Origin of the sequence: Synechococcus sp. O70.1, from assembly GCF_047462215.1 — a bacterium.
Lineage (GTDB): Bacteria > Cyanobacteriota > Cyanobacteriia > Thermostichales > Thermostichaceae > Thermostichus.
Genome location: NZ_JANSIT010000016.1, coordinates 1 through 49,759, shown reverse-complemented (window position 1 = coordinate 49,759; position 49,759 = coordinate 1). Strand labels below are relative to the sequence as shown.

45 protein-coding genes are annotated in these 49,759 nt (G+C 60.2%); 13 read left to right on the top strand and 32 right to left on the bottom strand.

The window, feature by feature from the left end; all coding sequences use genetic code 11:
* From NW833_RS09480 to NW833_RS09420, 13 genes are all read right to left on the bottom strand, one after another.
* Window positions 1–331 (bottom strand): TIGR04376 family protein (locus tag NW833_RS09480; RefSeq protein ID WP_414412312.1); only part of this gene is annotated, 331 nt, incomplete at its 3' end.
* Window positions 332–443: 112 nt separating this feature from the next.
* A complete protein-coding gene (locus NW833_RS09475; protein WP_414393944.1) occupies window positions 444–1,199 on the bottom strand; it encodes an ABC transporter ATP-binding protein in 756 nt (251 codons plus the stop codon).
* 59 nt (window positions 1,200–1,258) lie between these two features.
* Window positions 1,259–3,019 carry an MBL fold metallo-hydrolase gene (locus NW833_RS09470; protein WP_414412311.1) on the bottom strand — a complete coding sequence of 587 codons (1,761 nt, stop codon included), beginning with the start codon at window positions 3,017–3,019 and terminating at the stop codon, window positions 1,259–1,261.
* A 203-nt stretch (window positions 3,020–3,222) separates the two neighbouring features.
* The gene (locus tag NW833_RS09465; RefSeq protein WP_414412310.1) at window positions 3,223–3,708 is read right to left on the bottom strand and encodes a hypothetical protein; all 486 of its coding nucleotides are present in this window, start codon (window positions 3,706–3,708) and stop codon (window positions 3,223–3,225) included.
* 11 nt (window positions 3,709–3,719) lie between these two features.
* Window positions 3,720–4,718 (bottom strand): hypothetical protein, encoded by a 999-nt coding sequence (locus NW833_RS09460; protein WP_414412309.1) that lies wholly within the window; start codon window positions 4,716–4,718, stop codon window positions 3,720–3,722.
* A 93-nt stretch (window positions 4,719–4,811) separates the two neighbouring features.
* On the bottom strand, window positions 4,812–5,075 hold the full coding sequence (gene rpmA / locus NW833_RS09455) for a 50S ribosomal protein L27 (RefSeq protein WP_414393939.1): 264 nt from the start codon (window positions 5,073–5,075) through the stop codon (window positions 4,812–4,814).
* Between the two features lie 38 nt (window positions 5,076–5,113).
* Window positions 5,114–5,506, bottom strand: a complete 393-nt coding sequence (rplU, locus tag NW833_RS09450) for a 50S ribosomal protein L21 (protein ID WP_414406273.1) — start codon at window positions 5,504–5,506, stop codon at window positions 5,114–5,116.
* A 102-nt stretch (window positions 5,507–5,608) separates the two neighbouring features.
* Window positions 5,609–6,358 carry a photosystem reaction center subunit H gene (locus tag NW833_RS09445; protein WP_414393935.1) on the bottom strand — a complete coding sequence of 250 codons (750 nt, stop codon included), beginning with the start codon at window positions 6,356–6,358 and terminating at the stop codon, window positions 5,609–5,611.
* A 61-nt stretch (window positions 6,359–6,419) separates the two neighbouring features.
* Window positions 6,420–6,701: a chaperone modulator CbpM gene (locus NW833_RS09440; RefSeq protein WP_414393933.1), complete on the bottom strand. Its 282-nt coding sequence runs from the start codon at window positions 6,699–6,701 to the stop codon at window positions 6,420–6,422.
* Entirely contained in the window at window positions 6,698–7,630 is a 933-nt protein-coding gene (locus tag NW833_RS09435; protein ID WP_414412308.1) for a DnaJ C-terminal domain-containing protein, read from the bottom strand. The genes NW833_RS09440 and NW833_RS09435 overlap by 4 nt, the downstream gene beginning before the upstream one ends.
* A gap of 154 nt (window positions 7,631–7,784) precedes the next feature.
* Window positions 7,785–8,546 carry a ChaB family protein gene (locus NW833_RS09430; RefSeq protein ID WP_414412307.1) on the bottom strand — a complete coding sequence of 254 codons (762 nt, stop codon included), beginning with the start codon at window positions 8,544–8,546 and terminating at the stop codon, window positions 7,785–7,787.
* Between the two features lie 252 nt (window positions 8,547–8,798).
* Window positions 8,799–9,653, bottom strand: coding sequence for a M28 family peptidase (locus NW833_RS09425; RefSeq protein ID WP_414412306.1), 855 nt, complete (start codon window positions 9,651–9,653; stop codon window positions 8,799–8,801).
* A complete protein-coding gene (locus tag NW833_RS09420; protein WP_414412314.1) occupies window positions 9,653–10,432 on the bottom strand; it encodes an HAD family hydrolase in 780 nt (259 codons plus the stop codon). The genes NW833_RS09425 and NW833_RS09420 overlap by 1 nt, the downstream gene beginning before the upstream one ends.
* 131 nt (window positions 10,433–10,563) lie before the next feature.
* On the opposite strand from NW833_RS09420, the gene lpdA reads away from it, so the two are divergent.
* Together lpdA and NW833_RS09410 are read left to right on the top strand one after the other, a co-directional pair.
* Window positions 10,564–11,946 carry a dihydrolipoyl dehydrogenase gene (gene lpdA, locus NW833_RS09415; protein ID WP_414412305.1) on the top strand — a complete coding sequence of 461 codons (1,383 nt, stop codon included), beginning with the start codon at window positions 10,564–10,566 and terminating at the stop codon, window positions 11,944–11,946.
* A 71-nt stretch (window positions 11,947–12,017) separates the two neighbouring features.
* A complete protein-coding gene (locus NW833_RS09410) occupies window positions 12,018–13,319 on the top strand; it encodes a class I SAM-dependent methyltransferase (RefSeq protein WP_414412304.1) in 1,302 nt (433 codons plus the stop codon).
* Between the two features lie 23 nt (window positions 13,320–13,342).
* Here the strand turns inward: NW833_RS09410 and NW833_RS09405 are convergent, their stop codons facing one another.
* Window positions 13,343–14,737 carry a TldD/PmbA family protein gene (locus NW833_RS09405; RefSeq protein WP_414412303.1) on the bottom strand — a complete coding sequence of 465 codons (1,395 nt, stop codon included), beginning with the start codon at window positions 14,735–14,737 and terminating at the stop codon, window positions 13,343–13,345.
* A 24-nt stretch (window positions 14,738–14,761) separates the two neighbouring features.
* A complete protein-coding gene (glgB, locus tag NW833_RS09400) occupies window positions 14,762–17,062 on the bottom strand; it encodes a 1,4-alpha-glucan branching protein GlgB (RefSeq protein ID WP_414412302.1) in 2,301 nt (766 codons plus the stop codon).
* A gap of 239 nt (window positions 17,063–17,301) precedes the next feature.
* Between glgB and tatA the strand changes: the two genes are divergently transcribed.
* The 5 genes from tatA to NW833_RS09375 all read left to right on the top strand — a co-directional run bounded on the left by tatA (window position 17,302) and on the right by NW833_RS09375 (window position 21,935).
* Window positions 17,302–17,556 (top strand): twin-arginine translocase TatA/TatE family subunit, encoded by a 255-nt coding sequence (gene tatA / locus NW833_RS09395; RefSeq protein ID WP_414393919.1) that lies wholly within the window; start codon window positions 17,302–17,304, stop codon window positions 17,554–17,556.
* A gap of 197 nt (window positions 17,557–17,753) precedes the next feature.
* Window positions 17,754–18,119, top strand: a complete 366-nt coding sequence (locus NW833_RS09390; protein WP_414405972.1) for an NAD(P)H-quinone oxidoreductase subunit M — start codon at window positions 17,754–17,756, stop codon at window positions 18,117–18,119.
* Window positions 18,120–18,161: 42 nt separating this feature from the next.
* Complete coding sequence (locus NW833_RS09385; protein ID WP_414412301.1) at window positions 18,162–18,593, top strand: DUF2996 domain-containing protein; 432 nt, start codon at window positions 18,162–18,164, stop codon at window positions 18,591–18,593.
* A gap of 129 nt (window positions 18,594–18,722) precedes the next feature.
* On the top strand, window positions 18,723–20,198 hold the full coding sequence (gene glgA, locus NW833_RS09380) for a glycogen synthase GlgA (protein ID WP_414412300.1): 1,476 nt from the start codon (window positions 18,723–18,725) through the stop codon (window positions 20,196–20,198).
* A 123-nt stretch (window positions 20,199–20,321) separates the two neighbouring features.
* Complete coding sequence (locus NW833_RS09375) at window positions 20,322–21,935, top strand: glycoside hydrolase family 57 protein (protein WP_414405974.1); 1,614 nt, start codon at window positions 20,322–20,324, stop codon at window positions 21,933–21,935.
* A 70-nt stretch (window positions 21,936–22,005) separates the two neighbouring features.
* On the opposite strand, the gene ilvB is transcribed toward NW833_RS09375, so the two are convergent.
* Window positions 22,006–23,802, bottom strand: a complete 1,797-nt coding sequence (ilvB, locus tag NW833_RS09370) for a biosynthetic-type acetolactate synthase large subunit (protein WP_414393910.1) — start codon at window positions 23,800–23,802, stop codon at window positions 22,006–22,008.
* Between the two features lie 243 nt (window positions 23,803–24,045).
* Window positions 24,046–24,462 (bottom strand): thioesterase family protein, encoded by a 417-nt coding sequence (locus tag NW833_RS09365; RefSeq protein WP_414412299.1) that lies wholly within the window; start codon window positions 24,460–24,462, stop codon window positions 24,046–24,048.
* Between the two features lie 120 nt (window positions 24,463–24,582).
* Here NW833_RS09365 and NW833_RS09360 point away from each other — a divergent pair, with 120 nt between their 5' ends.
* Window positions 24,583–26,766, top strand: a complete 2,184-nt coding sequence (locus tag NW833_RS09360) for a tetratricopeptide repeat protein (protein ID WP_414412298.1) — start codon at window positions 24,583–24,585, stop codon at window positions 26,764–26,766.
* On the opposite strand, the gene NW833_RS09355 is transcribed toward NW833_RS09360, so the two are convergent.
* The 7 genes from NW833_RS09355 to NW833_RS09325 all read right to left on the bottom strand — a co-directional run bounded on the left by NW833_RS09355 (window position 26,719) and on the right by NW833_RS09325 (window position 32,578).
* Window positions 26,719–27,591 (bottom strand): M56 family metallopeptidase, encoded by an 873-nt coding sequence (locus NW833_RS09355; protein ID WP_414412297.1) that lies wholly within the window; start codon window positions 27,589–27,591, stop codon window positions 26,719–26,721. The two genes, NW833_RS09360 and NW833_RS09355, sit on opposite strands and share 48 nt — an antisense overlap.
* Complete coding sequence (locus NW833_RS09350) at window positions 27,588–28,022, bottom strand: BlaI/MecI/CopY family transcriptional regulator (protein WP_414393902.1); 435 nt, start codon at window positions 28,020–28,022, stop codon at window positions 27,588–27,590. The genes NW833_RS09355 and NW833_RS09350 overlap by 4 nt, the downstream gene beginning before the upstream one ends.
* A 90-nt stretch (window positions 28,023–28,112) precedes the next feature.
* Entirely contained in the window at window positions 28,113–29,420 is a 1,308-nt protein-coding gene (gene serS, locus NW833_RS09345) for a serine--tRNA ligase (RefSeq protein ID WP_414393900.1), read from the bottom strand.
* Window positions 29,421–29,443: 23 nt separating this feature from the next.
* Window positions 29,444–30,436: a ketol-acid reductoisomerase gene (gene ilvC / locus NW833_RS09340; RefSeq protein ID WP_414412296.1), complete on the bottom strand. Its 993-nt coding sequence runs from the start codon at window positions 30,434–30,436 to the stop codon at window positions 29,444–29,446.
* A 70-nt stretch (window positions 30,437–30,506) separates the two neighbouring features.
* Window positions 30,507–31,934 carry a glycosyltransferase family 2 protein gene (locus tag NW833_RS09335; protein ID WP_414412295.1) on the bottom strand — a complete coding sequence of 476 codons (1,428 nt, stop codon included), beginning with the start codon at window positions 31,932–31,934 and terminating at the stop codon, window positions 30,507–30,509.
* Window positions 31,935–31,985: 51 nt separating this feature from the next.
* A complete protein-coding gene (locus tag NW833_RS09330; protein WP_414412294.1) occupies window positions 31,986–32,120 on the bottom strand; it encodes a hypothetical protein in 135 nt (44 codons plus the stop codon).
* Complete coding sequence (locus NW833_RS09325; protein WP_414405981.1) at window positions 32,117–32,578, bottom strand: YlqD family protein; 462 nt, start codon at window positions 32,576–32,578, stop codon at window positions 32,117–32,119. Before NW833_RS09325 ends, NW833_RS09330 begins: the two co-directional genes overlap by 4 nt.
* Window positions 32,579–32,853: 275 nt before the next feature.
* Here NW833_RS09325 and hemC point away from each other — a divergent pair, with 275 nt between their 5' ends.
* On the top strand, window positions 32,854–33,840 hold the full coding sequence (gene hemC, locus NW833_RS09320; protein ID WP_414412293.1) for a hydroxymethylbilane synthase: 987 nt from the start codon (window positions 32,854–32,856) through the stop codon (window positions 33,838–33,840).
* Between the two features lie 990 nt (window positions 33,841–34,830).
* Here hemC and NW833_RS09315 read toward each other — a convergent pair.
* The 4 genes from NW833_RS09315 to NW833_RS09300 all read right to left on the bottom strand — a co-directional run bounded on the left by NW833_RS09315 (window position 34,831) and on the right by NW833_RS09300 (window position 40,352).
* Window positions 34,831–36,240 (bottom strand): DUF2157 domain-containing protein, encoded by a 1,410-nt coding sequence (locus NW833_RS09315; RefSeq protein WP_414412292.1) that lies wholly within the window; start codon window positions 36,238–36,240, stop codon window positions 34,831–34,833.
* Window positions 36,241–36,289: 49 nt separating this feature from the next.
* Window positions 36,290–37,060, bottom strand: a complete 771-nt coding sequence (gene purC, locus NW833_RS09310; protein WP_414412313.1) for a phosphoribosylaminoimidazolesuccinocarboxamide synthase — start codon at window positions 37,058–37,060, stop codon at window positions 36,290–36,292.
* Between the two features lie 18 nt (window positions 37,061–37,078).
* Window positions 37,079–38,485 carry a sugar transferase gene (locus NW833_RS09305; protein WP_414412291.1) on the bottom strand — a complete coding sequence of 469 codons (1,407 nt, stop codon included), beginning with the start codon at window positions 38,483–38,485 and terminating at the stop codon, window positions 37,079–37,081.
* 142 nt (window positions 38,486–38,627) lie between these two features.
* The gene (locus tag NW833_RS09300) at window positions 38,628–40,352 is read right to left on the bottom strand and encodes an electron transfer flavoprotein (RefSeq protein ID WP_414412290.1); all 1,725 of its coding nucleotides are present in this window, start codon (window positions 40,350–40,352) and stop codon (window positions 38,628–38,630) included.
* 358 nt (window positions 40,353–40,710) lie between these two features.
* On the opposite strand from NW833_RS09300, the gene NW833_RS09295 reads away from it, so the two are divergent.
* Together NW833_RS09295 and NW833_RS09290 are read left to right on the top strand one after the other, a co-directional pair.
* Entirely contained in the window at window positions 40,711–42,132 is a 1,422-nt protein-coding gene (locus tag NW833_RS09295; protein WP_414412289.1) for a DUF2079 domain-containing protein, read from the top strand.
* Window positions 42,133–42,280: 148 nt separating this feature from the next.
* Window positions 42,281–42,757 (top strand): bis(5'-nucleosyl)-tetraphosphatase, encoded by a 477-nt coding sequence (locus tag NW833_RS09290; protein ID WP_414405988.1) that lies wholly within the window; start codon window positions 42,281–42,283, stop codon window positions 42,755–42,757.
* 20 nt (window positions 42,758–42,777) lie between these two features.
* On the opposite strand, the gene NW833_RS09285 is transcribed toward NW833_RS09290, so the two are convergent.
* From NW833_RS09285 to mrdA, 4 genes are all read right to left on the bottom strand, one after another.
* Window positions 42,778–43,689, bottom strand: coding sequence for a hypothetical protein (locus tag NW833_RS09285; RefSeq protein WP_414412288.1), 912 nt, complete (start codon window positions 43,687–43,689; stop codon window positions 42,778–42,780).
* Between the two features lie 168 nt (window positions 43,690–43,857).
* Window positions 43,858–45,039 (bottom strand): pyridoxal phosphate-dependent aminotransferase, encoded by a 1,182-nt coding sequence (locus NW833_RS09280; protein ID WP_414412287.1) that lies wholly within the window; start codon window positions 45,037–45,039, stop codon window positions 43,858–43,860.
* A gap of 60 nt (window positions 45,040–45,099) precedes the next feature.
* Entirely contained in the window at window positions 45,100–45,408 is a 309-nt protein-coding gene (locus NW833_RS09275; RefSeq protein WP_414393879.1) for an HU family DNA-binding protein, read from the bottom strand.
* 280 nt (window positions 45,409–45,688) lie between these two features.
* The gene (gene mrdA / locus NW833_RS09270) at window positions 45,689–47,581 is read right to left on the bottom strand and encodes a penicillin-binding protein 2 (protein ID WP_414412286.1); all 1,893 of its coding nucleotides are present in this window, start codon (window positions 47,579–47,581) and stop codon (window positions 45,689–45,691) included.
* A gap of 148 nt (window positions 47,582–47,729) precedes the next feature.
* On the opposite strand from mrdA, the gene NW833_RS09265 reads away from it, so the two are divergent.
* Both NW833_RS09265 and NW833_RS09260 read left to right on the top strand, forming a co-directional pair.
* Window positions 47,730–48,944 carry a lipopolysaccharide biosynthesis protein gene (locus tag NW833_RS09265; protein WP_414393875.1) on the top strand — a complete coding sequence of 405 codons (1,215 nt, stop codon included), beginning with the start codon at window positions 47,730–47,732 and terminating at the stop codon, window positions 48,942–48,944.
* 120 nt (window positions 48,945–49,064) lie between these two features.
* Window positions 49,065–49,759: serpin family protein (locus tag NW833_RS09260; protein ID WP_414412285.1), on the top strand; the 695-nt coding region annotated here is incomplete at its 3' end.

Sequence of the window (49,759 nt, the reverse complement as noted above, 5' to 3'; positions counted from 1 at the left end):
CCTCCAGAGCCTTCCCTTGGTTGAATAACCGGCTCCCTTGCTCCAAAAGCTCGGCTTCCCGTCGGCGCGCTCCCTCAGCCAGATCCGGGCGGTTGGCCCGTTCGGCCTTTTCGATGCGAAAGTGCCAGGTCTTGATTTCCTCTGCCAACTGGAGAATGCTGCGCTGGAGAGCTTGCCGCTGGGCAAGGCTTTCCTGGAGCAGCTGCCGAGTTTCTTCTTCTTGCTGGCGCAATTCCTCGGCAAGGAGCTGCAGCTCAATCTCCGGATGGGCTCTGAGGAATTCCTCTAGGCGGGTTTCCAAAAACCGGCTGATATCTTCAATGAGTCCCATAAGTTTGCTAGAGGCTCAGGGGATTGTGTTCAGACTAGCGCAAGCTAGCTAGTCCTAGAGAGGAGGAAGCCGGCCAGTCCTCAAGAGCCCAATTGTTCAGGCAGGTCCAGGTCTAGGGCAGCAAATGTCCATCGGCAACGTGGATGAGGCGCTGGGCGGCCCGCGCCACCTCTAGGTCATGGGTAACTACGACGAGAGTAATGCCCTGGCTGTGGAGCTCGGCAAAAAGGCTGAGCACTTCCTGGGCGGTGCGCCTGTCCAGGGCGCCAGTCGGCTCATCGGCCAAAAGCAGTTGTGGCCGGTTAACAATGGCGCGGGCAATCGCCACCCTCTGCTGCTGGCCGCCAGAGAGCTGGGCTGGGCGCTGGTGGAGTTTACTTCCCAAGCCCACTTGTTCTAGAGCCTGTTTAGCTCGCCGGCGCTGTTCTGACTCGGGGATCCCGGCATAGGCCAGGGGCAGCATCACGTTCTCCAGGGCGGTTAAGACGGGCAGGAGGTGAAACTGCTGGAAGACAAAGCCAATTTTTTGGTTGCGAATCCGGGCCAGCTCCCCATCCGGCAGGGCAGAGACTTCCACGCCGTCTAGCCAGTAGCGCCCCGAGCTAGGCCGATCCAAGCAGCCCATGAGGTTCATCAGGGTGGACTTGCCCGAGCCCGAGGGTCCCATGATGGCGCAATACTCTCCCGGCCAGATTGTCAGGTTGATGTCGTAGAGAGCCTGGAAACTGCCCTCTAGCAGCGGGTAGACTTTGTTAACCCCCACCATTTGCACCAAGGGCAGGCGGGTTGGGGCCAGGGTCTCGGCGGGACGCTCCAGGGATCCAACCGCCCCCTGGCGACGATCTGCCCAGGGTTGTTGCTCGAGCATGGTTGACACCGCAACTGGCCCCATTCTAGCCGGCTTTTGGGCGGCGACTGCCCTGGGCACTAGCCGGAAGAGCGGATCTCCCGCGGTTGGTGATAGGGGCAGCTCCCCTGGGGATCCACCCGGAGACGGTAGAGGGGGGAGCGCTCTTGATCGCAGCGAAGAACTTGGGTGTGGGCGGACAAGCTCTGGCGGGCAAAGCGGCAGCTCTGGCACCTCATGCCCCCGGCCGCGAAGACAGGGGCGGGTTTGGGGCGCGGCACAAGGCCAGAGGAGGGGGCAACCTCCGCCGGCCGGATCAGCTCTCGCGGCGAAAGGCCCCGCAGCACCAGTTCGGATCCCTGCCAGCGGGCCTCTACCAAGCCGGTCTCAGCCCAGGCGGCCCAGCGGGGATCCTCGGTAATCTGGGGGGGTAGGCGCACCTGAACCCCAGCCAAGGAGCGAGGCGAGCCCTGTTCCTGCCAGATCTCCTCCACCTCCCCCTCGTAGCGCACGCCGGGATCCCTGAGGAACTCGGACGGTTTGACCAAGGTTTGCAGACGGCTGTCGACCAGCTCCAGCCAATGGCCAGGCTGGGGGCAGTGGACATGGTAACGGTTGCACAGCTCGGGCAGATCCGCCAGCTCCTGCGCTTGCTGGGGGCTGGCGTGCACCAAAACCACATGTTGGGGGCGAAAGGTGTGGACGATCTGGGCAAGATGCCCAACATCGTTGTGGCTGTGCCAGGCCAACCACTCCACCCCAACGCGGGAGCGCAGCGGCGCTGGCCACTGCTCAAACGGCGTAGCCAGCTCCACTTCCGGCAGCCGCAGCAGCAGGCAGGAGCGCTGCGGTTGGGCCAACAGGCGTAACCAGATGGGCTCCCAGGCCTCCGGATCGGCATCGGCGTCGCACAGCAACAGGCCCTGGGGCAAGGGATCCACTGCCGTAAGGGGCTGCACCCGCGGCTGCAGGCGGTCTTCCCAGAACAAGGGCTGGTAGGTGGCAAAATTGCGCACGGGCTCCGGCAGGTAGGGGAGCAAGCGTTCGTAGAGATCGCAGCCTGCAGCTAGGCCTGGCGCCACCCACACCGTCAGCTCCTGGGAAGCTTGGGTAAAGCGGTGGTGAGCTTTGAGGAGGAAAATCAACTCCTGGCCCAACCCTAGCACTGGCAGCGGGAACAGCACCGTCTGCCCTGCCGCCAAGGCGCCAAGCAGGCGCTCCACCAGGCGGTTTTCCAGATGGCGACGGGGTGGATGGCGAGTAGAGCCCAGGGAGGCCTCGATGAGCAGCACATCCGGCTGCCAGTGGCGCAAGGCGCTCAGATCCAAGCCAGGGGCAAAGCGAGTTGAGGCCAGGGAACAGTCGCCAGTGTACAGGCAGGTTTGAGCTGGAGTAGTCTGGGTATTTTGCAACAGGGTTGCCGCTGCCCCCGGCAGGTGCCCGGCGGTAAAGAAGGTGAGCATCAAGTGAGGCAAGATCTCCCGCGCCTGGCCAAAAGGCAGCGCCCGAAAAGGAGGAAAGCGAATCTCCCGGTCGTAGTCTGGCCAGATGCCGCGCTCCCAGAGGCCGCTGGCCAAATGAGCCGTCACCGGGGTGGCGTAAATGGGCACCTGTGGGTAGCGGCGATAAAAGCCAGGTAGCCCCTGCACATGGTCAAAGTGGGCATGGCTGCAGATAACAGCATCGGGGATCCCTGGCAAAGCTTTGAGGAGAGCGGGAGCAGGCAAGCCACAATCGAGAAGCAAACGGTAGGATCCCATCTCCAGCCAGTAGGCACAGCCCTGCCGGCAGGGATCTGTGCCTAGGGGGAATAGTCGAAGGGGAGGTCTCTTTGACTCCACAGGTGCGTTGTCTTCGGTTGTCTTTTAGAAGAGCACGCTCAAGCTTTGCCAAACCCACGGAGGGCTTAGGTGGGGATCCCTGCTCTCCATCCGTCCATGGGGGCAGTCTCTGGCACTTCGCCCTATCGATAGCGCTATTGCTTCTCTAGTTCCAGCATAGCTTTTGGCCTCTGCCTGCCTCCAGCCAGCTAAGAGCTTCCACTTTAGGAGTTGGGGAGTGCATCTGAGATCTCTGCTGGCGCCGGGTTGCGGCTACCCAAGGCAAAGCCAGCAAAATCGTGGTCGTCCGGGCGCACCGTCAGGATCATCAGGTTGTAGAAGGCCCAGACCAGGCCAAACAGCAGCTCTAGCCAGGTTGGATCCCAGTTGCCAGCAAAGCGCAGGGATCCCACCCCCATTGCTGCTAGGGTCAACGCAATGGCCAAGGCCTGCGGGCCAAGAGAGAGTTGGGATGGCTGCTCGGGATAGGGAGGCACCCCCCGCATTGCCTGCACCAACGCCTGGATGGACTGGAAAAACTGGCTACCTGTCTGGCGTTCTGACTGCCACGCAGCCCCCCACCAAGAGGGAGGAAAGGCCAACAGCCAGCTGAGCCGCCCCAGCAGGGCATAGGGCAGAAACCAGGCAAAAAAAACCCTGTCAAAGGCCGGCACTGGCATCCAGCCCGTCCAGAGGAAGAGGATCGGCACCGCCAAATAAGCTAGCTCCGCCGCCCCTCCAGCGGCCCAGAGGGCCAGCCACAGGTACTGAAAGCGCTGCTGCTGGGTGGTCGGCTTGCCCCAGAAGGGATTTTCCCGCAAGGCCGAAAAAATGGCCAGCAGAGCCACGCGGCGGTTGCGCAAGGGCAACAAGGCACCAGTGACCTGGGCTTGGCGAGCCAGGTAGGACTGCCAGCCGCGACAGTGCATCTGACACCCCAACTGCACAGGACGGCGAATGTCGATGTGTGCGGGATCCCCTCCAGGGCCGCCCGCCGAATGAGACAGCCGGATCCCAATAGCGGCGCTGCCTGGTAGCCGTGGGATCCCACCGCCAGCAGTTGCTGCAGGGGGTGAACGGCCTGGGGCCGACCTAGGGTGCGCAGCATGGCCTGGACAAAGCCGGTTGAGTTGGCAATGGGGGCCCGCTCTGGAAAGTCGTAAAACAGAGGCAGAGTCTGCCACAAAAAGTCCGGCTCGACAAAATGGCCTGGCTGCAGCAGCAGCAGGTACTCTCCTTGCAGATGGCCGGATCCCAGCAGGTAGGCTAGCGGATCGGTCGTGGGGCTGGGGCAAGGCCAGTACTCGCAGGGGATGGCCTGCGCCACCTTGGCCATCTCCCTGTCTTCAACCCGATCCACAATGTGGACAAATAGCCGCTCCCAGGGGTAATCCAAGCGTAGGGCTGAGAGCACCGTCTGCCGAGTGGCCTCCAGAGAGTCCCGCTGACGTATGACCAGCACGTCCACCCGCGGCAGCTGAGAAAACGCCGGCTGCAGAACCTCGGGAGAGGGAAGGGTCTCGCTCGGCACCTGGGCGTAGCGGCTAAGGGTAAACCCCACTGCCGCCAGCCAGACATAGGCCTCCGCACCCCAAAACAAAAGGGATCCCAGATCGGTCAGCCCCTCGGTAATCCGCCAGTAAAGATAGGCCACCCCGGCAATGAGGTGCAGCAACCCCACCCAACGAAACAAATGCGCCCGCACCCCCCTCGATCTCACAGGCACTCTCCACATTGGGCACTGGGCCAAACTGGGATCCCTTCCCTTGCACAAGAGCAGGCTGGGGGACAGGTTGCTTGGAAAAATCGCTGCCTATTGCGCAGCCACGGGGTAAACGCTCACCTTCTGCCGCCGTTTGCCGTAGCGCTCAAAGGTAACAATGCCTGTAGCCACAGCAAACAAGGTGTCATCTCTACCAATGCGCACGTTCACCCCTGGGTGGAACTTGGTGCCCCGTTGCCTGACCAGGATATAGCCGGGATGAACCAGCTCGCCGCCAAAGCACTTCACACCCAACCGCTTGGAATTGGAGTCACGGCCGTTGCGGGTGCTGCCCGTTCCTTTTTTATGAGCCATAGCGCCTCCTATGCACCTGTGTTGCCGCTGAAAACTGTCTAGTTCTCCGCCGCAGGGATCCCTGGCTCTGGAGCAGGCTGCGAAGTTGCTGGGGCTGTGGCTAGTGGCGTCCCGTTCAGTTCGATGGACTCAATGAGCACACGGGTCAAGAGCTGACGATGGCCTCTTTTCCTGCGGGTTCCCTTCTTCGGCCTCATCTTGTAGACGATGATTTTGTTGCCCCGGCGGTGTTGCAAAACCCGTGCCCTCACCACCGCCTCGGGAATATAGGGACGCCCTAGGGTTACTTGTCCCTCGTGGTTGATCAACAAGACCTGGGAGAGGGCCAAAGAGCTGTTTTCCTCTGTGTCAGGCAGGTGATCGATGTCGTAAAAGCGCCCCGTCTCTACCCAAAGCTGCTTGCCACTGGTTTCCACAATCGCGTAGGTCATGCCTTTTCCTTGCCGTACAGGTGCCCCTGCGGGTCTTAAAACCTGATCCGAGCATTGACAGCAACTTACAATCCTAGCGGAAAAACTTGCTTCCTGTCAGCTTCATTCGGTCAGCTTTTCCCAAGCGGCCTGGAGGGCAGCTTGCATGCGCTGGGCAGCCCGTTTAAGGCGCTGCTGCCAGCTTTCCCATTTTTGCTGTAGGAACTCTGCCGCTTCATCCAGCAGGGAAAGGTCGAACTTGCCCCCTTTGGCCAGCTCGTCCCGCACTTGCTTGACCTTGACGCGCACTACCTCGGGCGGATCCTGCGGGCTGACTAGGGCTTTGAGGCGATCCCCCATGCGCTGGATGAGCTGCTTGACTTGGCGAGACTTTTCGCTCCAAAAGTTCTTTAGGCCCTCGGCCTCCGATTGGAGTCGCTGGGGAGCATCTTCCTTGACTACCACCGCGTCCACGTCGATGGCCTCTACGTCCTCAGGCAGGAGAACGGCGCGCCCCCCCCAAGGCTCGGCAATGCTGCCACCCAGAATATAAGCGGCAATCGCTCCAGTCTCCCAGTCAAAGAGAAAATCCTCAATCCAGCCGACCTCTCGATTCCCAATGCGCACTGTGCGACGGTAAAGAGAGCTGATGGGGGTTAGGGGGGTATCAAAAACGGTAGAGTAGGTCAGCAGCGCGTCTGGCCCGATGAGAGAGATTTGCTCCAAGGGGGTGTATCCCTGCTGGCTGGTGAAGTAGCAGACCCGTCCCTGCCCATCAACCCAGACTTCCTCGACAGTGCCCAGAGCTGTGGCAGTGCTGCCATCTATGGCCAGCAGGCCCACCACTTGGCTGCGTCGGACGATTTGTTCCATACAGAAGTTCTCCTGAAGTTGACAAGCAGCGGGGTTCAAGGGGGCTAAAGCCTTGGGCTGCTTAGCCTCCACGGTAGTAGTGTAGCTGCGCCCTGAGGCGGGCAATTTCCTGGGCCATGTCCAAAACCATGGCCGCCCCGACCCAGTTCAGGCCCAAGTCGCGATGCAGGCGGGTCATCTGGATTAAGCGCCGCAGTTGCTGGGGGTTGAGGTAGCAGCTTTCGGCTTCCACCAGGCCTTGCCCGAGCAACCACTCCAGCAGGTGAGGAGGGATCCCGGCTACTTCACTTGCCTGCTCGAAGGTATAGAGCCGTTCTTCTACCCGCACAATGGCCAGGCTCATAGACTCACCTCCTGCAGCCGGGCGCGGGGATCCCAGCTTCGATTTTGCCGCAGTTTTTCGTAGAGATCCCGCTCAGTTGGGGAAAGGGATTTGGGCGTGACGACCTTCAGCCGCACCAGCAGGTCGCTCCGATGGCCTTGGGGATCCCGCCAACCTTGGCCGCGCAGCCGCAGGGTTTGGCCGCTATCCACGCCGGCAGGGATCTTCAGTTGCACCCGACCGGTGGGGGTGGGCACTTCCGCCGTGCCGCCTAAAACCGCCTCGTCAGGGGTGATGGGCAGCTCGCAAACCAGGTTGTCGCCCTCGAAGCGGAAGAAGGGGTGGGGAGGCAGCTCCAGGGTGAGGTAGAGATCTCCTCTTGGGCCGCCAAAGGGGCTATATTGACCCTTGCCCTTGACGCGGAGGCGGCTGCCCGGTTTGGCGCCGGGGGGGATGCGGATGGTGAGGGTTTCGCCGTCCACGCTTAGCCGCTTTTGGGTGCCGTGGAAAGCTTCTGCCCAGCTGAGACCCAGCGTGCCCTCCACATCCTGCCCCGGCAGATCCACCGAGACGAACGGCCCAAACCCGGTGGTGAAGCCCTGAAAGCCGCCGCGGCGGGATCCCATGCGGCCCAGCAGCTCGTTGATGAAGTCCTCAAAGGTGGCGTACTGGGCAAATCCCTCCATGCCCGGCCCCGCTGCCGCACCAGTGCCTACTCGCTGCCAGTACTGGCCAAACTGGTCGTAGCGCCGCCGCTTGTCTGGATCGGAGAGCACCTCGTAGGCTTCGTTGATTTCCTTGAAGCGCTCCTCGGCTGCTTTGTTGCCGGGGTTCACGTCGGGGTGATACTGGCGAGCCAGCTTGCGATAGGCGCGCTTGATTTCCTCGGCAGAGGCATCTCTGCTGACGCCCAGGATCTTGTAGTAATCCTTGAAGTCACTCGCAGCCATAGGCTCACCCCTGCAAGGTTAGGTTAGAGTTTTTCGGGCTATTCTCAGGATATAAGGTTGCAGCTAAAAAAATTGGAGCAGACCCAGAACACGTACAGGCAGAGCGGCGAGATGGCGCTTTACTGTGCTCTTGCTACTTCGGAAACTTTTTGGGCTAGGTCTTGCGTTTGGAGAAGATCCCTTTCTCATCTCGTGTGAAAATTTGCTTGACCTTTTCCCAAGCTTTGAGGAGTGCATGGGTGGAGTTATTGCCCTCTTGTTTGGCTTGGTTGTAGGCTTCCACAAAGGTTTGCTGCGCTTCTTCCGAGAGGTCAGCGCGGATTTCCGGCGAGATGCTCTCTGGGGTTAAGTCTCCCTCTGGCTCACCGGGCAAGTTCAAGTCGGCAATGGAAACTTCCTCTCCGCCAGCACTCTGCAGCAGCAAGTAAATTTCGCCCGACTTCTCTTCCGGTACTTGCACCACCAACAAGAACTCGCCCGCCTGTACCCGGGTTTGGTAGATGGCGGCTTTCTCCTGCGGCATACCCAAGGCAATCAGGGCGGATCCCAGGCCCGCTCCCAGTGCTCCGTACAAAGCGCCGCCCGTTGCCCCCAACAAAGCGGCTCCCAGAGGCCCAGCAGCCACCACTGCCCCCAAAAAGGGAATGAACAGCACCCCCACGCCAGTGAGCAGCCCCAGCAGGGATCCGAACAGGGATCCATAGATGGCCCCATTGGTCAGACCGTCCAGAACCACCTCTTTGCGGGTGATAAACCCGGTAATTTTGGCTTCGGTTTGAAAGTTGCGGCCAATAATGGAGATGCGATCGTTGGGAATGCCACGGTTCAAAAGCCGCTGGATACACTCTTGCACCTTGCGCTCTTCTTTGAAAGCGGCGGAAACACACTTTTTGGGAGCTTGGGCAAAAGCGCTCATACGCAATCTCCTACTGAGTTTTACAGTGCCAAGGCAGGTTTTTTAACCTTTTCCCTGCTACTACTCTCGTCATACTACTATCGTCTCCCCTCTTCAGCAAAGGACTCGGTCGCAGAATCGCGAACCCCCTGGAGAAATCTCCGTACCGAGGATGCCAACTCTACCCTTACCCCCAGCCTCCTTCCAGAGAGAGGGGAGTTGGGATTCAACGCACGCTACTTGCTGCCGGAATGACTGGGGGGTTTGGAAGAGCTACAGCAAGCGGATCCCGGCCATCAAGCCCTGGCAGACCCCCGTCAGGAAATCTGGATCTAGGGTTTCCAAGGTATCGCTCAGCTTGTGGTAGTGAGGGTTGCGCAAGAAAGCGGTGTCGGTAACCATAACGGCGGCGTAGCCCGCATCCCAAAAGGGGGAGTGATCGCTCAGGCGAGTGGCAGGTAGGATTAGGCCCCGCTGCCCGGCCAACAACCAACAGCAAGGGATCCCCGCTTTTTGAAAATCACGCTGCAGCTTGAGCAGATCCCCCCAGGTGGGCCAGTTGCCAATAAGGCCAATGTAATCTCCCCGGTTGGGGTAGAGCTTCTCAAGGCCAGCGGGGTAGCGTTGGGATCCGGGGGTGGGATCCCGGTAGCCCAGCATCTCCAGAGAGAGCATTAGCCGCAGGGGCTGGCGCTGCTGTTTAAGAAAGCGGGCGTAGGCTCTGCTGCCTATCATCCCCCGCTCTTCCAGGTCGAAGGCCACCAGCCACAGGGGGGAAGGGGCAGGGTTGGCGGCAAAATGGCGGGCCAATTCCAGCAACACCGCTATGCCGCTGGCGTTGTCGTCGGCTCCAGGGGTTGCCGGGGCAGCGTCAAAGTGGGCTCCCACCAGGATAGGCGGCCGACCCGGGCGGGATCCGGGCAACTTCAAGATCCAGTTGCAGTGCTGGCGGCCGTTGGCCTCAAAGGGGAAAGGCTCCACCGGGCCGCACTCGGAAAGCTGTTTTTGGATATACTGCTCCACCTGCCGGTGGCCCAAAGGCGACCAGTCGGGATCGCGGGGCTGGGCTACCTGGCGGAGATGGGCTTCTAGGCGCCGCTGCAGGTCTTCGCTCCCCACCTCCGGCATCAGTTTTCTACCTCAGAGTGGATGGCTTGGGCGTGAACCTGGCGGGCCAGCTCCAGGCTGAAGTAACTGTGGGATCCTGCCGTTCCCGCCAACACTTGAAAAGGCAGATCAGGCTCTCCCAAATGATCCAGCACCAAAGCTGCCCCAGAAAAATCCTGATCTCGAGTGTAATCGTTAACCGTCACCACGGTGGGGACACCTGCCTGCTGTGCCGAGCGCAGCCCGTTCTCGGAGTCCTCAAAGGCCAGACACTCCTGGGGATCTAGGCCCATCCGCTCCAAGGTGTAGAAGTAGATGTCCGGAGCTGGCTTCTTGGCGGGAACCACATCGCCGGCAGCGATGACTTCAAACCAGCTTAGGCTCTCCGGCAGGGTCTGCTCCAAGAGGGCCGTCACGTTTTCGGGCGTGGTGGTGGTGGCGATGGCCAGACGGATCCCAGCGGCCCTGGCCTCCTGCAAGAGGCGCTTGACGCCGGGGCGCAAAGGGATCCCTCCTTGGGCCAACAAAGCTGTGTAGTGGCGGGTTTTAGCCTGGTGCAGCCGAGCTATCAGGGCCGTCAGGTCTTCCTCGGCAGGCAGTGGCGGCTGGCAGGTCTCGATGAAGTGGCGAATGCGCTCTTTGCCGCCTGTGATAGCCAGGAGCTGGCCGTAGAGCTCCACCGACCAGTGCCAGTCCAACCCTGCCTCAGCAAAGGCCGCGTTAAAGGCCACGCGGTGCCCATCCCGCTCTGTATCTGCCAGCGTGCCATCCACGTCGAAAATCAAAGCTTGCAGTTCCATGCGCATCCCCCGTTCCCATCCGGCCAGCCTCTGGCCAACGGGACAAGCCACCCTATGCTAGATCCTCTCAGCCGGTTCCTAGGAAGGCCGACAAGATGAGAGAATGAAGCACCGGTTATCTAAGTCTCGCCATGAGCTTTGACTTTGACTTGATCATCATCGGTGCTGGCGTTGGCGGCCACGGCGCGGCGTTGCATGCCGTCGAGTCCGGCCTGAAAACCGCCATCGTCGAGTGCGCCGAAATGGGCGGCACCTGCATCAACCGCGGCTGCATCCCCTCCAAGGCGCTGCTGGCCGCCTCAGGACGCCTGCGGGAACTGCAAAACAGCTCCCAGCTAGGGCTGCAGGTGGGATCCGTCCAGGCTGACCGGGGAGCGATTGCCGCCCACGCCACCCAAGTAGTGGAGAAGATCCGCGCCGACATGACCCGCTCGCTGGAAAAGCTAGGGGTAACGATCCTGCGGGGACGGGGCAGGCTGGCAGGGCCGCAAACGGTCGAAGTGCAGGGGGAAGGAGGATCCCAGACCTACACAGCGCGGGACATTATCTTGGCTACGGGTTCTCGACCCCTCGTGCCGCCGGGGATCAAGGTGGATGGCCGCACGGTGTTTACCAGCGACGAGGCGGTACGGCTGGAGTGGATCCCGGAGCGGCTGGCCATCATCGGCAGCGGCTACATTGGACAGGAGTTTGCCGACGTCTACACGGCGCTGGGATCCCAGGTCATCCTCATCGAAGCCCTGGAGACCCTGATGCCAGCCTTTGACCCCGACATTGCCCGCCTGGCCCAGCGGGTGCTGATCAAACCCAGGCAAATCCAGACCTACGTGGGGATCACGGCCAAGCAGGTGATCCCTGGCCAGCCAGTAACGATTCACCTCTCCAACGGTGAGACGCTGCAGGTGGATGGTTGTCTAGTGGCCGCCGGGCGGATCCCGGTCTCAGAGGAACTGGGCCTGGCAGAGCTAGGGGTGGAGTTAGACAAGCGCGGCTTTGTGCCGGTGGATAGCCGCATGGCCACGGAGTTGCCCCACCTGTGGGCCATTGGCGACGTGACGGGCAAGATGATGTTGGCCCACGCGGCAGCAGCCCAGGGGAGGGTGGCGGTGGAAAACATCTGTGGCCGCCCTGCTTACATGGATTACCTGAGCATCCCGGCAGCAGTGTTCACCCACCCCGAGATGGGCCTTGTGGGGCTAACCGAGCCCCAAGCCAAAGCCGAGGGCTATAGCGTAGGCACGGTGCGCACCTACTTTGGCGGCAACTCCAAGGCCATTGCCTCTGGCGAGACTGAGGGCATGGTGAAGCTGGTCTTCGACAAGGAGACGGGGCTTTTGCTGGGATCCCACATCTTTGGTCCCCACGCAGCGGATCTCATCCACGAGGCGGCCCAGGCCATTGCCCGCCGCGCCACGGTGCAAGAACTGGCTCGCCTGGTGCATGTTCACCCCACCCTGGCAGAGACGCTGGAAGAAGCTTACCGGCGAGCTGCCCACAGCTTGGCAGTGGCCTAGCCAGCAGGTTTCCCCTCCAGCCCTTGAGAAAGCCATAGGATTGGGAGGGAAGTACGCAGGAGGAAGTCCTCTTGGTTACGGAAGCCGAGATTACACGGGCAGTGCAAGCCCAGTACGAAACCTTCCCCTATCCCCCTATTCCTTACGACCAGCCCTTTGAGGGCTTTTCCAGCCTGGGCAGCTATACCTTGGCCCAATACGCCCGCACCCGCACCTTGCAAGAGCCCACTGGGGCCAGGTTTTTGGTGGCCGGCTGCGGCACTGGTTGGGAGATGCACGTCATCGCCGCCAGCAACCCCGGATATGGCGCCGTGGTAGGGATCGACCTCAGCCGCCCAGCTCTGGAAATTGCCCAGAAGCGGATCAAGTACCACGGCCTGCGCAACTGCTCGGTGCATTATGGGGATCTCATGGATCCCTCCACCTGGCCGGAGGGAAGCTTTGACATGATCAGCTCCTACGGGGTAATCCACCACACCGCCGATCCCGTCAAGGCCCTAAAGAACTTGGCCTCGCGCCTGGCTCCCGACGGGGTGATGGCCCTGATGCTCTACAACCGCTCAGGCCGTTGGCATGTCTACCGCATTCGCCGTGCTTTGGAGCTGCTGGGGATTACTCCACCGGCCACCCGGGAAAAGATCGAATTTGTGCGGCAACTGCTGAAGGCAGCTCATCCCAACTCCCTTTTGGCCAAGCACGCCAAGGCCCATGAGGAATACTACCTAGCAGACGAGAACATCGTCGACAACTTCTTCCACGCCAACGACATTCCTTTTGACATCGGCGAAATCCCCGACCTTCTGGCCCAGGCGGGCTTGGAGTTTATCGATGTAGCCCCCTACTTGGACTACTGGAACGCCAAGCCTTTAATTGCTGCTACTCACACCGAGTTCCATCGCCGCTACGAGGCCCTTTCTCGCCTCGACCAGCTACGAGTTATCGAGTATCTGGAGCCTCTTTACCACACGCAAAATCTCTTTTGGTGCTGCCATCAGGGCAAAAAGGTGGCCAGTTGGGATCCTTTTACCCCTGAGTTTTTCCAAAGCTCCCGTTGGCAGCTCAACCCCCTCTTTGTCCAGCACGGCAAAGTGCGCTACTGGGATCAAACCATCCCCTTTTCGGATCTGCTGGGCAAGGTGGATCCGGCCCAGATCGCGGCTCAAAAAATGGACATCTTCTGGTCCATTGCTCGCATTCCCGGCAAGATGATCGCCTCCAGCCGCTACCAGGTGGTGGAGCTGTTGTTGCCCCTAGCCAAGCAAGCTCGTTCTGGCGCCGAGATCTTGGCCGACCACGCCGAGAGAGCCGAGCACGTCCTTCGCCTCTTTCGGGAGTGGGAGGCGGATCGGCTAGTGCTGCGAGTTGCTCCCTAACTAACTCCCCCCTACCCAAGGAGCTACGAGGCGGGCTGGCGGCCACCCACAATGGCGCGGCAGCGAATGTAGGGCCCGCCGGCATCCACCTTGGCTGGCTGGCCCTTGCCGCAGTGGCCGGATCCGAGATCCCAAAGGAAATCTCGCGACACAGCATCCACCGACTGCAACACCTCAAAGGCATTGCCGGTGATGGTGACTCCCCGCAATAGCTCCGCCAGCTTGCCATTGCGAATGCGGTAGGCCCGCTCCACGCCAAACATGAACTCGCCCGTGGAGTCCGCTTGCCCGTTTCTGGCTCCATCCAGGAAGTAGCCGTCGGGGGTGCTAGCAAGGATCTCTTCTAGCGTCTGGGATCCCGGCTCAAGGTAGGTGTTGCGCATGCGGATGAGCGGCTCGTCGGCGTACTCCCAGGCGCGGGCATTGCCGGTGGGCTCGACGCCGAAGTGGGCGGCAGTCTCCCGGTTGTGCAGGTAGCTCACCAAAATGCCATTCTGGATGATGGTAGTGGTTTGGGTGGGAACACCTTCATCGTCCACGGGCAGCGTTCCCCCTGCCCCCGGCATAAATTCAGAACGGCCAGAGTCCTTGAGAGTAACCAGTTCGCTGGCCACCCGCTGCCCTAGCTTGCCAGCCGCCACCGAGCCCGCGAGGACGAAATCGGCCTCGACCGTGTGGCCAATGGCTTCATGCACCAGCAGTCCCACGATGGAAGGAGAGAGGATGACGGTGGCCCATCCCCCCTCGGCATAGCCTGCAGAGAGGAGATCCACTGCCGTGGCAGCCGCCTTCTCCGCCATCTGTAAGGGATCCGTCCGAAAAAGGCAGTCCCACCCCCCCGTCACGCCAATGGACTCCGTGCCGCTGCTGAGTTGGCCATTGGCCTCAGCCACCGCCTGCACCCGCAATTCGGGGCGCACCAGCCGGAAGGCTACATCCGCCCCATCGGTGGTGACGATGGCTTTCTCCTCGTAGATCTCGTTGTAGGTGCAACTGGCGGAGGTGATGCGAGTGGAGGACTTGCGCGCCTGGGCTTCTGTTTCCAAAGCCAATTGAATCTTCGCCTCGAGCGGCTTGTTGACCACTTCCTCCACCCCGGGCTCGCAGAACTCCCCCTGGGCTAGTTGGACGCGGGGCAAAGTCTTCAGCTTCTGCTTGCGGCAGTTGGCGCTGGCGCGGGCCGCTTGCTGGGCCTCGGCAATGGCCTTGCGAATGGCTGCGGGTGAGAGATCCCCGGTGGCGGCAAAGCCCCAGGTGCCGTCTTCTAGCACCCGTACCCCCACCCCCGAGCGCCGCCGAACTGCCGTGCGCTCAATGCGGCCCTTTTCCGCCGTGACACTGCGAAAGACTTTGCTGTGGTAGCGCAGCTCCACAAAGCCGGAGTAATCCCGGAGGATGTCGCGCAGGAGATCTCGCATGGCAATGAGCAGGGAAGGCCGTACTCAATCCAGCATAGCTTTGTTTTCGGCGGAGTCCTCCGGCTGCCACTTCAGCACCAAGGTAGAAAGGGGGGGCAGGCAGAGATCAAGAGAGTAGGGCAGGTTGTGGTAGGGCCAGTCCTCTGTCCACTTGCCTCCTAGGTTGCCAACGCCGCTGCCCCAGAACTCCACCGCGTCGCTGTTGAGGAGCTCCCGGTAAAACCCCCGCTCCGGCACCCCAATGCGGTAGTTTGGCCAGACCACGGGGGTGAAGTTGCAGACCACCACCAGCCACTCCTTGGGATCCTCCCCATAGCGGATGAAAGAGATAATGCCCCGATGGTCGCTGCAGTCGATCCAGCGGAAGCCTTCTGGCTTGGTGTCTTGGGTGTAGAGAGCCGGTTGCGAGCGCAGCAGCTGGTTGAGAGTGGCTACGTAGTGGCGCAGCTTGGCGTGGGGCTCATACTGCAGCAGCTCCCAGTCTAGATCTGCCCAAACATTCCACTCGTTCCACTGGCCAAACTCCATGCTCATGAACAGGGTTTTCTTGCCAGGGTGAGTGAACATGTAGCCGTAGAGAGCCCGCAAGCTGGCGAACTTGTGCCACAGATCCCCCGGCATTTTGCCCAGCATGTGGCTTTTGCCGTGTACCACCTCATCGTGGGAAAAAGCCAGCATGTAATTTTCGCTAAAGGCATACATGAGGCTAAAGGTTACCAGGTTGTGGTGGAACTGGCGAAACCAGGGATCCATGCGGAAATAATCCAGCATGTCGTGCATCCAGCCCATGTTCCACTTCAGGTTAAAGCCCAGACCGCCCACGTGAGTTGGCCAGGTCACCATTGGCCAGGCAGTCGATTCCTCAGCAATGGAAAGAACACCAGGGTAGTACTTGAAAATAAGGGTATTGAGCTGACGGAAAAAGTCGATGGCCTCTAGGTGTTCCCGACCGCCGTAGCAATTGGGGATCCATTCCTTGCGGTCGTAATCCAGATAGAGCATCGAGGCCACTGCATCCACCCGAATGCCGTCAACGTGGTATTTGTCAAACCAAAAGAGGGCGTTGGCCACCAGATAGTTGCGCACCTCGTTGCGGCCGTAATTGAAAACTAAGGTGCCCCAGCCTTTGTGTTCGCCCTTGCGGGGGTCGGCATATTCGTAGAGGTGGGTACCGTCAAAAAAGGCCAGCCCATGCCCATCTTTGGGGAAATGCCCCGGCACCCAATCGACAATGACGCCGATCCCTTCCTGGTGGGCGCGATCGACAAAGTACATAAAGTCCTGCGGGGAGCCGTAGCGGGAGGTTACCGCGTAGTAGCCAATAACCTGGTAGCCCCAGGAGCCGTCGAAGGGGTGCTCGGCCACGGGTAAGAGCTCGATGTGGGTAAAGCCCATCTCCTTGACGTAGGGGATGAGTTTGTCCGCCAGCTCCCGGTAGGTGAGAAAGCGGGTGTTGGGCTTGCGCTCCACTGGCACCAGGTGGCCATCGGCGGGCGGGTCTTCGGTGGAGGCGTGCATCCAGGATCCCAGGTGGACCTCGTACACCGAAATGGGGGAGCGCAGCGGGTCGGTGGCAGCCCGTTTTTCCATCCACTCCTGGTCATGCCAGGTGTAGGTGTTGAGGTCAACCACAATGGAGCCGGTTTTGGGGCGCACCTCCTGTTGGAAGCCGTAGGGATCCGACTTTTCGTAGATGTCCCCCCAGGGGGCCTTCACCTCGTACTTGTAGATGGTTCCTGGCCCAAGGCCGGGGATAAACAGGACCCAGATGCCGCTTTCGTCTAGGCGCTTCATCTGGTGCTGGCGCCCATCCCAGTGGTTGAAGTCGCCAATAACGCTGACGTTGCGGGCATTGGGAGCCCAGACGGCAAAGTGCACTCCCTGAACCCCGTCCACGCTTATGGGGTGAGCGCCCAACTTCTCGTAGATGCGGTGGTGGTTGCCCTCGTTGAAGAGGTGGCGATCCAGCTCGCCGATGTGGTTGACCTTCTCCGGCGGAAAGCGATACGGATCCTCCCATTCTTCCAGGTGTTGGCCCTCCGGATTCCAAACCCGCTGCGCTCGCAAAAAGTAGTCCGGCAGGGGGGTTCCTGGCTCGAAGCGCAGCTCAAACAGGGTTTCTGGATGCAGCGGCTGCATGGGGTGGGCCTGCCCAGTGGCACGTTCCACCAGCCAAACCTGCCGCGCGTTAGGCACCAAGGCACGCACCAGCCAGAAGGACACCTCCCCCTGCTCTATCTGCTGTGGCCCCAAAACAGCATAGGGATCCTGCCATTGGTTGGTAACAAACTGAACCACTTGCTCGGCAGACAGGAGAAAGCCCATGGCAACCCCCAGCAGACCCTTGATCTCAGTCTAACGACGGCTGGCTACCGCTCTAGCTCGAGCGTCCCCGCTAGGAGTTCTCCAGCTTGCCTTGACATTATCCTCCTCGAGGACCAGCTCCCAAGAAAGCAGGAGCCAAGCGCTTTCTCCTGGAAGGGAGAACTTGCTAGAGTGAGACGGGCAATCCCTTTCCAAGCTGGGTTGGTCAGCCTGTTCTGTTTTTCAGGTTCTGAGGATTTATGGCTATCCTGCTGTTGAGCAAACCTATCCTGGCTGTTAGCATCTTTGGCATGGGCCTGCCAGAGCTGGCGGTGATTGGGCTGATCGCAGTGGTGGTGTTTGGCCCCAAGAAGCTGCCAGAGTTGGGCAGCGCCCTTGGCAAAGCCTTGCGCAGCTTTAAGGAAGAGATGAATAACCCCAGCCGTGAGGAGGAGTCTCCTGCCAGCGCCGAGAAGCCAAAGGCAGAGAAGGTGCCTGAAAAGGATGCCGCCTAGGTATGACCTATCCGCATCGATGGCTGTCTTTGTAGCTGGCTGATCCCCCCTTGGACGTCGAAGTCCCTGCCTGCCCTACCTGCACTCTAGGGATCCCCCTTCTTCCCCTCCATTGGCGGCGGGGATCCAGGTGTCCCACACGCCTCTAGGAGTGATACCCTGAGGAAAAGTGTAGGATTACAACCGGAGCGACCGCCATGCTCAAGTGCACCACCCGCCACGTTCACATCTTTGCTGGCGAGGTAACGGCGGACAACCGCTTGGTGCCCCGCGACGATGTGCTGACCCTCGATGTGGATCCCGATAACGAGCTAGTCTGGAACGACGCTGCTCTGCAGAAGGTCTATGCCCGCTTCGAGGAATTGGTGGAGGAGTACCGAGGCCGGGATCTGACGGAGTACAACCTACGGCGCATCGGATCTGAGCTGGAGCACTTCATCCGCTCCCTGCTTCGGCAAGGGGAGATTGCCTACAACCTGCAAGGGCGCACCCTCAACTACAGCCTAGGCTTTCCCCAGATCCCTGCGGAAAAAGTTGTGGATCAGTACATTCCCAAAAGCTAGCTTCTTTCCCCTTCCCCATTAGCTGTTATCGGAGTCCAGCCCATGTCTGGAGAACCTACCCCCGCCCAGGAGACTACCGCCGAAGTCGCCAAGCCTGCTGAGGAAGCAACCCGCCCTCCCAAGGCTGCTGCAAAAAAACCCGCCAAAGAAGTCAAAGAAGAAAAACCCTTCGAGCAACTGATTACAGAAGAGGTGATCCCGGCGGCCATTGCCGCTTTTCAAAAACGCGGCGTCCATGATTTGCAGTTGCGCCTGGAAGGCAAGACGCTGATTGGCTCCTTTGCCGGCGGCCAGAAGCAGTTTAGCGTCCTCTTTGCCGAGGGATCCCTAAACGGCCGTAAGTTCTTCCGCTGCACTACTGCAGGATCTCCGGCCAGCACCCTCGAGTCTTTTATGATCGACGAGCGCCGCGTCGATGTGCCCTTGTTTGTGTTCTACTTGGTGCAGCGCCTCTACGCCCAGCAGTGGTATTGAGGGAGCCCCTGGCCAACCCTGTGGATCCCGCCAGCGGGATCCTTTTTTAGCCTTGCGGGAGATGTGCTCACAAGGGGGGAGGGATTATTTTGTGAAGAAAGGTAAGGCGATGCTGCGGGGGATTGCAGAATGTACATCGTGCAGATTGCGTCGGAATGTGCCCCAGTCATCAAGGCAGGTGGGCTGGGGGATGTGGTGTACGGCCTCAGCCGGGAGCTAGAAGTGCGGGGGCACTGCGTCGAGCTGATTCTGCCCAAATACGACGTCATGCGCTACGACCAAATCTGGGGCCTGCACGACGCCTACCGCGACCTCTGGGTGCCCTGGTATGGCGGGGCTATTCACTGCTCGGTGTACTGCGGCTGGGTGCATGGCCGCCTTTGCTTTTTCATTGAGCCCCACTCCAGCGATAACTTTTTTAACCGCGGCTGCTACTACGGCTGCCCAGATGACAACATGCGCTTTGCCTTTTTCAGCAAGGCTGCCCTGGAGTTTCTCCTCAAAAGCAACAAGCGCCCCGACATCATCCATTGTCACGACTGGCAGACAGGCCTGGTGCCGGTGCTGCTGTTTGAGATTTACAAGTACCACGGCATGGAAAACCAGCGGGTGTGCTACACCATTCACAACTTTAAGCATCAGGGCTTTGGGGGGCCGGAAATTCTGTGGTCCACGGGACTCAATCGCGAGCCCTATTACTTCCACTACGACCGCCTGCGCGATAACTTCAACCCTTTTGTCCTCAACTTTATGAAAGGGGGGATTGTCTTTTCCAACTTTGTAACAACAGTCTCACCCACCCACGCCCTGGAAGCACGATTTGGCGACTACGGCTATGGGCTGGGACACACGCTCTACTTGCACCAGCACAAGTTTCGCGGCATTTTAAACGGAGTTGACTACGACATTTGGAACCCCGAGATTGACCGTTTTATCCCTTTTCAATACACTGCACAGACTTTAGAAAACAAGGCCAAAAACAAGAAAGCCCTGCGGGAGCGGCTATGGCTACGCGATGTTGACAAGCCTATTGTGGCCTATATCGGGCGGCTAGATGAGCAAAAGGGCGTACATCTGGTGCATCATGCCATCTATCGCTCCTTGTTTAAAAATGCTCAGTTTGTCCTGCTGGGATCCGCCACCGAGCCAGGAATTGGCGCCTGGTTTGCCCATGAGAAACGCTATCTCAACGACAACCCCGATGTTCACATCGAGTTAGCTTTCAACGAAGAGCTCTCCCACCTCATCTATGCGGGGGCAGATATCCTCGTGGTGCCCAGCCACTACGAACCCTGCGGACTGACGCAGATGATTGGCTTAAAGTACGGCACAGTGCCCGTGGTGAGAGGGGTGGGCGGCCTGGCGGATACGGTTTTCGACCGCGACTACGACACTCGCAAATTGCCGGAGCAACGCAATGGCTACGTGTTCTACCACACAGATCACGCGGCTCTGGAGTCGGCGCTGGATCGGGCCATTGACCTGTGGTACACCGCTCCCGACCAGTTTCGCCAGCTGCAAATCCAGGGCATGAGCTACGACTACTCCTGGAACTACCCCGGCAAAGAATACCTAGAGATCTACGAGTTCATTCGTCACCGCTGATCCAGCCAGCGATCCCCAGCGATCCCCGCCCTTGACCGCAAGGGGGAAATGCTGGACGATAGGTAGCGATCCCGCTCTTTTTTATTGCCCAGGAAGGCGAGCTTACTCCGCTATCTTCTACCTATGAGTTTGGGTTATCTTGCCCTGGTACTCCACGCGCACCTGCCCTTTGTGCGCCACCCCGAGCAGGACTTTGTGCTGGAAGAGGAATGGCTCTACGAAGCCATTACCGAGACCTATGTCCCGCTGCTGCACATGTTTGAGGGGCTCCGGAGAGATGGCATTGACTTTCGCCTCACCATGTCCCTGACGCCACCTCTGGTGTCGATGCTGCGGGATCCCTTGCTGCAGGAGCGCTACGACCACTACCTCAGCAAGTTGGAAGAGCTAGCCCAACTGGAGTACGACAAGAATGCCCACAACGGCCACATTCGCTACCTGGCGGAGCACTACATCAAGCAATTTGCCATGGTGCGGGATCTCTGGGAGCGGTACGACCGGGATCTGGTGCAGGCCTTCAAGCAGTTTCAAGACAGCGGCAACCTGGAGATCATCACCTGTGCCGCTACCCATGCCTACCTGCCCCTGATGCAGATGTATCCCCAGGCGGTCTGGGCGCAGTTGATAGTAGCCTGCGAGCACTACAACGAGCACTTTGGCCAATGGCCGCGGGGGGTCTGGCTACCCGAATGCGCCTACTACCAGGGGTTGGAGCGGATGGTGGCCGATGCTGGGCTGCGCTACATGATTACCGACGCCCACGGCCTGCTATATGCCAAGCCACGGCCCCGCTACGGCATGTACGCCCCCATCTTTACCGAGACCGGCGTTGCCGTCTTCGGTCGCGACCACGAGTCTTCCCAGCAGGTGTGGTCGGCGGAGGTGGGCTACCCTGGGGATCCCGTCTATCGCGAGTTCTACAAAGACCTGGGGTACGAGGCTGACTACGAGTACATCAAGCCCTACATCATGCCCAATGGCCAGCGGAAGAACACCGGCATCAAGTACCACCGCATCACCGGGCGCAACCTGGATCTGGGGCAGAAGGAACTCTACGATCCCTACTGGGCGCGAGAGAAAGCAGCCGAACATGCAGGCAACTTCATGTTCAACCGCCAGCGGCAAATCGAGTACTTGTCCAGCGTCATGGGACGCCCGCCGTTGGTGGTGGCTCCCTACGATGCCGAGCTCTTCGGTCACTGGTGGTATGAGGGACCTTGGTTTTTGGATTTCCTCATCCGCAAGAGCTACTTCGACCAAAATACCTATCGCATGACCCACCTGGCGGAGTACCTGCGGGAGAACCCTACCCACCAGGTGTGCAAACCGGCTCAGTCTAGCTGGGGGGCGCGCGGCTTCCACGAGTACTGGCTCAACCCCACCAATGCCTGGATCTATCCCCACCTCCACAAGGCTACCGAGCGCATGATTGAGCTGAGCCGCCGTGAGCCTGCCGATGACCTGGAGTGGCGAGCCCTAAACCAGGCGGCGCGGGAGCTGATGCTAGCTCAATCCTCGGACTGGGCTTTTATCATGCGCACGGGGACGATGGTTCCCTACGCGGTACGGCGCACCAAGTCTCACCTACTGCGCTTCAACCACCTCTACGAGAAGATTCAAGCGGGTCAGTTTCGGCGGGAAAAAGTTACGCCCGAAGACGAGCAGTGGCTGGCCAAGGTGGAATATATGGACAACATCTTCCCCAATATCAACTACCGGGTTTACCGGCCCCTCTAGAGTGCCCAGAAGGGCTGGAGTTCCAACCACCCCCAGCTAAAGCCGGGGATCTCTGCAGGGATCCCTGGCTCTAGAGCTTGGCGCCGCACTCGGGGCAGAACTTATGCGAGCTGGGGTTCTTGGCGCCGCAGTTGGGGCAATAGATCAACTCGGCAGCCTGCTCCAGTTGTCGCTTTTCCGGCAGACCAATCATCTGGTAGTTGGCCTTGCCGGCAGGCACCATTGGGTAGCAGTTCTCATCCCGCTTGACCACAAAATCAGCCACTACTGGCCCCTCATGGCGCAGCATTTCCTGGATAGCGTCGTCCACTTGATCGGGGTGATCGACGCGCATGCCCTTGATACCAAAGGCTTCGGCCAGCTTGACAAAATCTGGCATGCCCGCCGCCATATCGGAGTGAGAATAGCGCTCGCCGTGGAAAGCCTGTTGCCACTGCCGCACCATGCCTTGCCAGCCGTTGTTGATAATGGCCACCTTAGTGGCAATGCCGTACTGGGCCACCGTGCCCAGCTCCTGCATATTCATCTGGAAGCTGGCATCGCCACTGATGCAGATGACTTCCTCGTGAGGCAGGGCCACCTTGACTCCTATGGCTGCTGGAAAGCCGTAGCCCATGGTGCCCAAGCCGGCGCTGGAGATCCAGCGGCGGGGTCCAGTGCGCAGAAACTGGGCCGCCCACATCTGGTGCTGACCCACATCAGTGGTGTAGTAGGCGTGGGGAGCATGGCGCCGAAACGCCTCAATGACCTGCTGCGGGGCGATCACGCCCTCATAAGAGGGCACCTGCAAGGGGTACTCCCGTTTCCAGCGCTCGATCCGCGCCAGCCAAGCTTGCGTTTGGCCAGGGGTGTAGGGCATTTTGCTTAGCTGCGCCAACAGCTCCACCAAAACGGTGCGCACATCTCCCACAATCGGCACGTCAGGGACGCGGTTTTTGCCCACCTCCGCTGGGTCGATATCGACGTGGATAACTTTGGCATGCTTGGCGAATTCGTCCAGCTTGCCGGTTACACGGTCGTCGAAGCGAGCTCCAAGGGCAATGAGCAGGTCGCACTCGGTAACAGCAAAGTTGGCGTAGGCCGTGCCATGCATGCCCAGCATCCCCACTGAGAGGGGATCATTCTCATCAAAGGCCCCCTTGCCCATGAGGGTGGTGGTTACCGGGATCTGGTAAGTGTGGGCCAGCTCCGCAATCTCAGCATGGGCTCCGGAGATGATGGCCCCGCCGCCCACGTAGAGCAAGGGTCGCTTGGCCTGCAGGATAAGTTTGGCTGCCGCGTGGATCTGGCGAGGGTTGCCCCGCACAGTGGGCCGGTAGCCGGGGATATTGACCTCACTGACCGGCTGGTAGTCGAACTCTTCCAGGCCCACATCTTTGGGGATGTCGATCAACACTGGACCGGGTCGCCCCGTGCTGGCGATGTGGAAGGCCTCGGCCACAATCCGGGCCATCTGCCGGGGGTCGCGCACCACGTAGGAGTGTTTGACAATGGGCAGGGTGATGCCAAAAATGTCAGTCTCCTGAAAGCCATCAGTACCAATCAAATGGCGGGGCACCTGGCCGGTAATGGCCACCAGAGGCACAGAGTCCATCATGGCGTTGGCGATGCCTGTCACCAAATTGGTTGCCCCCGGCCCCGAGGTGGCAAAGCACACCCCCACCTTGCCGGTAGCGCGGGCGTAGCCATCGGCAGCATGGGCAGCGGCCTGTTCGTGGCGGACTAGGAAATGCTTGAGTAGCCCTTGGGATTCGGCCTTGTACAGCTCGTCGTAAATGGGCAGGATCGCTCCTCCCGGATAGCCGAAAATGTGCTGCACCCCATGGCGATGTAAGCTATCCACCAGTGCGTAGGCCCCCGTTGCCACGATGTCCTCTCCCCCCTACCGAGCGTTCAACCTGGAGCGCCTGCATCAGAAGACTGGCCAGCTTTTTAATTCAATTCAACAGTCTAGCAGGGGTTTGCTCTGGGGCTCTGCTTGGGGGTGGATCTCTGTAAAGACAGCGTCTGCCGCGCTCTGGATAGAAGAAGGTAGCCGCTAGCCCCCTAGCTTGTTGGCGAGGTTGCCCCATGAAGCAAACTCCCGCAAAGCTGGCCAGCAGCTATCCCCCTAGGAGCTTGAGCACCGACTGGGATCCCCTGCCGTCAATCCATAGTGGGCTAGAAAACGGGGCAAATCAATCACCTGACAGGTATAGGATCCCTGCATCACCAGTCGCCCCTGCTGGGTGATCTCTGCCTGAAACTGAACGCGCCTTCCCTCCACAGCCACGACTTCAACCTCAACCTGCAAGGGATCCCCCACTACCGCCGCCGAGCGGTGTTCCAGGGCAAAGCGGATCCCGACGGCAGCTTCTTCTGCCTCGTAGAAGGGCTGCAAGGTGGTGTGGCCACATCGCTCGATCAGCGCCAACAGAGCCGGAGAGGCGATGACCTGCACACCGGGATTGCCCAGGGCCTCTGCCGTGTGCTCAGGGCCAGGGATCCCTTGCCAAGTGCCACGGGTGCCAAGGGGAACGGGTTTCACGGAAAAAGACGCAGCACAGAAGCGCTGGGAGGGGGAGCGCTGTCCTCGCGATATTTTACAGCCCCAAGCCACTGAGGCAGTAGCAAAGATAAGCTGGAAGGAGGCAGCAAGGGGGCGTTCATGTCCTCAGGACCCTACAAATTCGATCTCTTCCTGCGCTACCACCGCGCCCAGACCCGCTGGGTACGGCAACTGGCCGAGCGGCTGGACCAAGAGGGTTTCAAGGTCTGGTTCGATCGCTGGATGCTGCAACCCGGGGATAACCGCAAGCTGGAACTGCAACTGGCCATCGAGCAGTGCCGCTGGATTGGGGTGGTGGCCTCGCCGGAGTTTGTTGCCAATCCCTGGCCCCGAGATGAGCTCTACAGTGGCTTCTCCCACGCCCCGCCCCGGCAAAACCAGCGTCTCTTGACCCTGCTCCACACGCCCACTGAGCTGCCTCAGCCCCTGGCAGAAGCGCCGCTGGTGGATTTTAGCGGCTCTGAGGAAGACCCGGTGCTGTTTGAGTACCGGGCCCGCGAGCTGATGCACTTTTTGGACCCCAGCTTTCCCGCCCCTGGGGATCTCCAGCGATTTCGGCTGCACTACCGCCGCCGTGAGGAACCTCCTGAGGATGAGGAAGTGCGGGGGTTCCAAGCTTTTCTACGAGCCATTCAGCTAGCCATCCTGCGCATTGCCACCGGCGAACTGCCTTCCGCCACGCCAGAGGAAGGGGCACGCAAGATTGCCATTTTGCAATTTCTTCAGCGCCTGTTTCAGTGGAATAGCGCCGATATCCAGTTTGAGCGAGCGGAGGAATGGCGCAAGCGGGGCAACCTAACCGAGGCTCTAGCTGCCTACGACCGCGCCTTGAACATGGATCCCAACTTTGCCCTGGCCTGGAGTCGGCGCGGCGACGTGTTGGTGCAGTTAGGCCGCTACCGCGAGGCAATCGACAGCTACCACGGATCCCTGAGCATTAACCCCTATGACGAGGAGACGCGGCTGCGCTTGGCCCTAATTCTGGGGCGCCTGGGCCAGTACAAAGCGGCGGTGGTCAACTACGACAGGGTGCTGGAGAGCAACCCCGAAGATGCCTTGGCCTGGCACAATCGCGGCATTCGTCTGCTGCAACTCAAACGGCCAAAGCTGGCCCTCAACAGCTTGAACAAGGCGTTGCGACATAACCCCAAGCAACCCCGCAGCTGGTTGGCGCGTGGGATTGCCCTGCGACGGCTGCGGCGACCCAGTGCAGCGGCGGCCAGTTTTGCCCGGGTCTTGAAGCTCAATCCCAGGAGCGCGCGGGTCTGGCGCTACCAAGGGAATGCTCTGCTCCACTGCCAGCGGCTGCGCTCAGCCATTGAGTGTTACAAGCGCTCGCTGCGACTGCGCCGTCGGGATCCCGTGACGCTATACAACTTGGGCGTGGCCCTGTTGCGCCTGGGGCAGTACCGGTTAGCCAGCAAAGCCCTGGAACGCGCCCTGCGCTATGACCCTGACAACCCCAAAGGCTGGTATGCCCGCGGCGTGGCTTTCCAGAAATTGGGCTACCTCAAAGAGGCCTGCATCCACTTCGAGGAGGCCCTGAAGATCCAGCCAGAGAACTTTCCGGCCCGCTATGCCCTGGCGGCGGTTCTGCAAGCGTTGGGGCAGTACGAGGCTAGTTTGGAGCAGTTCCAACGCCTACTGCAGCAGCGTCCTGGCAGCGTAGCCTGCTGGTTTGGCCAGATCACAAGCCTGCGGCGCTTGGGTCGGCTGGAGGAGGCCCTTGCTGCCAGTCAGCAGAGAACCAGCCTCAATGAGCAGGATCCCTGGGGCTGGTTTGCCTTAGGGCTGGTCTATGGCGACCTGAAAGAGGCAGAAAAAGCGGTGGAGGCCTACTCGCGGGTTTTGCAGCTGACCCCCGAGGACGCAGTGGCCCTCAACAACCGCGCCTGGGAAGCCCTGAAGCTGGGGAAATTGGAGCTGGCTTTAGCCGACGCCCAACGGGCCACAGAACTGGAGCCCCAGCGGCCTGCCTTTTGGCATACCTTGGGGCTAGCCCAACTGCGGACTGGCCAGCAGGAAGCGGCCCAGGCTAGTTGGCAGCGCTGCCTAGAGCTAGACCCCCAGTTTCAGCCCGCCCAAGCGGCGCTGCAGGAGTTGGCTCTTGTCAATCCCGCCGCGAGCCCTGCCCCTGCGGCAATGCCAGGTTCAGCCTTGCCAGCGCTGGAGACCCTCAGCCCTCAAGAAGAACTGCCCACCCCTGTGCAGCAGCCACTAGGCAGACCTGGACTTTTAGGTGTGAAAGGGAATAGCGAGCAGGGGCAACAGCGCCAACCCTAGCCAACCCCAACTCTCCCGAGACGGCGAGAGCCCGGAGGCCTCAGGCCCTTTGGGCTGCAGCAAAGCCTCAATGCGCTCTTGCAGGCGCCCTCCTGGAGGGGGGTCCATTTCCAGGGCAAAGCCAACCCAGGCATTTGACGGCTGCTGTCCCCTCCCATAGCTCACCACCTGCAGCAGCGCCTCTCCCAGCACCAAGGGATCCACCCGCTGGGCTGCCCAGCAATCGGCTCGCAGTTCCCGCAGGGTCAGCAACTCCTGCCAGAGAAGCTCCGTATTCGGCAGCCAAGCGCTAAGGCGGCGCAGCCAGCCCACCGCCAACATCCACAGGGTATCGCGGTAGTGGCGATGGGCCTCTTCGTGGATCAGCACTGCCCGCAGGTGTTCTTCATCCAACTGCTGCAGCAGGCCGCGGCTAACTACCAGTTGCGAGTTCCACACGCCTACCTGAGCGGCAAAAGGGATCTCCAAGTCCAAAACGTAAGCCGAAAAGCCACACAAATTTACCTGCGCCAGGGCCTGCCGGTGGGCGCGTTGACAGGAGCACCAGTACTCCCCAATCCAGCGCAAGGCCAGGCCTGTGGCTGCCGCCAGTACCAACAGCGCACAGCCGTAGGAAAACCACCCTCCCGCTCCAGCCATTTGTCCCCGTGGCCCCATCCAGGCCAAAGCCAGGGCGGTTGTTAGCAAAAACAGGGGCGGCAGCAAGAAGTGGATCCAGGCCCACTGCCAGCGCTGCGCCCAGGAGCCCGCCCTATCTAGCCGCACTTGGGCTCGCCACAGCCAACTGAAGGCCAAGCCCAACAGCAACATGCCCAGGTGGCTCACTGGGGATCCCTCCTAGCCTGGCGGGCTGCTCGCAGCCGTTCGGCAATTGCCTGCAACTGGGAAACACTGGCCTGATCCAGGCTGTCGGCAAAGGCGGCCACGGTGTCTGGGTCGCTCACCGCCAAAAACTGCTGCAAGTGGGCAAAGGCTCTTAGGCTAGCAGCTTCCTGGCGAGAGAGACGGGGCCGCCACAGCATTGGCAAAGACCGCCCCTCGGCATCGGTGCGCCGCTCACAGCTTACCCAGCCCTTTTGGCTCAGGCGCCGCAAAACGGTAGTTACCGAGGCATAAGCCAGCTCCCGATCCGGGTCGGCCAGAATGCGCTCGTGGATTTGACGAGTGCTGGCACTGCCGAGATCCCAAAGGATTTCAAGGATCTCCGACTCCAGAGGGCCCAGTGACAGTTGCTTGGGACGATGCTTTGGCAACATGATCCCCTGCCTGAGAAGGGGCACTTAGTCCAGGCTAGCTTAAGCCTCGGCAGCGCCCTTCCTTCCTGAACAAGAAGTCTATAGAAAGGCTCAGGGAGCACTCTGGAGAGTGCCGTCTTCTGTTAGGAAGCGAGGGCTTAGAAAAGGACGCAGCGCCTGGGGAATGCGGATCGAGCCGTCTGGCTGCTGGTGATTTTCCAACAGAGCGGCTAGAGTCCGTCCCACCGCCAAACCGGAGCCATTGAGGGTGTGGACGAAGTGGGTACCCTTTTGCCCAGCCTCTTTGTAGCGCAGGTTGGCGCGGCGGGCTTGGAAATCCCAGCAGTTGGAGCAACTGGAGATCTCACGGTAGCGGTTTTGGGAGGGGAACCACACTTCCAGATCGAAGCAGCGGGCCGCCGAAAAACCGAGATCGCCGGTACACAGCTCCACCACCCGGTAGGGCAGCTCCAGCATCTGTAAGATGGCCTCAGCATCCTGCACGAGTTTTTCGTGCTCGGCCTCCGATTGCTGGGGATGGGTAATCTTGACCAGCTCCACCTTTTGAAACTGGTGTAGCCGGATTAGGCCCTTGGTGTCCCGGCCATAGCTGCCGGCTTCGCGGCGAAAGCAAGGCGTGTAGGCACAAAAATAAAGCGGCAGACGTTCGGCCGGGATCACCTCATCCCGGTACAGGTTCGTGAGGGGCACTTCTGCCGTCGGAATTAGCCAGAGGTCGTCCTCGGCACAGCGAAAGCTCTCTGAGGCAAACTTGGGCAGTTGCCCTGTCCCCTCTAAGGCGGCGCTGTTGACCAAAAAAGGAGGGATCACCTCGGTGTAGCCAGCGGCAATGTGGCGCTCCAGCATCATGGCAATCAAAGCCCGCTCCAGAGCTGCTCCTGCCCCTACCATGGCCACAAAGCGGCTCTGGGCTACCTTGACGGCACGGCCAACCTCCAAGAGGCCCAGCTTCTCGGCAATCTCGTCATGGGGAAGAACGGGGTGGTTAGGTTTTAGCGCATCCCCCCAGCGGCGCACCTCCACGTTTCCCGTCTCATCCTGGCCCACTGGCACGTTGGGTAAGGGCAGATTGGGCAGGGTGAGGAGAAGAGTCCGTATCTCCTCCTCCAGCTCCCGCTCCCGCTGCTCCAGCTGGGCAATCTCAGCCTTGAGATCTGCTCCTTGCTGCCGCAGGGCCGTCACTTCCGCTCCCTGGGGATCCGCCCCCTGCCGGATGAGCTCGCCCACTTTCTTGCCCAGGCTGTTGCTTTCGGCCTGCAGAGCAACGCGCCGGGTCTCCAACTGGCGCCGCTTGCCATCCAGCTCTAGGATCCTATCCAAATCGGCGACGGCCCCGCGCTTGTTCAGGGCTTGGCGTACTTCCTCTGGGCGATCCCGCAGCAGCTTTAGATCCAGCACAAGACCTGTCTAGCAAGAACTTCTTACTTTTTCAGCCAGCTAAACATGGCCCGCAGCTCCTTGCCCACTTTCTCAATGGGGTGCTCGGCCTCGCGGCGGCGCATCGCAGTCAACACCGGTTTACCTGCCTGGTTTTCTAGGACAAACTCGCGGGCAAACTGGCCACTTTGGATCTCAGCAAGGATGCGCTTCATCTCGGCACGGACTTGCTCCGTGATGAGGCGGGGGCCACGGGTGTAGTCGCCGTATTCTGCCGTGTTGGAGATGCTCTGGCGCATTTTCTCCAGCCCCCCCTCGACGATGAGATCCACAATTAACTTAACTTCGTGCAGGCACTCGAAGTAGGCCAGCTCCGGCTGATAGCCTGCTTCCACCAACGTCTCAAACCCCGCTTTGATCAGGGCCGTAAGGCCGCCGCAGAGCACCACTTGCTCGCCGAAGAGATCGGTCTCGGCCTCTTCCCGAAAGGTGGTCTCGAGGATGCCAGCTCGAGTGCCGCCAATTGCCTTGGCATAGGCCATGGCCCGCTCCCGCGCCATCCCAGAGGCATCCTGATAGACAGCAAAGAGACAGGGCACCCCCTGCCCCTCTAGGTAAGTGCGCCGCACCAGGTGACCAGGGCCTTTGGGAGCCACCATGATGACATCGATATCCGGGGGGGGTTGAATCTGGCCAAAGTGGATGTTGAAGCCGTGGGCAAATAGAAGCACCTTGCCCGGCCGCAGATGGGGGCGGATCTCGCTCTGGAAGACAGCCTTTTGGACTTCATCCGGCAAGAGGATCATCACCCAGTCAGCGGCAGCAGCGGCATCGGCCACGGTCTTGACGGTCAACCCCTCCTGCTCGGCTTTGGGCCAAGAGGGGCTGCCGGGGTAGAGGCCGACGAGGACGTTGACACCGCTGTCGCGCAGGTTGAGAGCGTGGGCGTGCCCCTGGCTGCCGTAGCCAATGATGGCCACCGTCTGGCCGTTTAGGAACTCTAGGTTGGCGTCGGTATCGTAGTAGAGGCGAGCCATACTTAGGCTGGGTAGGGAGTAGCTGCGTTTGAACTAGGATACCAGGATGGCAGGGAAAAACAGAGCAGGTTCAGTGGCCATAGTGAACGGTCTTCACCCACCTCAGCCGTTTGGGTTGCACACACATCCGAGCCGTGGTGACAATCATAACCGGCAGCCAGTGGAGCATGTAGAGCAACCCCAGGACCGTACGCCACCACAGTTGCCGCCCGCGTAGCCCCTCCACCTGGCGTAGGCCGCGATAGAAGGCCAGGGTCAAGGATCCCATAACTAGAGCGTTCAGGGGAAGCAGCACCGAGGAGTGGCCCGTCAACAGCACCCAGAGGGTATCGGGAACCCAAGCCATGGGCAGCAGATACTGGGAGATAAAGAAAGCCCAGAGATCAACGGTCTTGGCCATGCCTAGGCGACCGCTGAGGATCCCTGGCCAATAGTCAAGGTAACGCTGGTAACCCCCTTCTGCCCAACGACAGCGCTGGTACCAAAGGCTTTTCCAAGAGGTAACCCCCTCTTCGACAATAGCGGGCTCGGTGAGGAAGGCAATATCCACCCCTGCTAGGTGGAGCTTCAAGGTGAGGTCCAGGTCGTCGGTGAGGGTGCTTTCGTTCCAGCCGCCGCACTTTTCCAGAACATCCCGCCGTACCAATTGGCCGTTGCCCCGCAGTTCGCCAATACCCCCGATGAGTACCCGCTGCTGTTGCAAGTAGGCATCGGAGGCCATCTCTGCCACCTGGCCCAGCGTCCAGAAGTTGACGTCGGGGTTGCTCAGGGCTTTGCGCACCTGTACAGCACCTACTGCCCGCCGACCGGGACGAGGAGGCTGAGCAAATAAAGGCAGGGTGCGAACCAGTAGATCCGAGGGCACAATGGCGTCGGCATCACAGACAAGGATGATCTCTCCCTGGGTTAGGGGAAGGACCTCGTTGAGGGCGCCAGACTTGCCGCCCCCTCGCCCTGGGGGCCGCCGGTAAACTCGGAGGTGCGGCAGCCATTTTTGGGCCTCCTGCAGGATGTCTGGGGTGGCATCGCTGCTGGCGTCATCAATGGCCCAGAGCTCTAGATGGCTGCGAGGGTAGTCCAGCTGGCTAAGGCTGTGCAGCAGCCGCGGTAGCACAGCGCTCTCGTTTTTGGCCGGGATCAGCACCGTTACCCGCGGCAGAGGTGGCTCCTGCAAGGCCAAAGCCTCTGAGGGAAGGTTGGGAGATCCCTTGTCAACCTCGTCTCTAGCTGGGGTTTCCAGGGGGTGAAGCCGTAAGGGAGGCGGCGGGTCTGCCGGCTGCAGGCGAAACAGGCGGTTGACGTGGATAACCATGAAGGTAGCTAGGCCAACAGTAAGCCAACGGGCCACGGCTACCTGATGCATCAGGCTCACTACCCCCCACACCATCGCTAAAACTAGCAGAGCTTTAAGCCGGCGGCGCTGGGCTGAGGTGAGCAACCACTCGGGGAGATCCAGATCCTCTAGGGGAACCGCCTCTGACCAGACAAACTCAGACATGGGGAGTATCTTGTCGAACAGCTTTGCCCAAATCAACCGGCTTGCCTAGGCCTAGGCCTGGCGGCTGTTCAGAGGTCGTTGATCATTAGTCACCACCGGGTTGCCACCGAGTTGGGTTGAAAACCTAAGCTCCTGGGCTGCCACCCCTGCAGCAAGGGATCCCTCCTGCCCCAATGGGGAGCTCATGGGTTGCCGCGAATTTCCTTGATGACCCCATCTTCAAGCAGGATCTCCACCTGCATTTTCTGAATCAGATTGTCTCCCTTTTGCACGTAGAAGAAGCTCTCCACGCTGCCCTGCAGCACCTCCTGGTTCAGTTCCAGGTCGCTCAGTTGGTTGAGCTGCTGGAGCAACTGGTTTTTCTGATCCAGGAGCCTAATCTTTTGCTCGTTCACGCGGCTTTTCACTGCTTCCACCTGCTGGAGCACCTGAGGGCTATTGGGGTTAGGGCTTTGCTTTTCGATTTCGGCAATGGCCCGCTTACCCTGAAACTCCAGTTGCTGTATCTGAGCATCGGTGGCTTCAATCTGCCGCTCCAATTGCTCCCGCATTTCTTTCTTCCAGAGGGGGGTGACCACCACCTTAACAGGGATGGTGCGCTTGAGCAGTAACTGAGTGCCGTTGCCGACGTTGTTTTCTTCCATAAGACCGATACCGGGCAGACAATCGAGCAAACTGGGGCTGTAGAAATCTCCCCTCAAAACCCTGGACTTGGGGAAGGAAAGCTCAGCAGACTCAATCCTCTCCTGCTGAGCCGAAGGAAAACTCACCTACTCTATCCTACTGGCTGGGATCCCTGCGGTAAAGTCTGGGCTGGGGCGAAATGGCAGCTTTAGTTAAGGATCTTGAAGGTCGCTGCCCTGCGGCGGCGCGAAGTCAGTTAGCGTGAAAGACGGTGTTCTCGGATTTTGCAGCAGCCATGAGCGAACTGGCCTCAACTCCCTGGCAACCCTCGGCAGGGGCTGCCCAGCCAGTGCGGATCGCCTCCCGCAAAAGCGAGCTGGCTTTGGCCCAGACCTACTGGGTAATGGGACAGTTGCAGGCCCACCATCCAGGATTGCCGCTGGAGCTGCACACGCTTTCCACCCAGGGAGACATCATCCTAGATGTGGCGCTAGCCAAAATTGGAGACAAGGGCTTGTTTACCAAGGAGTTGGAGGTCAGTCTGCTCAACGGCAGCAGCGATCTGGCAGTGCACAGCCTCAAGGATTTGCCCACCCGTTTGCCGGAAGGCCTGGTACTAGGAGCGATTACGCAGAGGGAGGATCCTTTGGACGCGCTGGTGCTGCGGGAGGAGCTGCGTGGCTACCAACTGGCCACCCTGCCCGAAGGGACGGTGATTGGCACTTCGTCGCTACGGCGACTGGCCCAACTGCGCCACGCCTTTCCCCACTTGCAGTTTAAGGACGTGCGGGGCAACCTTAACACGCGCCTGGCCAAGCTGGATCGGGGGGAGTACGACGGCCTGATTTTGGCGGTGGCCGGCCTAAAGCGGCTGGGCAAAACCGACCGGATCCACGAGGTGCTGGATCCCAGCGTGTTCTTGTACGCGGTTGGCCAGGGATCCCTGGGGCTCGAGTGCCGGCAGGGGGACGAGCGGATTCTGGAGCTCATCCGACCCTTGGCTGATGCGGAGGCGACAGCCCGCTGTTTGGCCGAGCGAGCTTTCCTGCGGGCTTTGGAAGGAGGGTGTCAAGTGCCCATCGGCGTCCACAGCCAAGTTCGAGGGGAAGAGCTGCACCTGACCGGCATGGTGGCCGACCTAGAGGGGCGACGGCTCATCCGCGATACCCAGACGGGATCCACCGCCGATCCGGAAGCGGTTGGGGTGGCCCTGGCGGAGAAGCTGAAGCAGCAGGGAGCCGACGAGATCTTGCAGGAGATCTTTGCCCGGGCTCGCTGCTAAATTCTCTTGGCTAGCTCTCGGGAAACTGGCCAAGGGAAAGAAAAACGGCAGGGAGAGTTTTAGATCCCCCCCTCTGCCGTTACTGCTGCCAAGGACTTGCCTCAGATAGGGAACTCACATTCACAGCAGCAGTAGTTGAGCTCCACCTTAGCTTCCAAGACAGCCGTGTCGTCTTGAACCACCAACGTAACCGTGTTGTTGGCAACTTCAGCGGGCGAGAGCGTTAGGGTTTTGGTAAAAGTCTGACCTGTCGAACTAACAGGTGAAGCGTATAGGAACCCCGATTGAGTTAGAGTGCCGCCGTTATACACGTAGTACTTGTCGTTGCCCGCATCCGGAGAACTGTTGCTGCTAGCCGGCAAATTGTTGCGGTAGGCAAACGTCAGAGTACCTCCCAGCCGGCAGCCTGCTTTACAAGGAGGATTCCACTGAAAAGTGTGAGCAAAGACTTTATTTGGGTTTGGTTCTGACCAGTTGGTAGTTCCATAAGGACCCTGGAGCTTGTTCCAAATGGTGGCTGGAATCTCTGGCTGCAAAGGAACAGCGGGGCTGGGTGGCGGAGCCTGCAGCCTCACCGACTGCAACCTCATGGGCCGAGGGCAGGGGAGCGTGGGCAACGGTCTTGGAGAGGGGAGAATGGGGATCTGGCGGAACAGCTCATCGATGGCCTCAGTTTCGGGAACAGGGGAGGGCGCGGGTTCTGGAGTCCTGGGCCTTGCTGGCACAGCCGGCCTTGGAGCTTGCGCTACCGGAAAGTGCCCCCAAAACAGATCTCTACCAGAGGCAATCGAGGAAGGGCCATAGCTCCAGAAACCAAAAGAGACTAGAGCCAGTATACCTAGGCCCAGGCCTGTTTTTTTTCATTGACGTTCTCCAAGAAACTTTCTACCAATAAAGACTTTTCAGAGAAGAGTAAGTTCCCTAAGTGTCGCGATTTTTTGTAAACTTCTATTGACTCTTGAGCTCCTGAGAAAGCCAAAGGAAAGATTCCTAGGCATTGAAGATACGTCTCTCAAACTTCAGCCCCAGCCAGATCACGCCGATCCCACAGACCACCAGCACCGCCGATTTGGTCATCAGGTTGGTCTGGTACTCGAAAAAGCGGGTCAGCACCACCAAGGTCAGGCCCAATAGCCCCTGCCAGAAGCGGCTCCGCCGCCCCTGCTGTAGCCCTTCCCAGCAGAGCACCACCGACAATCCCACGAGCAAAAGGGTCACGATCCAGGGAGCAAAGAAGGCCAAGGCTACCTTTGCGGTTAGGTTCAAAGGCAGGGCGCTGCGGATCCCCAGCAAAAGCGCCAAGGCGACCAGCGAGAACAGAACGGCAGCATCCTTCAGCCAAGCAGAAACGGGCTGGGATCGCTTTGCCTGCCAGCCCTGCCACCAGCTCCAACCGGCTAGCAATAGCAATCCTGCTGCCGACAGGCCCGCCCAGGGATCCACAGTTTGGACTAAGGGTACAGGTTTGAGATCCCAGTCCCAAAGCTCACGAAAGCTCCAGAGGTAGAGGAGAAAGCCCAACCCTAGGGAGGCCAGCTCCTCCGTCGCCAGAGCCAGATCCCAGCCTTGCTCCTGCTCGCCCTCCTGGCCATCTTCTCCGGTCAAGATCTGGCCTAGCCACTGCCCACGGCGTTGGTGCCAAAAGCCCAGCCCCCAGACGACAGCAAGACCAAGCAGCAGCCAGAGGGTCAAGCTTTCTGCAGACCTGTCCCAGCGCCCTGCCAACCTTTCTAGCGCCAGGCCGAAATTTACCAATGCCAAAGCCAAGATCCAACGGGAGCGGCACCCATAGGCAAGGGGCAGCAATAGGCCAAGGGCCAGCCAGGGGTAGAGAGGATCCAGAGCCAAGCCGATCCCCTCCTCCCACAGGGTAGTTATCCCAGCCAGGGCGAATAAGAGACAGGCCAAGATGCCGCTGGGGGTGTGGACCAAGCTGTAGGCCATGGCCAGGCTGCCCAGCCCCCAGGCCAAGAACAAGCCCGCCGGGGATCCCCCGATTTGAACCCACTGGGCCGTCAGGCCAACGGCAGCCCCCAAAGACAGCTCGCCGGCAATCAACAAGGCGCTGCCCAAGCGCGGGGAGCCCTGCTGCCTAAGCCGAAAGCCGACCCCCTGCAGCCCCAGCGTGAGAGCCAGGGATCCCAAGGCTCTGGCCCAGCGGGGAATGGCGTCCCAGTTGGCGGCCACGAAGGAGATCGCCCCCAAGCCCACTAGCACGGCGCCAAACAGCAGCAGCACCAGGGTAAAGCGGCTGCCGGCTGTTCGCGGCAAGCTCTCTAGCTGGTAGTACTCCCGCAGGCGATCCCGTTGCTCCGGCTGGATTAGCCCCTGCTCCACCCAGGTGTCCAGTAGATTAGCCAGTTGACGGCGGAAGCGGTCGTCGGGGCGGGGAGAAGTCACAGGGGATCCCGTCAAGGTGCCGGGTGTAGCAGGGTATGTCGCCAGTATTCTAGCCCCCACCCCCAACCCCTTTCCCAAAGGGAGAGGGGAGATTGGGATCCGTAGCCTGGAGCACCCGCTGCAGCACCTCTTGGTAGCCGGCTGCCGGATCGCCGAGATCAAAGCGAAAGAGGTCTTTATCCAGCACTCGTGGCTCAGCTCCCTCCAGATCCCAAAGACGGCAGGTGTCGGGGCTAATTTCGTCCGCTAGCCAGATCTGCCCTTCCTCGTCCAAGCCAAACTCCAACTTAAAGTCCACCAGCTCCAGCCGGCAGCGCCTCCAGAAGTCGCGAAGGTGAGTGTTGACTGCCAAAGCCAGGGATCCCAACACCTCCACTTGCTCTGGCGTGGCCAGGCGCAACAGGCGGATGTGGTCGGGAGTCACCAGGGGATCCCCCAGGGCATCGTTTTTGTAATAGAACTCCACCAGCGGCGGCTCGATGGGAAGGCCTCGCTCCAGGCCCAGGCGCTTGCAGAGGCTGCCGGCAGCACGGTTGCGCACCACCACTTCCAAAGGCAGGATCCGCAGGGCGCGCACCTGCATCTCACGGGGGCCGGTCTGGGCCAGAAAGTGGTTGCGGATGCCCTGCCGCGCCAGGTAGGCAAACACCCGGCTAGAGACGGTGCAGTTGACCTCCCCCTTGCCGGCGATAGATCCCCGCTTTTGGGCATTAAAAGCCGTGGCGTCGTCTTTGTACTGACAGAGGTAAACCTGGGGATCGGCGGTGCGGTAGACCCGTTTGGCTTTGCCCTCGTAGAGGAGCTCTTGGGGCGTGGGCAAGGAGGACATGAGCAACCCCTAATATCCGTTCAACCGTCCGCAGATCCCTTGCCAGAGGGTGATGGCCAGGATGCGCAGATCCAGCCATAGAGACCAGTTTTGCACATAGTAGAGATCATACTGGGTGCGGCGGGCAATGCTGGTGTCTCCCCGCAGGCCGTGGATCTGGGCCCAGCCGGTGAGGCCGCTTTTCACCAAGTGCCGATCTGGATACTTGGGGATCTCCTGGCTAAACTGCTCCACGAAGTAGGGCCGCTCGGGGCGAGGGCCCACCAGGCTCATTTCCCCCTTCAAAACGTTCCAAAGCTGGGGAAGCTCGTCCAGATTGGTGCGGCGCAAAAAGGCTCCTATCTTGGTTCGGCGCGGATCCCCAGGGCGCGTCCAGCCCGGCTGGCCAGAGGCTTCGGCGTCCACCCGCATGGTGCGGAACTTGGCAATCCAAAAGCGCCGCCCGTCCAAGCTCACTCGCTCCTGCCAATACAGGATGGGGCCAGGGCTGCTGCAGGCCACCAGCAGAGCGATGACCAGGAAGAGCGGGCTAAGCAACACCAGACCCAGGGAGGCCCCTAGGATATCTACAGCTCGCTTGAGGAAACGGTTGTGGGCATAGCGCAGAGGTGGCTGCCGCAGCGTCAGCAGCGGGATCCCATCCAGAGAGTGGAACTGGAGGTTAACGGTTAAGAAGCTGAGAAGCTCTGGCACCAGGCGCACTTGAACGGAGAGGGCTTGCAAGCTCAGCAAGAGGGGCGCAGAGGCCAACTGGGGCTGCCCAAACCACACCTCCTGGATCTCAGGGTGAGCCTGTACATAGGCCACCAGATGAGCGGGCTCAAGCCGCTCCAGCTTCTGCAGAAGCCCCGGCTCTGGCGCCGAGGGATCCCCAGCCACGGCCCAAGCCTTGATCTCGAACCCCAAGGCCGGACAGCGCTCTAGCCGCTCCAGCACCTCGGCCAAGAGCAAGCCGGATCCCACCCAGATGACCCGTCGCCGCCCCTGGCCGCGGGCGTATAGCCAGCCCATGCCCAGCCGCAGCGCTGCCCGCATTACCGTCAAGCCGAGCAGAGCTAGTAGGCCAGCATAGCCCACCACCAAGCGTGAGAGCGAGACGGAGCGCACGAAGAAGGCCCCTGCCAGCACCAGGCCGAAGGTCACCCCCAGCCCCAGCAGCAAGCTGGCCCATTCCTCGAAGCGAGATAGGCGCTTTGATTCGCCGTATCCTCCCAAACCGGCCTGAACGCCCCAGTAGCTGAGAACGGTCAGCAACCCCAAGCCAGCGTAAACATCCCACGGCAAAAGTTGGTGAGGGCCTAGGCTGCGCAGCCAGTAAGCTGCCCCGAAGGCCAGCCAAATACAGAGCCCATCCCCAAAACAGGCCAAGGGCACCCACAGGTGGTGCGGATCTAGGCTCAGGGTGTAGCTACCCAAAAAGGGCCCCGTCCTCCTCCAAGAGGACTGCCTCTGGCTAAAGGGATTGGCCAAGAACTGTCTCCTCTAGAGTCCAGACTGGGATTCTAGTGGTTGGCCGTCCCAACTGGCCAGAGAGCTGCCCTAGCCAACCTAGAGGACACTACAGCCCGTAGAAATCGGGGCCGGATCCCTCGTAGCTGGGGTTAACCCGCAAGTTGAGATAGGGGCAGACAATCTCGCAGGTGCGGCACTGGATGCAGTTTTCCAAAGCCATGGCGTGGGAGCGGAGGCCGTTGCGTTCCCGGATGTGGTGGACTTCCGCCGGGCAATCGGCCACGCAGGGGGTAGGGCGGTTGAGTTTGTCGTAGGTGGCAATGCACTGGCGGCAGGTGTCGGCGCTAAACTCGAGAATATGGCGGTTGCCTTCGGGGTAGCGGGGATCCGCAAAAAAGACGGCCTCGGATCGCGAGAAATAGCCCGCTCGAGTGGTCAATGTTTCGGGATCCACAACGCTGGGGGCCACAAAGTCCGCCTGGATGGCGGCATGGGGGGCCACATATCCCCGTGGGGGTGGCTCGCTGGCGCTGACCCGTCCCGTCAGCAGGGTATAGGCACGCAGGAGTTCCCTGCCGCGACGCACGGGATCCTGCAGGCCCCAGCGCAGGGATCCCAGCCAAGGGTGGCCGGCATCCACGCTGCGGCAGATCTGGGGCAGGTACGCTTCCAGCAGACGGGAGTTTTCCAAAAAGGCCTCCCGGAAGTAGCGGCTACGGTAGAGATCTTGGCCAACGGAGCTCTCCATCACCGCCTTTTGGTAGGCCTCTTGGATCCGCAGATCTCCTTTCAAGAAGCCGTCGTGAATGAGGCCCGCTGCTAGGTAGCCGGTCTCCATGGCGTTGTTGATCCCGGCCAGGCTGCCCACATCCAGCACCCCCAGGGCATCGCCCAAGAGCAAGGCCCCTTCGACGCCAAAGCGGGTGGGCAAGCTGTAGTAGCCCCCTTCGGGAATGACAGCCGCCCCGTACTTGAGCAACTTGCCGCCAGCAATCAGGGACTGGATCCAGGGGTGGGCTTTGAACTCCTGCAGGCGCTGCTGCGGGTTGAGGTTGGGATTTTTGCTGTCGAGGCCAATGATGAGGCCCAGAGCCAGGCGGTTATCTTTGAGACCATAGACAAAGCCGCCACCAAAGCTGCCATCCAAAACGGGGTAGCCCAGGGTATGCCACACCTGCCCCTGCAGCGAGCCAGGGATCTGCCACAGCTCCTTGACCCCCACTGACCACAGTTGCGGCCGGGGGCGCAGGTGAAACTTTTCGATCAGATCCTTAGAGATAAACCCCTTGTCGCCAAAACAAGTGAGCTCGGCAAAGACACAGTCTTCATAAACCTGGCCGGAGTCGCTCACCCGCACCCCAATGACTCGCTCCCCCTCATAGAGGATCTCATGGGCGGCAAAGCCAGGGAATACGTCCAGGGTGACGTTGGGGATCCCTTTAGCCTTTTCTTGTAGGGTTTCGGCTAGCCAGCGAATGACATGGCTGAGGGTGAGGATGAGCTGCCCCTGTTTGCGCAACCCCTTTGGGATCACTGCCTCTGGCAAGTCCCACCGTTCCTGGGATCCCAATATGCTCAGGTGGCTCACCTCCACCCGCCCCTCGTGGGGAAATCCTTGGCTCTCAAAATCCGGGAAAAGCTTGGCAATCACCTGGGGGTTGCAGATAGCGCCACTGACAATGTGCCCACCAAATTGCCGGGCTTTTTCCAAAATGGCAATGGAGATTTTAAGCCCAGAGAGCTTGGCCAGATCCAGAAGGCGATGGGCCAGGATTAGGTTCGAGCAGCTCCCCCCCACCAAAAGCAGGTCGTAGCGAATGGCTTCACCCATGCAGAATTCCCACCCAGCGGCTTTGGATACCCTGCCTGTATCCTAAAAAGAGGCGGTGGAAAGAAAGCAAAACTTTAGACCTTCTCAAGCTTCTGCGCTGCCTCCACAGCCGAGACAATGGCCAACTCTCCTCCTCATCGGTGGACGGTCGCGGTGCCTCTTCTAGCAAGACTGTCGGGGTTTTTCCTCAGACTTCGGGCCAAGCTGTCTGCACTGCTGTCTAGGTCAAGCAATCCCTAGCTTTTGCGATGGCAACACGGCTTCGGCTGGGCAGAACCGACAGTTCGTTGGCAGCAACTGGATCTGCTCCGGTGGGATCCCCCAGTCTTGGCGAGTGTTGAAGGATCGTCCTCTGCCTATGTCTTTGTTGGCAATGCTGCTCTGCGCTTTCTTGGCTCTTTTGAGCTGCAGCGTTGTGCGACATCACTTATTTCAGTCAGGCGGCTACGACCTCGGAATTTTTGACCAATCAATTTATCTAATTAGCCGTGGAGAAGTTCCTTTTTCCACCATCCGCGGGATCCACATCCTCGGAGATCATGCGGCCTTCATCCTATATCCCATCAGTTTCTTGTACCGCATTGTCCCCTCGGTTTATTGGCTGTTCGGCATCCAATCTCTGGCGCTAACTTTGGGAGCGCTGGCCGTTTACCATCTTGCGCTCCAGGCCGAGGTTGATCCTGGAAAGGCAAAGACCATTGCCGCCGCCTATCTTCTCTACCCGGCTATCTTTAACGCCAACCTTTTTGATTTTCACCCAGAAGTGTTGGCCGTTCCCCTTTTTTTGGCAACTATACTCTGCATTCGCTCTGCCAACCTGTGGGGGTTCTTGCTGTGCCTGAGCGGTATCCTCGGCTGCAAAGCGGTGCTGTCTCTCAATGTTGTTGCCCTGGGAGTTTGGCTACTGCTTTTCGAAAGCAGGCGAATCCAGAAGCGCTGGCAACAGCGCTACCAGGTGGCCGGCTGGGTGGCCGTAGCCTTAGGTTCAGCCTGGTTTGGCATAGCCACTTTTTGGATTATCCCTCACTTTAGCGGCAGCGAGCCGGCGGCCATCTCCCACTATAGCTATCTGGGCAGCTCTGTTTCTGAGATCATCCAAAACTTGGTGCTCAAGCCAACATTAGTCTTGGGCAAATTCTTCTCTCTCGATACCCTATTCTATGGATTTTTGTTGATTATCCCCGTGGCCTGGGGGCTTTCTTGGCGCCACTGGGATCCCTGGATCCCTGCTCTGCCAACTTTAGGGCTGAACATTCTCTCCAGCAATCCTGCCTATCGGGATCTGGTGCACCAGTATGCGCTGCCTGTTGTCCCCTTCTTATTTCTGGCTATTATTGAAAGGATGAAAACGCCTTGCTTTCAAGCTCGCTTTGCCAAGAAAGCGGCCCTGACCTGGTCGCTGCTGGCTTTTCTGGCTCTGGGCAAATACACTTTTTTCGGATCTATCTATCTCCAGTCTCTCGACACTTGGCAGGCCACTCGAGAGGCCCTTGCCCAGATCACCACTCAAGGGGGCGTTCTCACCACCCACGAGATCTGCCCCCACCTCACCCACCGGCGGGTTATTTACTTTACCGACGAAAGCCGCTTTAAGGGATCCCCCCCTGACCAATGGGATCCCTTTGATTATGTGCTACTGAACAGCCGCCATCCAGGATGGCGCAGCAGCCTAGAGTTCTCCCATGCTCTGATCCGAGCTTTACAAAAAGAAGCCTCGTTTCGACTGCTCTACCATCGCGATGGGGTGTACCTGTTCTCCAGGCTACGGGAAAAACCTTAGGCTTAGCCTGCTGCTCTCAGGGGCCAAGAAGCTCAGCTCAGAATCCCGAACCCCACCGACCAAGAAGAGGGTGGGGAGACGAGCAGCTGGCATCCTCCCTCTCTGCTGAGGCCTAGGATTTGGGGGGCAGGAAAGCTAGAATCTTTTCATGCTGACGGATGCTGCCTACGGCGTGATCCCGGTGCTTCCCCTCCCACCTGCCCAGGGATCCCATCTCTATCTGCTCATTCAGCACCAAAAGGGGCACTGGGCCTTCCCCAAAGGACACAAAGATGAGGGTGAGAGCGAGCTGGCGGCAGCCCAGCGGGAGCTGCGCGAGGAAACCGGCCTGACCGAGTATCACTTTCTAGTGTTGCCGGGCCAGTCCGAGCCTCTATCGCTGCAGGAGGTTTACACCTTCACCGATTCCGCCGGGAATGCCGTAGCCAAGACCGTTACCTACTACGTCGCTCTCCTGCCAACCCAGTTCCCTCCCCCTGAGCTACAGGTTCAACCAGAGGAGGTGGCTGCCTACCGCTGGTGCTCCTACGCCGAAGCTTTGGAACAAATGACCTTTGAAGAAAGCCGCCAGCTTCTACGCCGCTGCCAAGCTTATCTAGAAGAGCTGTGGGGAGGCCAAAGGTGATTGCAACTCAACGGCCCAAGCTACTGCTCGACAATCGTGACGTTAAAGCCCTGATTTTTCAAGGTCTCGGCATGGTAGCGGGCATATTCTAGTTGTGCAAAGGCTGCTACCTGTACAAACTTTTGGCCGTTCACCTCTTTAACAAAGGCGTCACGGGCAATGCGGCGAGCCTGCGCCAAGCTCTCCTCCCCAGAGTAGGTGGTCAGCACCAAGAAAGTGCCCTCGCCGCGGTTTGGCCCCAGCGAGTCGGGATCGCTGCCGGTCAAAGGTACCGGCCGGGGCAGCTTGTCTTGGGAGGGACGCTCCAGGCTAGCTGCCAATTTCTCCACCCATGTCTCCTGGCTGGGAGGAGTTTGCAGGCTATCCAGCGGGTTGGGGACATTTTCAAGGGGCTCAACTTGCAGTTCCTCCACCGAAGGAGTGGTCAACCCCAGCGCTAACTCAGGGGGAGTCACCCCACCTGAATACGACTCTTCCCCCACCTCGGGAATCAGGGGTAGCTGGGCCAAGTCCACCAAAGCAAGTTTCTTTTCAGCTTTGGGCAGCGACAGATCCTCTGGCCAGAGTAGCCAGCGCACCCCAAAGCCAATCCCCACCCAAGAGAGCACCCAAACCAGCAAAGCCGCCAGGGGCGAAACTCCTCTAGAAGGGCGGGGCACTTCTTCTTCCTCTAAATCTTCCACCACCTCTTGGATCAGCACAGGCAAAGGACGGTGGGTGGGAAGGCTGCTAGCGGACTGGCTCCCCCGCAGCCGTGAGATGGACTCCCGGCGCTGTAAACGCGGCCAGAGACGGAAATGTTTCCCTTCTTTGGGCGGATCCAGATGCAGACGGCTAGGGACTTCCGAAAGCGTTCGTTGGGGCGTCAGCTGCGTTTTCTGAGGCGGCGGCAGGGGCTGAGTAGGATCTGAGTGAAGTGGAGAAAAGTCCATAGATAACCTACCCTCCCTCGCTTAGGAACCAGTATGCAAAGCCAACCTCACACTCTAGCCGTTGACAGCTTGACAGCAGGACTGGGGCAAGGGACAGAGACAACGCCATTAATACCATGCCACAGAGCTGAGGCCGGCCTCTAGAGCTTGGCCCCAAAGAAGCCCCTATCAGTCAATGGGTGCTATAGGAGAGAGATTTTCCAGGATCTCCCAACAGGCCGAGAGCAGGCGCTCTTGCTCCGGCAGAGTTCTTAGGCCAATACGCAGATAGCGATCCCCCAGCTCTGGGAAGCTTAGGCAATCCCGCACCAGGATGCGGTACTGCCGCAGCAGCTGTTCTTGAAGCTGCGTGGCGGAGAGGGGGCAGCGCACCAGCACAAAATTGGCTTGGCTGGGCCAGGGATCCCAACCGGGCAGCGCCTGCAGACCTCTGAGCAGATGCTCGCGGGCCCTGGGCAACCACATCAAGGTGCGCTGGCGAAAGTCCGCGTCAGCCAAAGCCGCTGCCGCCGCCACTGCCGCCAAGCCATTGACGCTCCAGGGATCCCGCCACTGCCGCCAGCGTCGCCAGCGCTCCGGATGGCCCACTGCAAACCCAATGCGCAACCCGGGTAAAGTAAAAAACTTGGTCAGCGAGCGAATGACAAGGGTGTTAGGGTGGGCCTCAAGGTAGGGGATCAAGGTTTGGCTGCGGGGCAAAGGGGCCACTGACCCGCTGGGGCAAGCAGCTGCAGCGCAGAGATCAATTGGATCTTGCGGCGCGTCTCCCGGGAGAAAGTCCATAAAAGCCTCATCCACCACCACCTGCTCAAAGTGGGGTAGAAGAGGCAGAATGGCCTCCCGCGGGATCAGCTGGCCCGTCGGGTTGTGGGGATTGTTTAGCCAGAGCACCCGGCCTCTCTTGTTGCCAGGGATCCCTTCTGGCAGCAAAGCAGCAGTGGGCGATCCCGAACAAGACAGCCAATCCAGCGGCTTGATCACGGCACCTGCTGCCCGCAGTGCCCGCTCATAGTCGCCAAAAGCGGGACGGGGCAGCCATACCTCCAGCCCCTGTGCCTCCCGAGCAGCCCAGGTCAGCAATTCCGCCGCCCCGTTGCCGACAAAAATCCACTCCGGGTCGACTGACCAGCGCTGCGCCAAACAAGCGCGTAGCTCTCGATAGTCGGGATCCGGGTAGCAGCTGATGGCAACTGGGTCCGGTGCCGCCAGCGCTCGAACTAGGGCTTGCACAACCGACTGCGGCGGGCCCAGGGGGTTGAGGCTGGCGGAAAAATCCACGATGGCCTCAGCCGGGCAACCAGCAATCGCTGCTGCCCAAGCTCGGTGGCCACCATGTCGAGGCCGTTGCACGCTAATCCCCTCAGGACTCCCTCCCGCCTATGCGAACGGGACCTGGCCTAACCCAGCGGTTCAAGACCTGTGGCCAGCTGCCACCGCATCGCGAAAAGCTTTGCCGGCGGTGAAAGTGGGGACAACGCTGGCGGGAATCACCATCTTCTCGTTGGTTTTCGGGTTGCGGCCTTCCCGTTCTTTGCGCTTGCGGGCCTCAAAGGAACCAAAGCCCACTAGGGTGACCTTTCCTTTGGGTTCTCCGTTTTCATCGCGGGAGGCAACCTCTTCCACGATGATCTCCAAGGCTGCCGTCAAGACAGCCTCAGCCTCTTTTTTGGTTACGTTAGCGCGATGAGCGACGGCTTCCACAAGCTCTGCCTTGTTCATCCTGGTCTCCTCAATGAGCTGCTCAGAGAAGTTGTGGCTGTAGGAGCAGGGCTAGCCTTGTGCCAGGGCACAGCCGCTGCCGACGATAGGATTGTAGCCATTTGGCTCCAAATCACTGACCTATTTTACAGCCAACTTAGGCTAGAAGCCGGCTAGAGAAGGAGCTTAGGGACTCCCTCGTGCTAACCCAATCGAGGAGCAGAGCAGAATTTTTTGAACACAAAGGTAGCACTGAGATCATGCTAATGCTCTCCTAGCAAAGGGTGGAGCTGGGGTATCACTAGTTGCTTTGGAAGTAAGCCCGCATCACCTCGCGGAAGATCGGAGCTGCCCGGGTTCCACCGCCGCCGCCACTGTTTTCTAGAAAAACCACGACCACCAACTCAGGCCGATCGTAGGGAGCGTAGCCGACAAACCAGGCGTGGGAGCGCCGCGGCGGATCCTCAGCGGTGCCAGTTTTGCCTGCTACGGGAGGAAAGCCTGGGCCCAGGTTGGCGTTGCCGCCGGTGCCGTAAACTACCACATCCCGCAACCCCTGCTGCAGGATCTGCAAGGTGGCAGGGGAGAGGCCCACCTTCTGTCGCAGGGGCACAGGGCTTTCCGGGATCACCTGCTGGGAGAGCAAGGGACGAACCCGCCAGCCACCGTTGGCTACCGCTGCCGTCACCACTGCCATCTGCAGCGGCGTGGCGGTGACAAATCCTTGCCCGATGGACATGTTGACCGTATCGCCCACGTGCCAGGACTCGCGCCAGTGGCGCTGTTTCCACGCGGCATCGGGCACCAGCCCAGCAGCTTCCCCTTTGAGGCCAATCCCGGTAGGCTGGCCTAACCCAAAGCGGCGCGACCATTCTTGCAAGGGGGCGGCCTTGGTGCCTAGAGCAATTTGGTAGAAAAAGGTGTCGCTGCTGTAGGCTATCGCCTGACGGTAGTTCAGCCGCCCGAAGCCGACGCGGTTCCATTCCCAGAAGCGCCACCCGCCTACGCTAATGTAGGGAGCCGTCTGCAGCACCGTATCGGGAGGGAAGACCCCCGATTCAATCCCGGCGGCAGTGGTGATGATTTTGTAGGTGCTAGCAGGGGGATAGGGCCGCAGGGCGCGGTTGAGGAAGGGAAAATCCTGCTTTTGCAGGCTCTCCCACTGCGCTTGGGTGATGCGGCCAGAAAAGAGGTTGGGATCAAAGGTGGGATAGCTGGCCATAGCCAGGATCGAGCCGTCGCGGGGATCCATGGCGACCACTGCTCCTTTCTGCTGGCCCAGGGCTCGCTCTGCCGCCTGCTGCAGTCGCACGTCCAGCGTCAGCTGCAGGGTTTTGCCCGGCCGAGGAGGCTGTTCGCCTAGCACCCGCAGCACCTTTCCCACGGCGTCCACCTCCACCTGGCGCCCACCCCCCTGGCCGCGCAGATGGCTCTCAAACAGTTCCTCCACCCCCATCAGGCCGACAATGTCCCCCAGGCGATAGCTGGGATCGGCTCGCAGCTGCTCTGGGGGGATCTCGCCGGTGTAGCCCAGCAGGTGAGCGGCCAAGCTGCCGTGGGGGTAGAAGCGTACCGTCTCCGCCTCCACCATCACTCCTGGAAGTTCCCGGCTTCTCTCCTCCAGCCGAGTTACTACCTCGGGGCTGGCGTTGCGCAGGATGCGCACAGGGAATGGGGAGCGATAACCTGCTTGCTCCAGTTTTTGGGCAATTTCTTTGGCATCCAGGTTTAGGTACTGAGCCAGCTTGGGGATCGTCTCCTGCCAACCCTGCCGCGACTGCACCAACGGCCAGAGAAAGACCGAGTAGGACAGTTGACTACCGGCCAGCAACACGCCGTTGCGATCGACAATGCGTCCCCGCTCCGGCGGCTGGGGCAACAGGCGAATGCGGTTGGTGTCGGCCAACTGGCGGTAGTACTGGGCACGCACCAGTTGCAGGTAGGCCAGCCGCGATCCCAGTCCTCCCCACAGCAACCCGCTAGCCAGCAAGAGCAAGGCAAGGGCTCGATAGCCTTGGCCTACTGTTTTGGCCGGGGGGGATCCCAGGCAAGGGGGGCTAGGGGACGGCGGTGGGGGAAGGACTTGTCGCAGTACGGCCGGCTTGGAGTGGGGGGAAAACAAGGCTTGAGGCTTCCGCTCCTCTAAGGCGCTGGAGCTGGGCGGGGCAGGAGCAACAGGGTAAAGTTTGGCCATGAAAAACTGCCGGAAAAAGAATGGGAGCCGACCTTGGGGCCCGCTGATGCAGCTAGGCGGACAGCCTCAGCATCTACTCAGTATCTCTAGCTTTGGCAGGCCTCGTCCAGGAAAAGCAAGGCACCGACTGCGCCAGGCAGCCTGGCTGATGCTGGGCAATGGCCTGCGCTTAGGGTTGTCTGGAGCCTATTTCGTCCTGTTGGCGCGGCTGTTGGGCCCAGAAGCATTTGGGGTGTTCTCCGCCATCTTGGCCTGCAGCAATCTAGCTGCCCCCTTTGGCTATTGGGGCCAGTCAGAGCTTCTGATCCAGCGCCTGAGCGGCCGAGGATCCGCAGCATCTGCCCAGGAGATCGCTCCCAGCTTGTGGCTGGTCGGACTGGGCTGCGGCGGGATAGTGCTGCTGTTAACACCTCTGCTGAGCCTTTGGCTGGTCGGGATCTCCCCCCTTGAGGTGGGCATCCTGCTGGGGAGCGACCTGCTGTTTATTGCCCTCCCCGAAGTGTACAGGGGGATCCTCATTGGGCAAGAGCAAGTTGCCGGGGTAGCCTTCATCGACACCGGCATGGCCCTAGGGCGGGTTAGCGCCGTGCTGCTGGCGATGGTTTTGGGCTGGGGATCCCTGACCCAATGGGCTATCCTCTACGGGCTAATGGTGTTGGCAGTGCTGGGGGCAATGAGCTGGAGGATGCGGCGGTGGTGCGCTCCTTCTCTTGCGGCTCTGGACTGGCAAGAGGTAGGGCCACGGCTGAGAGCAGGTTGGGACTTTGCCGTAGGGCTGGCTGCGGCAAAAACCTTCGCCGACCTAGACAAGCTGCTTTTGCCTCGCCTGGCCTCGAGCGCAACAGGGGGGCTCTACAGCGCCGCCTACCGGGTCATCAACTTCTCGCAAACGCCGATGATTGCGCTGCTCACTAGCCACTTTGCCGAGCTGTGCCGCCAGGGTCAGCAGGGCCTGCTGCAGGGCTGCCGCTACGCCCGCCAGCTTTTCCCCTGGGTGGTCGGCTATGGCAGCTTGGCTACTCTGGGGGTGGCCCTGGGATCCTACGGGATTCCTTGGCTGCTGGGATCCGCCTACCAAGAGACAGCTCTCATCCTGCGCTGGCTTAGTCCCGTCATTTTGCTAGAAGGGCTCCACCTGCTGCTGTCTCATCTGCTCACTGGCGCTGGCCTGCAAAAGCTGCGAAGCCGCCGACAACTGGCAGCCCTAGTCCTGAATGGAGCTTTGAACGGGATCTGGATCCCGGCGTGGGGGTGGCGAGGGGCAGCCCTGGCCACCTTGCTCTCGGAAGTGACCTTGGTGCTGGCTCTGCTGCTGCTAATCCGACAGGAATTGGGCCGCACCGCTGTCGCGAACGAGGACTAGAGGAAAGCCTTGGCCAGTTTGGCCGGGATCTCCTCAAGCGCAGCCACAACGGCCAGTTTGGGCAAGAGCCCTCCACCCCTAGCCCGATACCATAGCCTCAGAGTCGTTCCCCAGCCAAGAATGAGCAGATTCTCGGCAAGCCAGATCCCGCTTTTAGTTCTGTTTGGCCTGTTGCTCTTGGGCCTTTGGCCCACGCACGGGATGGGATCCCGGGAAACCCCTCTGCGGATCCCGTTCCAGCCGACCGTGACCTACGGGGAAGGGTATGGAGAAGAGGCGGTGGCCCAGCAAGCCCAAAGTCGCTTTGCGCTAAAACTCTTCGATCACTGGCTCCGGCAGCAGCCGCGAGAGAACCTTTTTTTCTCCCCCTTGAGCATTCGCCTAGCCTTGAGCCTGCTGTACAACGGCGCTGCTGGAGAGACCCAAGCGGCAATGGCCAAGGTCCTGGAGGCCCAGGAACTCTCCCTCAATGAGTTGAACTGGACCCAGGCTCAGATGGTGCGCTGGCTGGCGGAAAGGTCGCAAACAGCAGGGCCAATCCAGGTGCAAATGGCCAACGGCCTTTGGGTCGATACCACCCTCACCTTGCGGCCTCCCTTTTTGCAAGCCCTGGCTACCTATTACCAAGCAGTGGCCAATCGGGTGGAGCTGGGATCCCCTCAAACGGTGCAGGCCATCAACCGTTGGGTAGCCGAGCGCACCCAGGGCAAGATTGACCGCCTCGTGGATCGCCTCGGCCGTGAAGACAGGATGGTTTTGCTCAACGCCATCTATTTCAGGGGAAAGTGGACCCAGCCCTTCGATCCGGCCCTGAC

Excerpts from the sequence above, each read along its gene's own strand:
- NW833_RS09475 (WP_414393944.1), bottom strand. The coding sequence starts at position 1,199 with ATGCTCGAGCAACAACCCTGGGCAGATCGTCGCCAGGGGGCGGTTGGA.
- rpmA (WP_414393939.1), bottom strand. The coding sequence starts at position 5,075 with ATGGCTCATAAAAAAGGAACGGGCAGCACCCGCAACGGCCGTGACTCC.
- rplU (WP_414406273.1), bottom strand. The coding sequence starts at position 5,506 with ATGACCTACGCGATTGTGGAAACCAGTGGCAAGCAGCTTTGGGTAGAG.
- NW833_RS09445 (WP_414393935.1), bottom strand. The coding sequence starts at position 6,358 with ATGGAACAAATCGTCCGACGCAGCCAAGTGGTGGGCCTGCTGGCCATA.
- NW833_RS09440 (WP_414393933.1), bottom strand. The coding sequence starts at position 6,701 with ATGAGCCTGGCCATTGTGCGGGTAGAAGAACGGCTCTATACCTTCGAG.
- NW833_RS09435 (WP_414412308.1), bottom strand. The coding sequence starts at position 7,630 with ATGGCTGCGAGTGACTTCAAGGATTACTACAAGATCCTGGGCGTCAGC.
- NW833_RS09430 (WP_414412307.1), bottom strand. The coding sequence starts at position 8,546 with ATGAGCGCTTTTGCCCAAGCTCCCAAAAAGTGTGTTTCCGCCGCTTTC.
- NW833_RS09425 (WP_414412306.1), bottom strand. The coding sequence starts at position 9,653 with ATGCCGGAGGTGGGGAGCGAAGACCTGCAGCGGCGCCTAGAAGCCCAT.
- NW833_RS09420 (WP_414412314.1), bottom strand. The coding sequence starts at position 10,432 with ATGGAACTGCAAGCTTTGATTTTCGACGTGGATGGCACGCTGGCAGAT.
- lpdA (WP_414412305.1), top strand. The coding sequence starts at position 10,564 with ATGAGCTTTGACTTTGACTTGATCATCATCGGTGCTGGCGTTGGCGGC.
- NW833_RS09405 (WP_414412303.1), bottom strand. The coding sequence starts at position 14,737 with ATGCGAGATCTCCTGCGCGACATCCTCCGGGATTACTCCGGCTTTGTG.
- glgB (WP_414412302.1), bottom strand. The coding sequence starts at position 17,062 with ATGGGCTTTCTCCTGTCTGCCGAGCAAGTGGTTCAGTTTGTTACCAAC.
- tatA (WP_414393919.1), top strand. The coding sequence starts at position 17,302 with ATGGCTATCCTGCTGTTGAGCAAACCTATCCTGGCTGTTAGCATCTTT.
- NW833_RS09390 (WP_414405972.1), top strand. The coding sequence starts at position 17,754 with ATGCTCAAGTGCACCACCCGCCACGTTCACATCTTTGCTGGCGAGGTA.
- NW833_RS09385 (WP_414412301.1), top strand. The coding sequence starts at position 18,162 with ATGTCTGGAGAACCTACCCCCGCCCAGGAGACTACCGCCGAAGTCGCC.
- glgA (WP_414412300.1), top strand. The coding sequence starts at position 18,723 with ATGTACATCGTGCAGATTGCGTCGGAATGTGCCCCAGTCATCAAGGCA.
- NW833_RS09375 (WP_414405974.1), top strand. The coding sequence starts at position 20,322 with ATGAGTTTGGGTTATCTTGCCCTGGTACTCCACGCGCACCTGCCCTTT.
- NW833_RS09360 (WP_414412298.1), top strand. The coding sequence starts at position 24,583 with ATGTCCTCAGGACCCTACAAATTCGATCTCTTCCTGCGCTACCACCGC.
- NW833_RS09350 (WP_414393902.1), bottom strand. The coding sequence starts at position 28,022 with ATGTTGCCAAAGCATCGTCCCAAGCAACTGTCACTGGGCCCTCTGGAG.
- ilvC (WP_414412296.1), bottom strand. The coding sequence starts at position 30,436 with ATGGCTCGCCTCTACTACGATACCGACGCCAACCTAGAGTTCCTAAAC.
- NW833_RS09335 (WP_414412295.1), bottom strand. The coding sequence starts at position 31,934 with ATGTCTGAGTTTGTCTGGTCAGAGGCGGTTCCCCTAGAGGATCTGGAT.
- NW833_RS09330 (WP_414412294.1), bottom strand. The coding sequence starts at position 32,120 with ATGAGCTCCCCATTGGGGCAGGAGGGATCCCTTGCTGCAGGGGTGGCA.
- NW833_RS09325 (WP_414405981.1), bottom strand. The coding sequence starts at position 32,578 with ATGGAAGAAAACAACGTCGGCAACGGCACTCAGTTACTGCTCAAGCGC.
- hemC (WP_414412293.1), top strand. The coding sequence starts at position 32,854 with ATGAGCGAACTGGCCTCAACTCCCTGGCAACCCTCGGCAGGGGCTGCC.
- NW833_RS09300 (WP_414412290.1), bottom strand. The coding sequence starts at position 40,352 with ATGGGTGAAGCCATTCGCTACGACCTGCTTTTGGTGGGGGGGAGCTGC.
- NW833_RS09295 (WP_414412289.1), top strand. The coding sequence starts at position 40,711 with ATGTCTTTGTTGGCAATGCTGCTCTGCGCTTTCTTGGCTCTTTTGAGC.
- NW833_RS09290 (WP_414405988.1), top strand. The coding sequence starts at position 42,281 with ATGCTGACGGATGCTGCCTACGGCGTGATCCCGGTGCTTCCCCTCCCA.
- NW833_RS09285 (WP_414412288.1), bottom strand. The coding sequence starts at position 43,689 with ATGGACTTTTCTCCACTTCACTCAGATCCTACTCAGCCCCTGCCGCCG.
- NW833_RS09275 (WP_414393879.1), bottom strand. The coding sequence starts at position 45,408 with ATGAACAAGGCAGAGCTTGTGGAAGCCGTCGCTCATCGCGCTAACGTA.
- mrdA (WP_414412286.1), bottom strand. The coding sequence starts at position 47,581 with ATGGCCAAACTTTACCCTGTTGCTCCTGCCCCGCCCAGCTCCAGCGCC.
- NW833_RS09265 (WP_414393875.1), top strand. The coding sequence starts at position 47,730 with ATGCTGGGCAATGGCCTGCGCTTAGGGTTGTCTGGAGCCTATTTCGTC.